Genomic DNA, 57,671 nt, shown 5'->3' with positions numbered 1-57,671 from the left:
TCATTAATGTTGACGTAGAACTGCGCCAAAAAAGAATTATCATTACGATTGAAGATAACGGCATCGGAATTCCAGAGGATTTGTACGATCGCATTTTTGAACCTAATTTCACCTCAAAAACAAGTGGAACAGGACTTGGTTTAACGATGGTCAGAAAAATGGTTGAAGATTATAAAGGTGAAATTTCAGTAAAATCTGAAGTTGATAAGGGCTCTACATTTACAATTCTACTTCCGACCAATCTATAATTTTCTTCCAGTTGATGAAACCTTTCCAGTTTAAGAATTTCAGTATTAATCAATCAAAAAAAGTTTTCCGTGTAGGAACTGATGGTGTTCTATTGGGTGCTTTATCGAGCGTAAAAAATGTTGAAAGAATCTTAGAAGTAGGAACCGGAACAGGTTTGATATCTTTAATGTTAGCACAAAGAAATCCTGATGCCCAAATTCTTGCACTTGATATCAATGAAGAAGCGATAAATCTCGCAAATGAAAATTTCAAAAATTCTCCTTTTGGTGAAAGATTAAGCGTAGAACTACAGGATTTTAAGGATTTTAAAACTCAGCAACGATTTGATTTAATTATTTCAAATCCACCTTATTTTAAAGAAAATTCTTCCAATAAAGATATTTTAGCCAGACAACAGACAGAACTTTCATTTGAAAATTTAATTGAAAAGTCTGCGGAAATTTTATCGGAGAAAGGTCGGTTGGTAGTCATCATTCCATTTGAATCCGGAGCTTATTTTGAAGAAATTTCTCTTAAGAACAAACTCTATCTCTCGCGCAAAATTCAAATTTTTGGCATCAAAAATTCTGCGCCAAAAAGATGGATTCTAGAATTAGGCTTAAATCAAAAAGAGATCTTAGAAGAAGAATTTACGGTTGAAAAATTTCCAAGATTTTACAGTGAAGAATATTTAGAACTGACGAAAGACTTTCACCTCTTTCAAAAATAAATATTTAATTTATTTCGGTGGATTCAGCGTTACGACGATATCTTTATTGATGGTTTTGCTAGAAGAATACTTCGCATCACAAACGGAAGTTGTCAAAATATAAGTCCCTTTATCAACTAAAACAAAATTCTGATTATGAGCGGGAACATCAAGATTATAGAATCTTTTACCGCTGATTTTCACAATCAAATTACACTTCGATTTATTGATAATCTGAACGTAAGCAGTTTTGCCCGAAGTATCGTTACTGAAAATATGGGTTAATAATTCTGCAGTTCTTTTATTTTTTTCAGAAGGCTCTCCTTTGGCTGCGCCTCGAACGACAGCCTTTTCCAGTTTTTCAGTATTTATAGCTTTCACCGTAGGTTTTGCCACTGCAGCTTTTTGAGCCGGTGATTTATCATTGTTGATAACAGCCAATAATTTTCGTTTGAACTCTGGAGTTCTGGGATGGGTCGGATTATATTTAATGAAATTAGCAATAACCTGTGGATCTGTACTTTTTTCAACCTGCTCTGCGGTGTAGTTAGATTGTGCACAAGCCAACGAAGAAAAAAACAGGCCGAAAAAGAATAAATATTTGTACATAAAAATGAGGATTTTTTAGCGGATACAATTTTACTGATAACGAATAAATCTTCTTTTTAGTTTGTGTGAAATTTATTATCTTTGCACCACTCTAAAAAAGCTAAATTAATCAAAATTTTAATATAAAAAATAAATATATGTATACACCGGTTGCTGCAGATGTAGCTAAATTAAGAAATATTACAGGAGCAGGAATGATGGACTGCAAAAAAGCATTGGTAGAAGCCGAGGGAGATTTCGACAAAGCAATTGAAAACCTTAGAAAAAAAGGTCAGAAAGTTGCAGCTAACAGAGCAGACAGAGATTCTCATGAAGGTGCTGTAATTGCAAAAGTAAACCAGGATAACACGATGGGTGCGATCATCGCTTTAAATTGCGAAACTGATTTCGTTGCAAAGAATGACAATTTCGTAGAATTGGCGCACGAACTTGCTGAACAAGCGGTTTTCTATGCTAATAAAGATGAATTCTTCGCTTCAGATTTCCACGGAATGACTGTTGCCGAAAAATTAATTGAGCAAACAGGTTTGATCGGAGAAAAAATTGAGATCGGTTCTTTCGAAAGAATTGAAGGTCCTTATTTAGGAGCTTATATTCACGCAGGAAATAAAATTGCTGCGATCACTTCACTTTCTGGTGATGTTGACGGTGCTGCTGAAGTTGCAAAATCTGTTTCTATGCAGGTTGCTGCAATGAAGCCGATCGCTTTAGATGAAACTATGGTTTCTCAGGAAACGATCGATAAAGAATTAGAGATCGAAAAAGAATTATTGATTAAAGAAGGGAAACCTGCAAACATCATCGATAATATCTTGAAAGGAAAAATGCAGAAATTCTACAAAGACAACACATTGGTTCACCAGGCTTTTATTAAAGACGGAAATATGTCAGTTGCTGATTACGTAAAATCTGTAAACAGCGATTTAAAAGTAGTAGGTTTCGTAAGAGTAAGTCTTACCTAATTGCACTAAAAAATAAATGATTAAAATCTCTTTCTATTTGTAGAAAGAGATTTTTTTTTGCGGTTAATAAGGGCTATTTTTGCAGTCCATTTTCCTTTATGAAATTTATCAGAATTTTCACCTTTTTTATCAGCGTCATTTGTACTTTGAGCATCACGATGTTGAATGCGCAATATATCAGTGTAAATACCACTTACACTGCTGATCAGTTGGTGAAAGACATTTTTTTTGGAAGTCAGAATGCCAATTGCATTTCTGTAGATAATGTAACCGTTACCGGTTTTGATTTCGGTTTCGGAAATAAAAGTTTCGGTTACTTTAATAAAAACGGGAGTAATTTTGAAATGTCAGACGGGATCATTCTTTCCACCGGAAGTGCTTTAACAGCAGTTGGTCCGAACTCCTATATTCAAACAGCTGATCGAAACAGTCCTTTTGCTAATTCAAGTTGGGCGGGAGATCAGGATTTGGTTGATGTACTCGCACAATCTAATTTAAATTACGATAATATTTTAAATGCAACGATTTTAGAATTTGATTTTACTGCTTTAAAAAGTAATAAGATCAGTTTTGAATACATGTTTCTTTCCGAAGAGTATCGGGAAGGGAATTGCAAATATTCCGACGCGTTTGCCTTTCTTATCAAAAAAGCCAACAACACAGATCCTTATCTGAATATCGCCGTTGTTCCGGGTACTACCATTCCTGTTTCTACACTTACCATTAATGCTTCTGCGGGTTGTCCGCAAAACATCGGTTATTTCGGAAGTTATAATGATGTACAAACTCCCACGAATTTCAACGGACAAACCAAAATACTTTCTGCAAAAGCAGATGTTGAAATTGGCGTAAAGTATCATATTAAATTAGTGATTGCCGACCATGGCGACACGACGGGACTTTTTGACTCCGCAGTTTTTTTGAAGGCTGGAAGTTTTCTGGGAAATAAAGACCTTGGAAGCGATCGTTTGATTTCTACGGGAACCGCGCTCTGCGAAAATTCTACTTTGCAATTAAATGCTACAACTTCCGGTGCTACTTATCAGTGGTATAAAGATGGTATTTTAATCGCTGGAGCAACTTCAGGAACTTATACTGTTGCAACTCCCGGAGATTATGAGGTGATGATCGACGATTCCGGATGCCAGCAAAAAGGCTCCATTAAAATTCAATTTGCTGAAAAACCAGTCGTTATAGAGAAAACATTTTGCAATTACAATGAGGGAAATTCAATTTCCGTCAAATTACAGGATTTAAATACGCTGATCGTTTCTAATCTTAAAGATTATTTTAAGGTCAAATATTTTCAGGATTCCACATGTTTGATCCCGCTTTCCGATAACTTTTCTTATATTTCAGACGTTGATATTTATGCAGAAGTTGAAAGTGGAAATTGTGCAAAAGTTAAGCAGATTGTTCATCTCTACACTCCAAAAAAATCCCTAATTCTCGATGACCAAACAATTTGTCAAAATGCGACCGCAAAATTAGAAGCGGAAGTTGGATTCAAGAATTATAAATGGATGCGCGAAAACTGTGATATCATCGCTCAAGGCGCATTAATAAATTTTGTTGACAATATTCCGGTGGGGAAATATTCGGTGGAACTGACTTCCATGAATGGCTGTTCTCTAATTCAAAAAGTGAATGTAATTGCTGCAGAAGTTCCTCAAATCATCAACATTGACGTAAGTGGAAATACCGCGACCGTTTTTGTAACCGGCGGGGAACCTCCTTATCAGTATGCTTTGGATAACGGAAATTATCAAACTTCAAATATTTTTACGAATATTCCACGCGGAGTTCATAAGATTTTTGTGAAAGATGCTAAGAGTTGCGAAATTATTGAAAAAGAATTTTTGGTCATTAATTTAATCAACGTGATCACTCCAAATAATGATGGTTACAACGATTTCCTGGATTATTCAGATCTCAATATAAAAAAAGACGTCAGTATTTCAATTTATGATCGGTTCGGAAGTCAAGTTTTTAAATCACAAAATCAACAGTACATTTGGGACGGAAAGTTGAACGGAAGAGCTTTACCAACAGGAAATTACTGGTATATTCTAAACTGGACTGAACCCGACACCAATCTACCGGTCTCTTATAAAGGCTGGATCGTACTTAAAAACAGAAATTAGAACTTCTAAGACTGAATGGTTTTTGAAATAAGATCAAAATTTTGGAAACCATTTAGAAAATCCTTCAACGACATTCTTTTCTTGCCTTCAAGCTGTAATTCTTCCGGAAGGTAAAAACCATCTTTTGTATAAATTTTGAATTGATGTTTGTCGATCTCTAATGTTCCGGCAACTTTTTCATGGGTTGAAACCTTGAATTTCCCTTCATAAATTTTTAAAGTTTTACCATCCTCGCCAATTTTTAAACTGGTGAATGCACAAGGATAAGGAGACATTCCACGGATAAAATTGTGAACATTTTCAGAATTTTGATCCCAGTTGATTTTGGTGTCTTCTTTGAAAATTTTAAAAGCATTTTTCGGATGTTCAACTTCAGGCTGCGGTTTTTCCTGAATAGAATTTTCAGCCAAACCATCCAGCGTTTTTACAACCAGTTTTGCACCCAACTCCATTAAACGGTCATGCAAAGAACCAGCATTTTCGGTCGGTGAAATTTCAAGTTCTTCCTGAAGGAGAATATTACCTTCATCAATTTTTTCATTAATAAAAAAAGTAGTCGCACCCGTTTTTTTCTCGCCATTAATTACCGCATAATTGATCGGTGCAGCACCACGATAATCGGGAAGCAATGACGCATGAAGATTGAAAGTTCCCAGTCTTGGCATTTCAAATAAAATTTTGGGCATCATTCGAAAAGCAACAACCACGAAAACATCGGCGTCTAATTTTTGAACTTCTTCTAAAAACTCTGGGTTTCTTAGTTTTTCAGGTTGAAAAACAGCAAGATCATTTTCTACCGCGAAAAGTTTTACCGCAGATTGATTAAGTTTTTGGCCACGACCGCTTGCTTTGTCCGCGACTGTTACTACGCCTACAACTTCATGTGCAGATTGGTGAATCGCTTCTAAACAAGATTTTGCAAATTCGGGAGTGCCGAAGAATACGACTTTTAATGATTTCATTTATAGTTGATAGTTGATAGTTGATAGTTGATAGTTGAAAATTACTGATTACTTATTTTTTATTACTCATGATTAACCGCGTACGTTCTGAAATTGAGCATTTTTACTTTGCCAGAATCCAGCAGATAAATAAGATTTTCCAGAATATTTTCTTTTTCGTAGTAATTCAGTTTAATGGCGATCTCCTCAACGTTCGACGGTTTCTGCTGCAGTGTATCGATGATTTCAGCTGATATATTTCGTCCGAAAATACTCTCTTTCTGTTTCTCGCAGACTGAACATTTACCGCAATTCTTGACATCTTTTTCTCCAAAATAAGACAAAATAAGCTTCATCTTACAAAAATCTGAATCTTCCACAAAGAATTTCATCTCTTCCCATTTCTGCAATTTATTTTTTTGAATCTGTTCGAAAAGATTCCAATATTTACCATTGAAATGCCGGTCTTCACGAGGCTTCAGAAATTTAACACTGGATAAAGCGCCATCAATATATTCTAAATATCCTTTTCGCTGAAGTTCTTTGAGCCGTTCTTTGATCAAATGAGGATCTGAATCTATTTTATTGCTTAAAGTTTTCTCGCTGAACATAATCTTATGCGTTGTAAATCCAGAAAAACTCCGAAGCAAAAGTTCGATAAAATAAGAATCATTTTGAGAAAGCAGATCGAGTTCATCCGGAGAAATTTTCAGTTCCAGAGAAGAAAGAGACTGATTGCTGTTGAAGAAAATAAATTCCTGATTATGCAGAAAATTTAAAACATTTCTAATTTTAGCCAGAGACGTTTTGGTGAAATTTTGAATTCTCTGAATATGAAGCTGAAAAACGTTTTCAGGCAAATCATTTTCCGCAATCTGAAATGTCGAGTAGAGATACGAAACAATATTTAGAAACTCGGTTTTGGAGGGAATCTGGTTTCTTAAAATCTGATCAAAATTAGTTAATTCCTGCTCGTTCCAAAGTAAAAAAGCGTAGGATTCTAAACCATCGCGACCTGCTCTACCAATTTCCTGGTAATAATTTTCCAGCGATTGCGCAGGCGAAAAGTGAATCACGAAACGAACCTGATCTTTATCGATTCCCATTCCGAAAGCATTTGTGGAAACCAAAACATTATTTTGACTTTGAATCCACAATTTTTGCTTGGCGTTTTTTTCCTTTAAAGGCAAGCCTGCATGAAAAAAATCTACATTCTGAATCTGATTTCTTTGTAGAAATTTGGTTAATTCTTCTGTTTCTTTACGACTTCTCACATAAATAATTCCCGACGAATTATTGTACTTCATTATATTTAAAACCCTTTCGTACTTATCAGCAACTTTATCAGAGACAATTTTAATATTGGTCCGTCTAAAACTCTGTTGAAATATTTTGGGATTTTTTAAATTTAATTTCGCTTTAATTTCCTCTAAAACTTTTGGAGTTGCCGTCGCCGTGAGTGCCAATAACGGAATGTTTTTTAAATTCTCCCGAAACTGTTTGATGTTCTGATAACTGGGTCGAAAATCCTGTCCCCACTCCGAAATACAATGCGCTTCATCAACTGCTAAAAAGGAAATTTGAATTTCTTCTATCTTCTGTAAAAAAATTCTGTTCGTCAGTCTTTCCGGGGAAATATATAATAGCTTGGTTAAACCATTTTTACATCGGTTAAAAATGGTTTCAGCATCAAATTCATCGAGTTCAGAGGATAAATATTCTGCTTCAATACCATTATTTTTGAGCTGATAAACCTGATCTTTCATTAAGGCCAAAAGTGGTGAAATCACAAGACAGGTGCCTTCTAAAATGAGCGCAGGAAGTTGATAGCATAGAGATTTTCCGCCACCAGTCGGAAGAAGAGCGAGAGTATCTTTTCCGTCGATCAGAGAATTAATGATCTCTTCCTGGGAATTTCTAAAAGTTTCATAACCCCAAAAATGCTTTAAGGTTTGAAATTTGAGTTGATGAAAATCTTGCGGAGAAATCATGGAGTAAAAATACTGAAAGAAATTCCACAAAACAAAAAAAGCCACGCAATGCGTGACTTTTAATTGATATAAATTCTAAAAAATTATTTTGCTTCAAAGTAAACTCTTCTGTTCGCTCTGTTTTTCCATTCCGGGCATTTTGTAGCTGGATCACATTCAGGATATTTAAGGTCTTTTTTACCTCTACCGATTGCGTCTAATTTTCCGGATTGTACTCCATTCTGGATCAAATAATTCTTAACACTATTTGCTCTTCTTTCAGATAATTTCTGGTTGTATTGTACAGAAGCTCTTGTATCTGTAGCACCAATCACATTATATGAACCTGTTGAAGAGTTAATATAACTAACTGCGTTATTCAATATTGGCGTGTTAGAAGGAAGAATCTTGTCTGAATTCAAGTCGAATTCAATTCCTTCCATTGTTCTTGTAGTATCTGTAATTTTTGAAGTCGTATCTAACGGACAACCATTATTTTCAACAGGACCAGGAACAGTTACACATTTGTCATAAAGATCAATTACTCCATCTAAATCTGTATCTAAAGCTACACCTGCACCATCAACTCTTGCACCTGCAGGAGTATCAAGTTGTCTGTCCCAATCGTCACAAACTCCGTCATTATCTGCATCACCTTTTTTACATACTTCTACATCCTGATTTTTATCAGCTAATACATCCAATTTGTAATAAATTTCCTGCAAAGGATCATGCCAGAAAAGGTGCGACTCATGTTTTCCTAAATTCAAGGTTGCCCCTAAAGTTAAGTTGATCATGTTATCTGAAGGGTTATCATTTACTTTACCATTGTAAGATGTTCCACCTGCTCCATCAAAACTGTCATCACCAGTCAAGACATACATTCCTCTTGCCTCCAGATCTACTGATTTAGTTGCACGGAATTTAAGACCTGCTCCGGCTTGTCCGAAGAAACTTCCTAAAATAAAAGGTTTTACCTCAGTAATCAAACTCTGATTGTAAGCAGGACTTGCATCCTGTCTGTATGCTCTGTATGCCAAAGTTCCTACTCCCGCATAACCGTGAAGTGCCCATCTGAATGGGGAGTGATTATCTACTCTTCGTAAAAGGTTAGAAAAATCGATATCTCCTAAAACAGAAATTGCATCATATTGAGTTCTGGCACCTGCTCCTGTAGGAGAAGCTACTTTATCTTTCGTATTAACAAATCCTTGTCTTGTTTCTCCTTTGTCGTACTGCAGTTTTAAACCAAAAGCGTGAGTAATTGCTTTATCAATACTGAAATACGCAGACCATCCATACAGGTTTTTACCTGCACCAAAACCTTTGATTGAAGTAAGGTCGGCAGACTGAATTAATGGCACACCTGCACCGGCAGATATCGCCCAATCATTGAATCGCTTCGATGATTGTGTGAACGGAGAGACATTTGCAGATCCTGAAGAAAATGCATTGGGATATCCTCCGGTAGAAACTGCTGTCGAATCTTGCGCGAAGATAGCAGTAGGTAAAGCTAATGCTAAGGCCACGATTGCTAAATTTAGTTTCATAATTTGTATTTTAATTTGTATTTTAATTATTAGTTATCTGTTATAAAGTATATTAATTTTCTTAAAAATCTAACTGCATAATTCAGCTGCTGACCCTTAACAATTAATATACCATAATAAAAATAAATTTTTATTATTTATTAGTTGGCGGAGTATTGATAGGACATCCGTTATTTTCTACAGGACCTGGAACTGTTACACATTTGTCATAAAGATCGATCACTCCATCTAAATCCATATCCAAAGCTACACCAGCACCGTCAACTCTCGCTCCTGCAGGAGTATCAAGTTGTCTGTCCCAATCATCGCAAACACCATCATTATCTTTATCTCCTTTTTGGCAAACAACAAAATCATCTGTTGTATTTTCTAAAACATTGATTCGGCTGTTAATATCCTGCATAGGATCATACCATGCTAAATGAGTATCATGTTTTCCTAATTTGAAAGACAGTCCTAAATTTACAGTAACGAAATTATCAGAATGTCCCGAAGTTATTGCATTATAACGTGGAACTGCATTTTTGCCATATCCACCACCATCAAATGAATCATCACCTGTAATGATATACATCGCACGAGCTTCAATATCAATTAATTTTGAAGCATTATATTTTACTCCAGTTCCGATCTGGTAAAAGAAGGTATCAAATCCTAATTTTTGATCGATTTCTATAGGAATTCTTTTTGGCACTGTACTGTATCTCGACATATCATTGTCTAACAAAAGAGTATTATACCCCTGTAAACCTACTCCTGCATAACCGTGCAAAGCCCATCTGTAAGGCGAATGATTATCAACACGACGTATTAAATTTGAGAAATTAATATCTCCCAAAATCGAGATCTGCTGATATTTTGTCCAAGCAGTTGCAACACCTGCGGCAATACCTGCAGCACCTGGCAACATTGCTTTTTGGTTTAGTTTACCCATTTGATAAAGAACACTTATACCAAAAGTATGAGTAATTTGCTTATCAATACTTGCATAGCCATTCCAGCCAAGATTAATTTTACCATCGTAAAAAGAAGATAGATCTGCATTCTGAAAAACTGCAGCACCACCTCCTACTGATATCGACCAGTCTTTGAACAATCTGGATGAATTCGTAAAAGGGCTTACCTTCGCCGAACCGCTTGAGTACGCATTGGGATACTCATTCTTACCCGTAACTCCTGAGCGATCTTGTGCATAGAACGCAATAGGAAAGGCTAATGCTAAAAATAAACCTAATTTCATATTTGTTGTTTTTAATGTGTTTTTAAACTCATTAATAAATTTCGGGAAAACTCACGTTCATACAAATGTTTTTTGTGAGGAATCTGTAAAGTTTTGCATTCAAACTTAAGGTCCCCATAAAGCACGATATCAATGTCGATAATCCTATCTACATAAGCTTTTGTAACTGATGAATCTTCTATCCGCCCCATGTCGACCTCAATTCTTTTTATCGAATTCAACAGATTAACAGGAGATAATTGTGTTTTTATTAATACTACAATATTACAAAAAATATTATTACTAGCAAACTCTACGGGCTTTGTTAATAAAATATCACTTCTCCTTATAATAGGACCAATTTCTATTTCAATAAAATTTAATGCGGTTTTAATATTTTTCTCTGTATCTCCCAGATTGCTGCCGAGTAACAAAGTAACATCATGTTGCGACATATTAGAAAATATTTAAAAAATTATGAGAAGTTTTTTTAAGAATGTCTTAGCAAATATAGTGGCAATTATGATTATTGGAGCAGTTTTTCTCTTGTTTTTAGTGATGGTGATTGCAGCAAGTGCTTTCAGTTCTGATTCGAAACCCAATATCAAGGCGAATTCTGTTTTAATCTTAGATTTCAAAACTCAAATTATTGACAGTCCGTCCGAAGATAATCAGCAATTATTTTCTTTAAATGAAAAGCAGAAAAGCATTATGGTGTTCGACATTCTCGAAGCCATTAAAAATGCAAAGAAGGATGATAAAATTAAAGGCATCAGTATAGAAACCGACGGAATTAAAGCCGGAATGACTCAGCTTGATGATATAAGAGCTGCTCTGGAAGACTTTAAGAAGAGCGGTAAATTCGTATATGCTTACGGAAATGTGGTTTCACAGTCCGCTTATTATTTGGGATCTGTGGCTGATAAATATTTCCTAAATCCTGCCGGTGGAATTGACTTGAAAGGTCTCTCTACAGAAGTGTTATACATGAAAAGTTTTGCAGAAAAATTTGGAATCGGAATCGAGGTGATCCGTCACGGAAAATATAAATCTGCAGTAGAACCATTTTTAAGAGATGACATGTCTCCGGAAAACAGGGAGCAACTTTCCACTTTATTAAATGATATCTGGTCCATTAATTCCGCGAAAATGGCGAATTCCAGGAAAATTGATACTGCGCAGTTCAAAACAGTTGTTGACAGTCTTTATGGAATGATTCCCGATTTAAGTTTAAAATATAAGTTGGCCGACCAACTCATTCAGAAAACTGAATACGATAACCTTTTAAAATCAAAATTAATTCTGAAGGAGAAAGATAAACTCAACAAAATATCTTTTAACACCTATATCGGAAATTTAGACAACGACAATATTAAAAAAGATAATCAGATTGCTATTCTTTACGCGTCTGGAGCAATTTATAACGGCGAAGGTTATGACGCGGTCTATGCAGAAAATTTTGTAAAAGAAATAAGAAAGCTTTCTGATGACGATAAAGTAAAAGCTGTAGTATTTAGAATCAACTCTCCTGGTGGAAGCGCAAATGCTTCTGATGAAATACTTTTCGAACTTCAACAACTGAAAAAGAAGAAACCACTGATCGCTTCTTTTGGTGATTATGCAGCTTCCGGAGGTTACTATATTGCGATGGCTGCAGATAAGATTTATTCCGAACCTAATACTTTAACAGGTTCAATCGGTGTTTTCGGAATGATTCCTTATTTTAAAGAACTCGCTAACAAAAATGGCTTAAATTCTTACGCTGTAAATACGAACGCTAATTCAAATATGTATTCGCCAATCAACGGGATTACTCCAGGTGGAATCTCAATGATGACTAAAAGTGTAGAGCAAACTTACAAAAGATTTGTCCATTTTGTAACGGTGAACCGTAAAAAATCTTTCGAGCAAATTGATGAAATTGGCGGTGGAAGAGTTTGGAGTGGAACCAGAGCCAAAGAAATTGGTTTGGTTGATGATCTTGGAACACTGAACGACGCCATAACTTTTGCTGCTCAAAAAGTAAAATTAAAAGATTACAACGTTGCAACTTATCCGAAAAAAGTGAGCAAATTCGAGCAGTTATTTAAAGACATGAGCGAAGATGAGATCTCTGCACGAATTATAAAAAACAAAATCGGACTCGACAATTACAAAGTTTTCGAACAGATTACCAATCCTAAATTACAGAGCAGTGTGATGATGGAAATGCCGTATCACATTAAATTCGATTAACTGCATAAAAAATCCCGACTTGAAATTCAAGTCGGGATTTTTTTATAAAATGCTGATTAACCTCTTTTGGTCGCCATTCCGTATATCCAGAGAACAACTAATGCACCACCGATGGCTAGAAACATGCTTCCGATATTAAATCCGGTTACATCTCCTAATCCTAAAAGTTGTCCGATAAACGCACCAACGTACGCTCCCACAATTCCAAGAATGATGGTTAAAAGCCAACCCATTCCCTGATTTCCCGGCATAATCATTTTAGCGATTGCACCTGCGATAAGACCAAAAATGATCCAAGTTAAAATTCCCATAGTTTTAAAAATTTAATGTTAATAATTTGTAAATGTTTAAATAAATTTAGCAAAAAAAATTAAATAATAATATTTAATTTCGTTTTCTGAAAAAAGAGTCTACAAATTCTGTTCCATTAAATAATTGCAAGTCTGTCATTTTTTCTCCAACACCAATATACTTTACCGGAATCTGGAACTGATCTGAAATCCCAATAACGACTCCACCTTTCGCGGTTCCATCTAATTTCGTCACAGCCAAAGCGTTAACTTCTGTCGCAGCAGTAAACTGTTTCGCCTGTTCAAAAGCATTTTGTCCCGTTGAACCATCGAGTACCAATAAAATTTCGTGCGGAGCATCTGGAATAATTTTTTGCATGACTCTTTTAATTTTAGTCAGCTCATTCATTAAATTGACTTTATTATGAAGTCTTCCTGCAGTATCAATGATCACGACATCTGAATTATTAGCAACTGCGCTTTGAACCGTATCAAACGCAACCGAAGCGGGATCAGATCCCATATTTTGTTTCACGATCGGAACTCCGACCCTTTCGCTCCAGATGGTTAACTGTTCTGTCGCAGCGGCACGGAAAGTATCTGCGGCTCCTAAAAGAACATTTCTTCCTTCCGATTTAAATTGATGCGCTAATTTCCCTATCGTTGTGGTTTTTCCAACACCATTTACACCGACAACCATTATGACATAAGGTTTTTTACTTTCGTCGATATTACCAGTTCCGGCATGTGGATTTTCTAAAAGTAAGCCTGTGATTTCTTCGCGCAGAATTTTATCGAGTTCATCCGTCCCTACAAATTTATCTTTGGCAACGCGGGCTTCAATTCTTTCAATAATTTTAATGGTTGTTGAAGCACCAACATCTGAGGCGATGAGCACTTCTTCCAGATCATCTAAAACCTCATCATCAACCGTACTTTTTCCGACAACTGCTTTCGATATTTTTTCAAAAAAACCTTGGTTCGATTTCTCCAAACCTTTATCTAAAGTTTCTTTCTCTTCTTTTTTAAATACTTTTTTAAACCAGCTCATTCCAAAAATTACAAATTTAATATTAAGACTTGCCGTCCGTTACAGACTGTAAACAAAGATAAAATAAAAAAACTACCCAATTGGATAGTTTTATATATTCTCGCTAAGCAGAAAATTATTTTTTCAAAAAACCTTCAACTTCTTCTGCGTTCATTACTTTCTCTTCGAAAACGTAAGCACCACTTTTAGCGGATTTTACCATTTTCACTACTTTGGTCATTTTTTTTGAACCTGCACCACCTTGAAGCGTTGCTACTACTTTCTTTGCCATCTTTTATTCTTTTAAAAAATTACTTGATTTCTTTGTGAAGGGTGTATTTCTTAAGAACCGGATTAAATTTTTTCAATTCTAATCTCTCAGTAGTGTTCTTTTTATTTTTCGTAGTGATGTATCTTGACATTCCTGCAACACCTGTTTCTTTGTGCTCAGTGCACTCCAAAATCACCTGTACTCTATTTCCTTTTTTTGCCATGATTCTAATTATTTAATAAATCCGTTTCTAGTTGCTCTTAGGATCGCTTCTTCAATCCCAATTCGATTAATAATTCTCAATCCGTGAGCAGTAACTTTTAAAGTTACAGATTTCTCTTGCTCTGGAAGGTAAAATTTCTTCTCTAATAAGTTAATTTCAAAACGACGCTTCGTTTTGTTATTAGCGTGAGAAACATTGTTTCCTACCATTGCACGCTTTCCTGTTATTTGGCAAATTCTTGACATATCTGGATGTTCTTATTTCTTATGAATATTTGAGAGTGCAAAATAACGAAGAAAATTTCAAATAGACAAATATTTATGAAATTAATTCTGTAGAATTTTACATTTTTTCTGTCTATAAAACTTTAAGTACGCAAATTAATTACTCAATTCTTTCGATCGCTTTTCTGCTGCTAAAATTCCTTTTCTTAATGTTTCTTTCAGTTCATGATCTTCAAAAGCTTTCAAAGCTGCTTCCGTAGTTCCACCTTTTGATGCTACATCTTTGATGAGTTCCTCCAAATTTTTATCAGAATTATTGATCAAATGATAGGCGCCCAACATGGTTTGCTTTACAAAAAGTTTTGCGAGATTTTCCTCAATTCCCATCTCTGTTCCGGCTTTGATCATGGCATCAACGATGTAATAAAAATAAGCAGGTCCACTTCCGGAAAGTGCAGTAACGCCATCCAAAAGATTTTCATCTTCCAAATAAACGGAACGTCCCGTCGAGTTTAAAAATCGCTCGATTTGCATGAGATCCGGAAAGGAAATTCCTTCTGCAGCTGTGTAACCGGTAATTCCCATTCCCAAAAGCGTGGGCGAATTTGGCATGGCTCGAACTACTTTTTTATGGTTTAAAAGGTGCTGAATTTTCTCAATTTTAATTCCTGCCATGATGGAAAGCACCATTTGATCTTCCTTCAATTGAAAGGAAATATTCTCTACAACAAAATGAAAATCTTGAGGTTTAACAGCAATAATTATTAAATCGGCTTCAATTTCTTTCAACTCTTCAAAAGCAGAAACTTTCGATCCAGGAAATAGTTTTGCTATTTTGTTTACCTTTTCTTTTTTGCGGGTAATTAAATGAAGATTTTCGGGGAGAATAAGTTCGTATTTCAAAAAAGATTTCGAAAAAGATAAACCCATATTTCCGGCTCCGAGAACTGCTATTTTCATAATTTGATGTATTGATTTGACGAGGTTAGAAAGTGGTGATCATATCAAATAATATTCACTTCTCTTTCCAGTTCTATCCCAAATTTTTCTTTTACGGAATCAATGATCATCGTAGAAAAATCAAAAATTTCTTTTCCAGACGCATTTCCTGTTGCGTTGATAAGGACCAAAGCCTGTAATTTGTGCGACGCGACATTCCCGATTTGTTTTCCTTTCCAGCCACATTGTTCGATGAGCCAACCTGCAGGAACTTTCACAAATTCTCCGTTCGGATAACCCGGAATATTTTCGAATTTCAGTTTTAAATTTTCAAATTGCGATAAAGGAATAGTCGGATTTTTAAAGAAACTTCCCGCATTTCCGATGATTTTCGGATCGGGCAATTTGCTTTGTCTAATATTGATGACCGCTTTCGAAATATCCTGAATCGTTGGATTTGCAATTCTTAAGTTTTGCAATTCAGATTGAATAGCGCCGTAGTCAGTTTTGATGGAATGATTTTTTGCAGTCAACTTAAAAGTAACATCTAAAATAACATATTTCCCTTTTCCTTCTCTCTTAAAAATTGATTCCCGGTATCCAAAATTACATTTTTGATGATCGAATTCCTCCACTTGCAAAGTTTCCAAATTCAATACTTTACAACTAACAAAAGTGTCTTTAATTTCAGTTCCGTACGCACCAATATTTTGCATGGGCGAAGTTCCGACGTTTCCCGGAATGAGTGATAAATTTTCTAAACCACCGTAATTTCTATCCAAACAGAACTGAACAAATTCATGCCAGTTTTCTCCGGCTTTTGAAGTGACTAAAACCTCATTTTCATTAATGACATCCTCAGAAATTCCCTTCAAATTCAATTGAATTACCAATCCATCAAAATCTTTCGTCAGCAACAGATTACTTCCTCCACCAAGAAGGAGAAGCGGAAGTTTTTGAGTTTTTAAATATTGTAGCGCTCCGAGAAGTTCCTCCAATGTTTTTACTTCTGCGAAATATCTTGCAGAAACATCAACGCCAAAAGTATTGTAAGGTTTTAATGAAATGTTTTCCTGCATTATTTTTGGGAGGTGGCGATTTTTTTAATAATGTTTCTCAGATTTCCAAGCTGCTTGTATTGTGTGGAATCTGCCACATTGATCAACGTATATTTTTGATCTGAAGTTGTAATTTCAAAGGTTTCATCTGGACCATCATAATATCCTCTTCCATCACCACTTTTGGTTTTTTTGATCATCTCCAAATTAAGAGCGGACACCATTTTATTCCAGTCTTCAGCATTCATTTTCTTTTTAACCTCAGGAATATCATTGAAAGCACTTCCGAATTTTGTGGAAATTAAAGAATCTTTCGTCGCAACAATATTCAAAAAACCGGCTCTTCCCAAAGTTTTTGAGTAAGTAATAGATTTAATGTCGCTGCTTTTCGATGAATTATTCTGCATCGTGCTTGAACAACTGCAAACTAAAAAAGCAAGCAATGATAAAAGCGCGAAATTTTTTATTTTTTTGAACATGAATTTATTTCGATTATAAACTAAATTCGATCTTATACTTGTGCAGTGCATCGTTTAACAATTCCACACTTCTTCGCAGATCTGCTTCATTTAAAACGTACGCAATTCGAACCTGTTTTTTACCCAATTCCGGATTGCTGTAAAAACCGCTCATCGGAGCAACCATGATCGTTTCATTATTGTGGGAATAACTTTCCAAAAGCCATTGTGCAAACTTATCGGTATCATCAACCGGAAGTTCTACGGCGCAATAAAAGGCTCCTTTAGGTTTCGGGCAGATCACGCCCGGAATTCCGTTCAATAGATCTACCAGAACATTTCTACGGTGCGTATATTCTGCACGAACTTTCAAAATATATTCGGTATCATTAACGTGAGCTGCAGCCGCTGCGATCTGGCCCAAAAGAACAGGACTCAGTCTCGCCTGTGCAAAAAGCATCGCAGCATCATGAATTGTTTTCGAACGTGTCACCATGAAACCGATTCTCGCGCCACACATCGAATATCTTTTTGATTCAGAATCAATGATAATACAGTTTTCCGGAATTTCAGGAAAATCTAACATCGAAACCGCCTCCTTTCCATCATATACATATTCTCTGTAAACCTCATCGGAAATGATCACGATATCGTGTCTCAACGCAATATCTGCCAACTTCTGTAATTCTTCTCTTGTATAAAGATAACCCGTCGGATTTCCTGGATTACAGATTAAGATCGCTCTTGTTTTCGGCGTAATTTTCTTCTCAAAATCCTCGATCGGAGGCAATGCAAATCCAGTATCAATTGTGGAAGAAACCGCTACAACATTTACGTTGAACGTGTTTGCGAAACCGTTATAATTTGCATAATAAGGTTCCGGAATAATAATTTCGTCACCATCATCACACAAAGTAGAAATCGCAAAGTTCAAAGCTTCCGAACCACCATTTGTAACAATAAAATTATCGGTCGTAAGATCCGTAAAACCAAGTGAATGATAATAATTGTTGAGCGCGGTTCTGTACTCTAAATTCCCCTCAGAAAGTGCATATTCAAAGATCTTCAAATCATTATTTTTCACAGCATCCAATGCAGTTTGCGGTGTTTCAATATCGGGTTGACCAATATTTAAATGATAAACTTTTATTCCTTTTTGTTTCGCTTTTAAAGCAAAAGGAACGAGTTTTCGAACTGGCGAAGCGGGCATATTTTGTGCTCTATGAGAAATTTTTGGCATTCTGATATATTTTTTGCAAAATTAAGAATTTTTTCGGAGCAAAACGATTTTTGCTTCTTTGAAAAATCGTTCCGGCTCTTCATTACAATCTTTTTTTTCCTCTCCTTCTCCAGCTTCAAAAAAAAGGATTTCCTTTTCGATCCGGGCTAAAAGTTCAGGTATTTTGTCTTTCGAAAAAGAGGCTCAGTCTTTCTGTGTAGAAATCGCCCAGTAATTGCCAGCTAAATCACAGAAAGCGCCGCGGATATCATCGTCATCTTCCCTTTGATGGGGTTCTTCAATTTTTTCAGCACCATTTTCCAAAGCTTTTTCAAAAGTTTTAAATACATCTTGAACATAACAATGTAGCATTACCTTTTGCGCCGGATAACCAATAACGCTATTGCTCATCATTAAAACCGTGTCATCAATTTTGAGCTCAAGATGTTGTACCCTTCCTTCGAGTTCAATTCTCCGCAACTGTTCTGCATCAAAAATACTTTTGAGTTGTGCTGCAAGTTGATCCGCATCATCCACTATTAAATAAGCAGAAAGCGAATTATAATTGTTGGGTTTATAATCTTTCATTTCTCTTCTTTTTAAAAATTTAGAAACTTAAAATTACTGAAATTTACAAATAAAAAAACCGCAGAAAAATCTGCGGTTCATATTAATCAATTTTAAAAAAGACTATTTAATAAATCCTTTGCTTTTCAACAACGGTTTCAAATCAGGATCTCTTCCGGTGAAGTTTTTAAACGCAGTGTTCAGATCCATCGAATTTCCGACAGATAAAATACATTTACGGAAACGGTCACCATTTTCCCGCGTCATTCCACCGTGCGTAGTGATCCAGTCCCAAGCATCAGCATTCAACATATCACTCCACATATACGCGTAATATCCCGCAGAATATCCACCGCCCCAAATGTGAGCAAAATACGGAGTATGATATCTTGGCGGAACTTCTTTTAAGTTAAAACCATATTTCGCCAGAACATCTTTTTCAAATTCCAAAGTTGGTTTAAACTGAGCTGCATCGGTTACAGAATGCCAGTTCATATCAAGCGTCGCAGCAGAAACTAATTCTGTTGTAGAATATCCTTGATTAAAAGTTCCGGCTTTCTTAATTTTATCAACTAAAGCTTTTGGCATCGGTTGTTTCGTTTGATAATGCAATGCGTAATTTTTCAAAACTGATGGTTCCAATGCGAAGAACTCATTAATTTGTGACGGAAATTCTACAAAATCTCGCGGAACACTCGTTCCTGAAATTGAAATGTATTTCTGATCTGCAAATAATCCGTGTAAAGTATGTCCAAATTCGTGGAACATGGTAGAAACATCGTCATAAGAGATAAGTGACGGTTTTCCTTCTGCCGGTTTCTGGAAATTGAAAACATTTACAATCACCGGTTTCTGACCTAACAAATGGGATTGCTCAACAAAATTACTCATCCAGGCGCCACCGTTTTTATTGTTTCTGGTGTAGAAATCTAAATAATAAATGGCTAAAGATTTTCCATCTCTGTCGAAAACTTCGTACGCTTTCACATCCGGGTGGTAAACGGGAAGGTCATTTCTTTCTTTAAAGGTAATTCCGTAAAATTTTTCAGCGGCATAGAAAACACCCTTTTCCAAAACAGTTCTTACTTCAAAATAAGGTTTAATTTGGTTTTCGTCTAAATCGTATTTTTCTTTACGAACCTGTTCTGCGTAAAAATTCCAGTCCCAAGGTTCTACGGTGAAACCTCCTTTTTGTTTATCAATTAAAGCTTGAATCTCGTCGCTTTCTCTTTTCGCAGTTTCCACAGCTGGAGTTGCCAGTCTTGCCAAAAGATTCATTGCATTCTCGGGAGTTTTCGCCATTTGATCCTGCAATTTCCATTCAGCAAAAGATTTTTTACCCATCAAATGTCCTTTGTCCATTCGAATTTTTGCGAGTCTTTCCAAAATACTTCTTGTGTCATCAGCATCGCCTTTTTCAGCTCTGTACCAAGATGCTTTGAAAAGCTTTTCTCTTGTTGATCGATTTTTTAAATTCTGAAGCATTGGTTGCTGCGTCGTATTTTGTAACGCTAATAAATACCCAGTTTTCCCGGCAGTTTTCGCATCTGTTTTTGCTGCTTCAATTTCATCCGGAGAAAGTCCGTCTAATTCTTTAACATCAGTAATAAGAAGTGCGCCGTCTTTTCTGGCATCCAGTAATTTACTGGAATACTGAGTAGAAAGCGTTGCTAATTCCTCGTTAATTTTTTTAACTTTTGCTTTATTTTCAGGAGAAAGATTGGCTCCGGCAATTTCGAAATTGGTCGTATACAAATCTAAAACCCGTTTTTCTTCAGAACCTAAACCTTCTGTTTTAATCGCTTTAATTCTCGCATATAATTTCTCATTCAAAAGAATTTTATCGCTCAATGCAGAAAAAACCGGTGCATATTCTTCTTCCAGTTTCTGTAAAGTCGGATTCGTGTTTGATCCTGTCAGATTATAAAATACGATTTGAGCTCTTTTTAAAACTTCTCCACTATTTTCTAACGCAACGATGGTGTTTTCAAAAGTTGGAGCCGCAGAATTATTTGCAATTTTGTCAACTTCAACCATCTGAACTTTCATACCATAATCAAAAGCCGGCTTGAAATGTTCGTCCTTAATTTTATCAAATTCGGGTGCTTGATATTGCAGCGAACTTTTTTTTATAAAAGGATTAGAAGACAAGCTTGCGTCGGGCGCAGGAATTTCGGTAGCGGAATTATTGGTCGTTTTCATTGTGGTACAGGCAGAAGTTATTGCCAAAGAAGAAATTAAAAAAACTGATGTAATATTTTTCATTCGTAAATTGTTATTAAAGGATAAAGATATTAATTTAAATTTTATCTTTAACATAATAAATCTTCGCTAAAAATAAAAACTATGAAAACATTAACAATCTCTATGCTCTCCGCATTTTTAACTCTTTCGTCCTGCAACATCAAAACCGACAACGGATTTCCCTTTAATATGACGACCAAAGAAGGAAAGGGAATCATTAAAAATAAAGAATATAAAATGTCTTTTGATGAGATCAAAGTGGCACAATCAATTTCTGCTGAAGTGGTAAAATCGGACGAGGAAAAAGTTGTGATCACAGCGCCTTCTGATATTTTAGATGATATTTTGGTGGAGAATTCTGATGGGAAATTATACATCCATTTCAAATCAGGATCAAATATTTCTGCGCGAAATGTATCTGCGAAAATTTTTGCTAAAGATTTTTCAGCGGTAAAAGCAAGTTCTTCAGCATCAATTAATATAAAAGATAAATTCACGCAGGACAAAATGAACATCGAAGCCTCAAGTTCAGGCGATGTTACAGGAAATTTAGAAGCCAATGAAATGTCGATTGATGTTTCGAGTTCAGGAAGTTTCACGGGTCAAATTTGGGCAGTCAATTTAAAATCTGAAGTCACTTCTTCCGGAGATATCGATATTTCGGGTAAATCAAAAAACGCGAATCTTAGCGCTTCTTCTTCCGGAACTTTGAACGCACAAAAAATGACAGCAGAAAATGCAAATATCGAAGCTTCAAGTTCAGGAGACGTGAGTGTTTCGGTTTCGAACCAATTAAATGCTTCTGCGAGTTCTTCAGGAGAAATTAATATTACCCGAAAAGGAAATTTAAATGTTGTCAGCAAAAAAGAAAGTAGTGGCGGAAGCGTTTCGATTCAGTAGAAAGTTTGGTTTTCAAATAAATAGGAATTTAGCTTCGGAATATCGAAGCTGAATTTTTTTGTGGTAATTATTTGCGGGTATTTTCTATTTAGAATTCAACCCTTTCAGCCTTTGAAAGACTGAAAGGGTTTATAAAGGAGTTTTATAAAAAGATGATTATGCTAAATTAAGATCTTAACAATCTGAAATTGATTTTTATTTTACAATAAGTTTCGGCTAAAGCCAATGCATTACTATAATGAAAAAAACGGGCTAAAGCCCGTTCCTATTGAAAATTTTAATAAATATTTTTTAAGAGTATATTCTAACATTGCTCTTTTTTCTTTTAACTCGTCTTTTGGACAAGTCGCGACTTGTCCCTACGATAAAAAAATTACCAACCTCCGGAAGCGCCACCACCACCGAAACTTCCGCCGCCGCCAAAACCGCCGAATCCACCGCCGCCACTAGAACCACCGCCAAATCCGCCACCACCAAAACTTCCTGGGAAAGGAAAGAATCCGCCTGGATAAGTTCTTCTGCCGCGTCCGGAAAGCATTTCATCATCATCGCCATTATTTCCGCCACCGCCTCGATTCCTGAAGAAAATACTGAGTATCATTATGATAAAGAAAGCGATCATGACCATTTGCGATGGAGTTAAACCTTTTTCCTGCGAAGTTTTAGCGATCGGTTTAAACTTTCCCTGAACTGCTTCCATTAAAGCCGTAGTTCCGCGATCTATGCCTTCATACCAAAGTCCTTTTTTAAAATTTGGTGTTACGATATAATCCAGAATTTGTCCCGCAACCGACGCAGTTAAATATTGTTCAACGGCTCTACCTTGCTGTATTGCCATCGTATGATCTTCTGTCGCGATGAGGAAAACAATTCCATTATCAATTCCTTTCTGACCAATTTTCCACTTTTCACCATACATTGTAGCGAGATAATTGACGTCTTCACCGCCTGTTGTTGGAATAATGATGACTGCAATTTCTGTGGAAGTAGAGTCGGAAAATTTGATCAGTTTTTGATTCAGTTCATCCTTCTCAGTTTGCGTTAACAAACCTGCATTATCGGTAACGGGATAAAGAATTTTTGGTTTTTCCGGAACTTTTTGGGCAAAAACAAAAATGCTTAAGCCAAGGAGAAAAAGAGTGATACAATTTTTAAGAGAAGGTAATCTCATTCGGAAGTTCATTGGGATTTTCTCCCGTGATCGGGAAATATTTTTTGAGTTCAAGACCAGTTTCGAGCACCGCATTTTTTAAACCATCATGAAAGTTTCCTTTTGAAAACTCTGCGGTAATTCTGTCGTGCATTCGTTCCCAGAAATTTTGATCTACTTTTTCATGAATCCCTTCATCACCAATAATGGTCAGGTATTTCTGTTCGAAATTTACATGAAAGAGAACGGCATTTTTTGCAATAGTTTTATCTTTACAAAGCCTTTTAAAGACTTCAAAAGCGATCTCTGCATTATTTCCCTCAGTATTTGAATCAATATGAATACGGATCTCACCGCTAGAATAATCTTCCGCCGTTTGAATGGCTTCTACGAGAGAAGCCATTTGTTGATCTGTTAAAAAATCGTTCATTATTTTGTGAAAACTTCCGGCGCTTTTTCAGCACCAACGGCAGCTTTGAAATACGGTTTTTCTTTAAAGTTTGTGAAACTTGCCAAAATATTATTAGGGAAAGTTTTTATCGAAGTGTTATAATCCTGCGCAGCTTCATTAAAATAAACGGTTTCGCTTCTGATGCTGTTTTCGATCGCAGTATATTCTCTCTGAAAATTAATGTACTGTTGATCAGCTTTCAAATTAGGATAACTTTCTACAACCGCCATTAATCTGCTCAGTGAACCACTTAATTCACCTTGTGCAGCTTGAAATTTCGCCATATCTGCTTCGGTCATATTCGTAGGATCGATGGTAATTGATGTTGCTTTTGAACGGGCCTCAACAACTTTAGTTAATGTTTCCTGCTCAAATTGCGAATAGGATTTTACCGTTCTTTCTAAGTTCGGAATTAAATTCGCACGTTTTTGATAAACGGTTTCCACGTTGGACCATTTTGTATTTACGTTCTGTTCTTTTGTCGTAAAACTGTTGTACCCATTCTTGCCCCAAAAAAACAATACAGCGGCAATTACAAGTAGAGCGATACCGATCGTTCCGGCGCTCATACATCCTTTATTTCTCATAGTTAAAAGTTTTTAATGTTTAAAATCGATACCCAAATATACAAATTATGTGCTAAATTTGTGAAAATTACAGAAAAATGATAACAATCGTCGTAGCGATGGGTTTAGATAATGAAATTGGAGCTGACAACCAATTGCTTTGGCATCTACCAAAAGATTTAAAATATTTTAAAGAAACTACTACTGATCATCCGATCATCATGGGACGAAAAACCTATGAAAGTATCGGTAAGCCTTTACCAAACCGCACCAATATTGTGATATCAAAAAGAAAAGACTGGTTTGAAGAGGGAATTTTGATCGTTGGCAGCGTAAAAGAAGCCATCAAGTTTGCAAAAAAAATCGACGAAGAAATATTCATTATCGGCGGTGGAAACATTTACGAACAGACCATCGATCTATGTGACAAACTTCTAGTTACTTTAGTAAAAACCAATTTAAAAGCAGACGTTTTCTTCCCAAAGATCAACATGAAAATATGGAACAAAACAGAAGAAATCTGCCACGAAAAAGACGAGAAAAATGAGTTTGATTTTTGCTTTCAAACGTATGAGAGAAAAGAGGCTCTTTAATAATAAGTTAAATCTTCTGCAATTGGATTTTCATCCTTACTTCAAATTATTATCTTTGCACCACTAAAATTTAAACAATGAACAAATACCTAAAATTCGTTATCGCAGCTTTAATGATTGCCGCCGGAGTTTATCTGATGATGAACCGAAATATTGGGTGGGGAATTGTTGTGGTTATTTTGTCTGCTGTTCCTGTCTTTTTGTTTTTTAAAAATGAGCTTATTCTTTTATCATTCTGGTTTTTACGAAAACAAAATACATCAAAGGCAAATCTCTGGCTTTCAAAAATCACCAATTATGAATCACAACTTCATAAATCACAGTTTGGCTATTTCCATTATTTACAAGGTTTAACTTTAGCAGAGAAACATCCGGAGAAAGTAGAACCTTTGATGAAAAAAGCTTTGGAATTTGGTCTTAATATGAAACATGACCGAGCAATGGCTACTTTAAATATCGCTGCAGGCGCTTTGCAAAAAGGAAGACGACAGGAAGCGATAAAACTGTTGGAAGAAGCGAAGAAATTGGATACTGCCGGAATGATGACTGAGCAGATCAAAATGATGAAGAGTCAGCTGAAAATGCCATCGATGCAGAAACACGTTCATAATCCGAATATGAGACAACGGGGAAAATCCTTCTAAACCTCAAGTATTCTAAAATATAAATCCTGCAAATTGCGGGATTTTTTTGATTGAGGTTGGATGTTGGATGTTGGATGTTGGATGTTGGATGATGGATGATGGATGATGGATGATGGATGATGGATGTTTACAAGAAATGGAAATTCCAGACTTATTAAAAGACTCTTATCAATTTAACCTGGCTCTTTTTACTTTTTACGTGGCTCTTCAAAAAATTACATTTCCGAATTTTGATCAGTTCCGTAAAACTTAGGAATTTGCCACTGGAATTTCAAGGCTAAAGTTCGGATGGCGACAATGATAATAATCGTAGAAATCTGAACAAATCCATAAGAAAAACTGGTTAATTTTACCAAAAGCAAAAACACTCCTCCACCCACGATACAAGCGGTTGCATAAATTTCTTTGCGGAAGATCAACGGAATCCTGTTAAGTAAAATATCCCGGATAATTCCCCCAAAACATCCAGTAATTGTTCCCAGAGTCAAACAGATAACAGGATGAAGTTCGGCACTTAATCCTTTCTGAATTCCTACTATCGTAAATAATCCCAGTCCTAAACTATCAAATATCGATAAGGTTACACGGAATTTTTTTTCTACCGATTTAAAGATCATTGCGAATAAGCATGTCGCAAAGATCACAGAACACATGACCATATCGTGCATCCAGAAAACAGGAACATCTAACAAAAGATCCCTCACTGTTCCGCCGCCAACTGCGGTGACGAAAGCGATAATTAAAACCCCGAACGGATCCAGACGTTTTTGCATGGCAGCAAAACTCCCCGACATCGCAAAGGAAATCGTACCCAGAATCTCGATGATGAAATTAAAATTTTGATGAATCATTTTTTGATGGGTAATAAGTAATCAGTAATGAGCAATTGTAAAGAAAATTAATTATTGTGGTTTATTTTCAGATAGTTTTTTCTTGTAAGCTGTCATTACTTTTACAATCTCTTCGCACTCTATCTTAAGATTATTTAAAATTTCTGGTTTTAGGTAATTAAGTTCTTCGATAATTTCCAGCCAAAACTGTGTTTCATCAGCTTCTTCAACGACAATACACAATTTAGAAAACTTCTCTTTTTCAGATCTTGCTCTTCCGACGGCTCTGTAATTTGCAGCAACAGAAGTTGATGAACGATAAATTTGTTTTCTTATAACCGATAAATCTTCAGAGTAAGGTAAAATGGAAAGCGTTCGTATGATTAAAACACAAAGCTTTTTGGTCCGATCTCTAAAAACTTGGTTAAAATAAGTACCCATATCTTAGTTTTATTACCGATTACCAATCACTTATTACCCATTTTTTAAACTCTGACAGAATCCGGAACCAACAATTCGTAATGACCACCGAAAGTTAGTATTTCCCGCACAATGCTTGAACTGATGAATGCTTTACTCGCAGAAGTTAAGAGGAATATCGTTTCAACTTTATTATCTTGCGTGAGTTCGCGATTGGTTTGAGCGATCGCTTTTTCGAATTCGAAATCGGATGGATTTCGCAGGCCTCTCAAAATGAAATTAACATTTTTGCTGTGGCAGTAATCTATGGTTAAACCTTCAAAATGATCGACTTCTACATTCGGAAAATCTTTAAAAGTTTTTTTAATGAATTCAATACGTTGCTCCAAAGAAAACATGTATTTTTTTTGCGAATTCTGACCGATGGCAATAATAATTTTATCAAAAAGCGGCGTCGCCCTTTCTACAATATCGTAATGTCCAAGAGTGATCGGATCGAATGACCCGGGAAAAATTGCAACTCTCATAGAATAATTTTAGATTTTGAATTATAAATTTTAGATTACTCACTTTTTCAAATCTAAAATATTTTTGTTTTATTTACTTTTTTGCAAAGCTTTTGCGACCTCGTTCCCACATAGATCTTTTAGTGAAATACCGTAGATCTTTGCCTGTTGCGGAAGAATTGAAGCTGGAGAAAAACCAGGATTCGTATTCATTTCCAACATATAAGGAATGCCGTTCATAATTATAAATTCGCTTCGGGAGAAACCGCTCATTCCTAGAGAATCGTAGGCTTTTATGGCAATCTCTTCTACTTTTATGCGGGTTTCGTCATCAATTCTGGCAGGAGTGATCTCTTCGGAAGCACCTTCATATTTTGCTTCATAGTCAAAGAATTCGGTATGCGAAACGATTTCTGTAATTCCTAAAACAATGGTTTCTCCTTTAAAATCTAAAACTCCAACGGAAACCTCCATTCCATCTAAGAAACTTTCAATTAAAATTTCGTCGTCTTCCGCAAACGCAAAATCCATTGCCTTTTTCAGTTCTCCTTTTTCTTTTACCTTAGTAATTCCCAAAGAGGAACCGGACTGATTTGGTTTTACAAAAAGAGGAAGTCCTAACTTCGCTACGATCTCTTCTTCGTTGATCTCTTCATTTTTTCTTAAATAAACACTTTCTGCAGACGGAATTCCGTATTTTGAAAGGACCGCCAAAGTATCTTTTTTATTAAAGGTTAAGGCACTTTGATAAAAATCGCAACCCGTATATTTTTGTCCGATCGTGTCCCAGTACGCTTGAAGTTCCCCATTCTCGCCAGGTTTTCCATGAATAATATTAAAGCAAACATCAAATTTAACATCGAAACCGCTGCTCAAATTCACAGAAAAATCAGCTTTATTGATAGCCGCTTTTTGTCCTCTGTCATCGAGGAAATACCATTCATCTCTTAGGATCACCACTTTGTAAACGTTGTACAAATCGCGGTCGAGGGAATCATAAATCAGTTGTCCACTTTTCAGTGATACTTTATATTCGTCGGAATAACCGCCCATGACCACGGCTACATTTTTCTTGTTCATACGATTTTATCTATAGAAGCAAATTTAGTCAAAATGTTTAAAATTCCGGTTGAAGCAGGCGATTATTATATCTAAAAAGAAATCAGGTTGAATTATAGAAAAAATTGGTCTTTCTACTATTTTATTTTCCTGTTAAAAATATGTAATTTTGCAGGCTATGAAAAGATGGTATCTCTACCCTTTTTCCCTTGGTTATCATTTCGTAACAAGTCTAAGAAACTTAATGTATGATTGGGGAATCTCAAAATCGACCACATTCAAAACTCCGATCATCAATGTCGGAAATCTTTCGGTGGGCGGAAGCGGAAAATCTCCGATGGTCATGTATCTGGCAGAATTTTTATCCAAAACGTACAAAACCGGCGTGCTTTCCAGGGGTTACGGACGAATCACAAAAGGTTACGGAATTACGAACTACGACAGTAATTATAAAACCGTGGGCGACGAAGCAATGCAGCTTTTTGAAAGATTCAAAAATAAATTTGTCATTGGCGTTTCCGAAGAAAGAGTTCCGGGTGCAAAAAAAATGATCGACGATATGGATCTGAATGTCTTGGTTTTAGATGACGCATTTCAGCACAGAGCCATCAAACCGGGATTTAATATTTTGATGACCGATTATAATGATCCTTATTTTAAAGATTTTTTGCTTCCTGCAGGAGATCTAAGAGAAAGCAGAAGTGGCGCAAAAAGAGCGCAGATCATCATGGTTTCAAAATGTCCGAATGATTTGACGGACGAAAAAAAGCAGTATTATATTTCGAGAATTAAACCGCAACATGGTCAAAAAGTATTTTTTTCGAGCATTGGTTATGATGAAAAGGTATACGCACACAATCAATTTCTACCCGATAATAATTTAAGTTACTACGATATTTTATTAATTACAGGAATTGCGAATCCGAAACCGTTGCTGAATCACTTATCGAAATTTTCGCAGCGTGTAAAGCATTTAAAGTTTAAAGATCACCATAATTTCAGCGATCAGGATATTAAAAACATTATTGCAGAATATAAGAAATTGGGCGAATACAAATTAATCCTCACCACAGAAAAGGATTATGTAAGGCTGAAAACTTTTGATTATCTTCGGGAAATCGTTTATTATTGGCCGATCAATGTTCATATTGATAAAAAGGAAGAGTTTAACCAAATCATTCTTAATTATGTTAGCAAAAATTAAAGAGACTGCAGATTTTATCAAAAATATTATTCAGGATATTCCCGAATTTGCGATCATATTAGGTTCAGGTTTAGGAGCGCTTAAAAATGAAGTTCAGGCCATTCACACTTTTGAATATCACAACATCCCAAATTTTCCGCAAACTACGGTTGTTGGACATGGCGGCGAATTAATTTACGGAATTCTGGAAGGTAAAAAAGTATTGATGATGAGTGGTAGATTTCACTATTATGAAGGTCACGATATTCAGACGGTGGTTTTCCCAGTTCGGGTTTTTCATCTTTTGGGAATTAAAAACTTGATCGTTTCAAACGCTTGTGGTGGCGTGAATTCTGCCTTTACTGTTGCCGATATTATGATCATTAATGATCACATTAATATGATGCCGGAACATCCTTTGCGTGGAAAAAATCTGGAGGAATTCGGACCACGATTTGTAGATATGAGCGAGCCTTACAATAAAAAAATGATTGAAGTTGCTGTAAATGTTGCTAAAGATTTAGGAATAAAAACCCATGAAGGTTGTTACGTAGCGTTGCAGGGACCAACTTTTGAAACTCCGGCTGAATATGGAATGATCAAAGCAATCGGTGGAGATGCTGTTGGAATGAGTACAGTTCCCGAAGTAATCGTTGCTAAACATCAGGGAATGGATTGCTTCGGAATTTCCATTATTACCGATGTTGGCGGACCGGATATCGCATTTACCGTTTCGCATGAAGAGGTGTTACAAGCTGCTGACAAAGCAATGCCGAATGTGATAAAAATCGTAAAAGGTTTGGTGAAGAATTACAACGCTTAATTTTCATTTAAATATATAAATAGAGAAACGCATCTTTTCGGGATGCGTTTCTTTTTGTTTTAAAGGCTATTTTACTTTAACATAAATATGGCGAATATTATTCAGTCCGGTTTCGCGTTCGTCAATTTCAATCTTTCCAATGCTTTTAATTAAAGGCAACAATTTTGCAAAACCGAAATTTCGCGGATCAAAATCAGGTTTCTTTTTGATGATAAAACTGCCAAGATTTCCGAGGAAAGTCCAGCCTTCTTCGTCACCCAGATCGTTAATGCTTTCCGTAATCAATTTAATCGTTTTAAAATCTACTTTACTAAGCGGTTCTTTTTTACGTTTTGCTTTTTCTGTTTTTTTGTTGATCTTATTTTCAGGCTCTCCGGCTTGTTCTGTATTTTCTGTTTCTTCAGTATTATTTAAGATTTCCAGATAAATAAATTTATCACAGGCAGAAATAAAAGGTTTTGGCGTTTTCTTTTCCCCAAATCCCATGACCATCATTCCGGCTTCCCGAAGTCTGGTTGCCAATCTCGTAAAATCGCTGTCGCTGGAAACAATACAAAATCCTGTTACTTTTTCAGAATACAAAATATCCATCGCGTCAATGATCAAGGCACTGTCGCTGGAGTTTTTTCCAGTCGTATAACTGTATTGCTGAATGGGCGTGATTGCGTTTTCAAGCAAGACATTTTTCCACCCAGAAACGGTTGGTTTGGTCCAGTCTGCGTAAATTCTTTTGATAGTCGGCGTTCCATTTTTGGAAATTTCCTCCAACATTTCTTTTACATTTTTATAGGGAACGTTATCTGCGTCGATGAGGACGGCAAGTTTTTGATCGGTCATATTTGTCTGTTTTATAGTCATTATCATTTTTGACTTCAAACAAATTTACAAATTCTAACTCATATCAGATTATTCTTTCCCATTATATCAATTCATTCCCACCATTTTTTAGATCTGTCAGATTTTTTATTCCCTTCAAAAGATCCGTTGGTATTATGATTTTTCACATCTACATTTAACCAGCCTTTATCCCAGTATTTTTCAGATACATTAAATTCTCCAACACCAATATCAAAAACTTTTTTCCCATTTGGAACTCGGTAATCTCCCCAATTACAAATCTTTTTACGATCATTTTTATAACTTTTCCAATAGCCAACAAAAGCATTATTGAAATAACTATCAGAGTTCAATTCAATATCGTCGTATTTAATCTCATTTTTATCATTCAAATACCATTTTCCATACAATTTACCTTTAAAAATTCCGCTGTGATTTTGGTTCTTATTTTCTTCGAACTCGTAGTTTGCAATAAAAATTCCCTGCGCTTTAATCCCTTGATTAGCAAACTCCTCATCAACTCCAAAATGGAACTTTTTAAATTCGATTATTTCTGTGAGATCAATAATTCCCGTAAAATCGCGAACAATTCCTTTTACTTTAGATTTCCCTCTAACATTGTATTGATTCTTATTTTTACCGCTTTTCTTAACAACTAAAATTTTCACATTAATTCTTTGATAATCATCTCCGATTATCCCATAAATATTAATGTCTTCTGTATTTAACCAAATATTTGAGAAATCAAATTGAGAATATTTATTTAAAACATTTTCAGTTTTTAAATCATTTTCAATGACAAAAGATTTCGGAAAATCGAAATTATTTTGAGCGAATAAAATTTTAGAAAAAAATATAAACAGACAAATTATAAGTTTCATTTTTGCTTTTTACTATTCAAATATATAAACTAATTTTATTTATTTCAATGACCTATTTAGAAGGAAACACTCACCTATTACTGTTTTTCCCAAAGTCATTCCCTAATTTTGCACCGTGCAAAACGACCGAAAAATAATTCACGTCGATATGGATGCGTTTTACGCTTCTGTGGAACAACATGATTTTCCCGAGCTGAAAGGAAAACCTTTGGCAGTCGGCGGTGGAATGTATGGCGTTGTTGCAGCCGCAAGTTATGAAGCGCGAAAATTTGGCGTCCGTTCTGCGATGCCCGGAAGATTGGCTTTAGAGATATGTCCGGATTTAATTGTGGTGAAACCCCGGTTTCATCGGTATAAAGAAATTTCACAGCAAATTCGGGCGATTTTTTACGAATTCACCGATCTCGTAGAACCTCTTTCTTTGGATGAAGCTTATCTGGATGTTACGGAGAATAAAAAAGACATGGAATCGGCGAACGATATCGCGCGCGAGATCCGAAAGAGAATTTTTGAAGAAACAGGTTTAACGGCTTCTGCGGGAATTTCCATCAATAAATTTTTGGCAAAAGTCGCTTCCGATTATAACAAACCCAACGGACAGAAAACCATCCATCCAACCCAAATCCTGGATTTCATGGAAGATCTGCCCATCGAGAAATTTTACGGGATTGGAAAAGTAACGGCAAATAAAATGCACGAACTCCACATTTTTAAAGGTTCAGATTTAAAGAAAAAATCTCTGGAAGAACTGACCAACTTATTCGGTAAATCTGGAAACTATTATTACAACGTCGTCCGCGGAATTCATAACAGTGAAGTAAAACCTCATCGCACCCAAAAAAGCGTGGGCGTTGAAGAAACTTTTTGGGAGAATTTGCTGGATGAAGAAGCTGTTTTTAAACAACTGGAAATCATCAGCGAAGATTTGGAAACGCGTCTTTCAACCAAAGAAATAAAAGGCAAATCTTTAACACTGAAAATTAAATACAAAGATTTCACGGTTTATACAAGAAGTAAAACTCAGGAAGAATATTTCATCAACGCAAAAAATTTCTACGATACGGCAAAAAAATTGTGGGAACTTCGCCCTTTTGATAAACCGGTTCGCTTGCTTGGTTTATCGCTTTCAAATCTAAATACGCAGGAGAAAAAACAAGTTTCTGTTCAACTGAAAATTCCGTTTGAGGAGTTCGAATGATCACTCTTCAGTTTCGAATTAAATAAACCCAAATAATTATTACTTTTACTTTAAAATTAATTGATGTTAGAAAATTTTGCTTTTTATCTTGGATTGGTTTTACTCATCACACTCCTACTCATTTTAGCAAAAAAAATTCAGGTTGCTTATCCGGTTTTATTGGTCGTAGCCGGCCTTGCCGTAAGTTTCATACCTGGAATTCCTACCATTAAAGTTGAGCCGGAACTCATTTTTTTAATTTTTCTACCTCCATTATTGTATGAAGCTGCGTGGACGACTTCCTGGAAAGATTTATGGCGATGGCGACGGATCATCTTTAGTTTCGCTTTTGTCGTCGTTTTCTTAACCGCTTTATCTGTAGCTATTTTCGCAAATCATTTTATTCCCGGTTTTTCTTTAGCCCTAGGATTTCTACTGGGCGGAATCGTTTCGCCACCCGATGCAGTAAGTTCCGGTGCGATCTTAAAATTTGTTAAAGTTCCAAAAAGGTTTGCTTCTATTTTGGAAGGTGAAAGTTTATTGAATGACGCATCATCTTTGATCATCTTCAGATTTGCGATGATCGCCGCTGCGACGGGACAATTTGTTTGGCAGGAAGCAGCCGGAAGTTTTGTTTGGATGTGTATTGGCGGCGTTGGAATCGGAGTTTTGATCGGATATATCTTTTTAAAGCTGCACAAAATTTTACCTACCGATGCGAACACCGATATGCTACTCAGTTTGGTCGCACCTTTTGTGATGTATCTGTCCTCAGAAGAACTTCACGCGTCCGGTGTTTTGGCCGTGGTAAGTGGCGGATTATTTCTATCATACAGAAATCAAGATTTCTTAACGAGTGCTTCCCGACTTCGCGCGGTTACCGTTTGGGAAAGTTTTTGCTACTTATTGAATGGGATCGTATTCATGATGATCGGTTTAGAATTGCCTGAAATCATATCTGGACTGGGAAACACGAACATTTACACCGCGATCGGTTATGGAGCAGCCGTTACTTTAGTTTTAGTTATTGTAAGGATTTTAGCGGTTTATGGCGCAGTAGTTACGACGATGATCATGCGTAATTTTATCACCGTTGCTGATCCTGAACCTCCCGACTGGAAATCACCATTATTGCTTGGCTGGACTGGAATGAGAGGCGTAGTTTCTTTGGCTGCAGCGTTATCAATTCCGCTCACTTTAGATGATGGCTCTCTCTTTCCGCAACGGAATCTGATTCTATTTATCACTTTCGTGGTAATCCTTTTAACACTCGTTGTTCAGGGACTTACACTTCCTCTTTTGCTTAAAAAGTTTCCTCCTGAAGATCGGGATTTTATCAAAAGCGAAAAAGAAATTGATTATGAGATCCGGACGGAACTCGCACAAGTAGCCATCAATAAAATTCGCAGCGATTATTCGGATCAGATCGAAACTTTTCCGGCATTAAAAGATCAACTTGAGATCTGGGAAAAGAAACTCAACAGTTCTGAGATCATTATTAATTACGACCAATATCAAAAAATATTTTCCGACATCATCACCACACAGAAGGAATTTCTCATCGCTAAAAACCGGAAAGAACTTTTGCTCGATGACGAAATTATCAGGAAACATTTACGGCTGCTTGATCTTCAGGAAGAGAAATTAAATATCCTGAAGTAATTATAATAAAGACTAATAAAATCTTCCGCAAAATTTTGGGATAATTTTTGCTATCAAAATTCTTTAAAAATTTATCTTATGAACGCGACCATGATTCAGTTTTTCCATTGGTATTCCGAGGGAGATTCAAAATTGTACGACCAGGTAAAAAGTTCCGCCCCATATTTAAAAGAACTTGGAATTTCAGCAGTTTGGCTTCCGCCCGCTTACAAAAGCTCAGGTGGGGGATTTTCAGTAGGTTATGACCCTTATGATCTATTTGATCTGGGTGAATTTGATCAGAAAGGAGGCATCAATACAAAGTACGGCAGCAAAGATCAATTACTGGAAGCCTGTAAAACTTTGCAGGAAAATGGGATTTCAGTTATTGCAGATATTGTGCTGAACCACAAAGCTGGTGGCGACGAAAAAGAGAAGTTTCACGCCGTAAAAGTTGATCCTGAAAATCGTCAGCAAAATATCTCCGAACCTTTCGAGATCGAATCTTATACAAAATTTACCTTTCCTGGAAGAGGCGAAAAATATTCAGACTTCAAATGGAATTTTCAATGTTTCTCCGGAGTCGATTACGCAGAAGGTCAGGACAAAGGAATTTTTCAGATCATCAATGATCACGGCGACGGTTGGGACGAAATGATCGCAGGCGAGAAAGGAAATTACGATTACTTAATGTATAATGACATCGAGCACCGAAATCCTTTTGTTCGCGAAGAATTAAATAATTGGGGGAAATGGTATCACGATCAGATTCATTTTGCGGGCGTTCGTTTGGATGCGGTAAAACATCAGTCACCCGAATTTTATCAGGAATGGTTGTATGCTTTGCGCGCAAATACAGGAGAAAATATTTTTGCCGTGGGCGAATATTGGGCTCCGGGAGATTTACCATTATTGCAAAAGTATATCGATGCTACGAAAGGTTCTATGAGTCTTTTCGATTCATCGCTTCATCATAATTTGCACGAAGCTTCTTTGGCTGGAGGAGATTATGATCTGAGAAAAATTTTCGATGCTACTTTGACCCAAAGCAATCCACTTTTATCCGTGACTTTGGTGGACAATCACGATACACAGCCGCTTCAGGATTTAGAAGCACCGGTTGAAAAATGGTTTAAACCTTTGGCTTATGCGCTTATTCTTTTACGTCAAGATGGTTATCCGTGTGTTTTTTACCCCGATCTTTTTGGAGCACATTATACTGATAAAGATAAAGAAGGGAACGATCAGGAAATATTTTTAGACAAGGTGGAAAAAATAGAAGAGCTTTTAAAAGCCCGTCAGTTATTTGCGTACGGAACACAACGTGATTATTTCGAAGATCCAAATTCTTTGGGTTGGACTCGCGAAGGTGACGGCTATAATAAAGGTTGCGCCGTAGTTCTCAGCAATAAAGACGCAACGGAAAAACATATGGAAATGGGACCGGAATATGCAGGACAAACTTTTTATGATTATTTGGGCTGGTTTCCGGAGAAAGTTGTCATCGATGAAAATGGTTGGGGAAATTTCCCTGTTCCGGCTGGAAATGTTTCTGTCTGGGTTCCGGAATAATCTCGAATTAATGAGGATCGGGAGATGAAGCAATTTTTCATTAAAGGCGAAAACATTAAAGATATTTCTGCATTTTATGAGGAGATGAACCGACTTTTTATGCGCAACGAAGATTGGAAGATCGGTGCGAGTTTAGATGCGCTCGACGATCTTTTTTATGGAGGTTTTGGAGAAATAAAAGGAAATGAAGATGTTGAATTAATTTGGCAACATTTTCAGGAAAACAGAAAAGTCCTTGGCTTAGAAACGACTTTGGAATTTTACGAGAAAAAATTGCGATCTCCGGAAATCTTTAATTCAAAATTAATACAAGAGAAGATAAAAGAATTGAACGAAGGAACCGGACAGACGTATTTTGAAATCATTCTCAAAATCATCAGCGACCATCCCAACATTCATCTGATAGAGAAATAGAATAGTTAAGATATTATTAAAAAGAGTTAATCATTAGTTCGATGCAACTTTTAGATTTAAATTTGTTTTCGAATTAACACCCAGTAAAAATACCTATGAATACATTTAACGTAAAAGCGTACGGAACTCCTTCTAAAGATGAGGATTTGAACGAAATGAAGATTGAACGAAGAGAAGTTACTCCAACCGATATCGAAATCGAAATTTTATATTGTGGCGTATGTCACAGCGATCTTCACACTGCCAGAAATGATTGGGGCGGAACGAAATATCCATCAGTTCCCGGACACGAGATCGTGGGAAGAATAACTAAAGTGGGATCTGAGGTTACTAAATTTAAAGTCGGTGATTTAGCTGGCGTTGGATGCTTGGTCGATTCTTGCAAAGAATGCGAAAGCTGCAAACAGGATCTGGAACAATATTGCTCGAATGGCTCTACAGGAACTTACAACGGCGCTGACAAACATTTGCAAGGTCACACTTTCGGCGGTTATTCTGAAAAGATCGTTGTTACTGAATCTTTCTGTTTGAAAATTCCGGAAAATTTAGACTTAAAAGCGGTTGCGCCATTATTGTGTGCCGGAATCACAACCTGGTCTCCACTAAAACACTGGAATGTAAAAGAAGGAAGTAAAGTGGCAGTAGTTGGTTTAGGCGGATTGGGTCACATGGCGATCAAACTGGCGAAAGGTTTAGGCGCAGAAGTTACTTTGTTCTCCAGAAGTCCTGATAAGATTCAGGACGCTTTAGATCTGGGCGCAGATTCAGTTGTGATCTCGACTTATGAAAATGAAATGGAAACCGTGAAAGGTAAATTCGATCTCATCATCGATACCGTTCCTTACGACCACGATATTAATCCTTATGTTGGAACTTTGAATATCAGCGGAACTTTAGTTTTGGTGGGATACATCGGTAAAATGGAAGAACCTTTGTTTACGCCACCGATGGTTTTAGGAAGAAGATCTGTTGCCGGTTCATTGATCGGTGGAATTAAAGAAACTCAGGAAATGCTTGATTTCTGCGGTGAACATAATATTTTACCGGAAATTGAGATGATCAATATTCAGGACATCAACAACGCTTACGAAAGAATGTTGAAAAGTGATGTGAAATATCGTTTTGTGATCGACATGCAGTCTTTGAAAAAGTAATTTTATGAACCACAACAGTCACAAAGTTTGATAAGGATTAAAGTGGAAAATTATACTTTCTAATAGCTCACAAAACTATTTTGTCGATAAAAAAAAATCCGGTTGAAATTTTCAGCCGGAATTTTTCTGTAAAATTTCATCGTTTTTCATTTACTAAAATCTCCTTCCCATCGCTAAGTGAAACGCCTTTGCGTCCTTTTTATTCAGATTGATAAGACAGTAATCTTTGCGCCCTTTGCGTTTAAATCAATTTAGCTTGAAGAAAGATTACTTCAGAATTTCCTTCGCCACTTTCTGAGTTCCATCAATTGGTGCTGTAATCTTCAAACCTAAAATATCAGTAACAATTGGAAAAACATTTACATTTTGAAACTCCCCTATTTCTTTATTCTGTTTGAAAGCTGGACCAAAAGCCACAAATACAGCTTTCATTTCGGGAACTTCGTACGCACTGTAACCATGTTTTCCCACAGAAGTTTTCTTTCCTTTTTCTAAAAATATCTTCGCAGGTTTCGGAACGAGTATAATTTGTCCGATCCTGTTGAAGCGATCGTCCCGTTGCGCGAAATTTAATTTTCTGGGAAATCTTTTGTCTAAAAACACCTCGTAATCATTCGTTTTATTTTTCTTTAATACTCTAAAAACCGATTTTATCTCTGAAGGATTTTTTACGACAACGCGCAATAAAGTCTGGGAATTATAAAAATCAAAACGGGTCTTATCAAAAAGTATTTCCGGAATTTCGATTGGTTTTTCAGTATCTACTTTTATCATTCCGTGATCTGCGACGAAAATAAAATTGACATTCTTTAAACCTAAATCTTTTACCTTTTCTACTAATCTTTTCATGGCGTCATCAACGAGATGGACAGCTTTTTCAGTTTCCGGAGCATCTGGGCCGAAGCGATGTCCTGCTCCATCAACTTCCGGGAAATAAAGGGAAATAAAATGGGGTCGATTTTCTTCCGGTAATTTTAACCAGTCGATCACTTTATCAACTTTTTCGTTCGGAGTGAATTTTTCGTGATAGTGGTAATAATAGCTTGGTCGCATTCCGGCGGCATCACTTGCAGAACCAACCCACATCATCGAGGCAGAAAGCATTCCTTCTTTTTCCGCCAAACTCCAGAGTGGAATTCCGCCGTACCAGGAACCGTCTTCCGCATTTTCTTTACTGCTCATGGCGTAGAATTTTTCTTTTTTGTAATCGTAAAAATAATTATCGATCAAACCGTGATGAGCAGGATATAAACCCGTGATCAAACTCCAGTGATTCGGGAAAGTAATGGAGGGAAAACTTGGGATCATGGCTTTTGCAGAAACACCATTCTCTGCCAGTTTCAGAATATTGGTTGCATTGTATTTTTTCAAATAATCATACCGAAAACCATCCGCGGAAATTAAAATAACATAAGGTTTTGAGAGTGCTTCTACAGAATTTTTCCGATTGGGAACAACAACTTGCGCCGTGTCTGTTTGTGCAGATCCAAAAATAAAGATTACTGAGAAAACGACGATAAATAATTTTTTCATTAATTCAAATTATCCAACAAATTTACGGGAAATCGATAGAATCAGAATGAACTAAATATTTTTAAAATGATAAATTTCTGCTTTAAATAAAGAAAAATTTGAAATTTAAGATATTGAACTTTATGACCTTAATAACAAAAATGCAAAATGAGTTAAATTTTGTTAAGAAAATACTACATTTGCGAAGATTTCTATTCTTTATTATGAAAAAACTTCTATTCTTCTTTTTCGTTTTTATTTCTTTGAATTCATACGCGCAGCTTGACCGCGAACACTGGTTTGCTCCGATGATGGATGAGGTAGGAAATGGCAATCAATATCAGTCAATTTATATGTCGACCAACGAGGCTGTTCCCTTTAATGTCGATATTTATTCAAACAATATTGTTGTTGCTTCTGTCACGATCAGTAAAAACAATCCTGGAAAATACAGCATTGCAAATGCACAAAGAGGAAGAATAATCACTACAGATAAAAGTGATCTTTTCAGGCCAATCGCAATGGGCTTTTATTTAAAAGGAGCTAAACCTTTTTTTGCGAGTTTAAGATTTTCCATAAAAAATCATGGAGAAATACAGACTTCGAAGGGAACAGCGGCTTTAGGAACAGAATTCCGCGCGGTCATGGCTCCAATAACGGTAAACAATGGAATTTTAAATTTCATGAACAGTATTTTGGCGACTGAAGATAATACTAGCGTTACCATCACGAATTTTAATCCTAATATTACTTTTTCAGATTTTGTTCCAAGGTCACAGTTTAATTTTGTCCTGAACAAAGGACAATCTTATATTATAGAAGGAACTGGCGATTATTCTGCAAATTATACGGGATATATCGGCGCAAAAATAGTTTCGGATAAGCCTGTGATCATCGCAAATGGAAATTTTAATGGGCAATACGCGGGAAATTTCGGCAGTTCGTCAGACATTTTAATGGATCAGGGAGTTCCCATCGATAAACTGGGACAGGAATTTGTCTTGATGAAAGGAAATGGTGACCCAAGTTCCAACATGGAAAAGGGACTTATTTTAGCAACAGAAAACGGTACAGAAATTTACGTGAACGGTTCAGGTTCACCGGTAGCTACGTTGAACGCCGGTCAATATTATCAAACAGACAATACGGCCTATATCAATCAAGGATATAACAATTACAATATGTTTATCCGCGCTACTAAAAATGTATATGTTTACCAGTTACTGGCAGGAGCGAACAATTCATCTACTGAGGCGACCGGAGGTTTTAATTATATTCCACCATTGAACTGCTATCTACCGAAAAAAATTGATGAAATTGGCAGAATTGAAGAAAACGAATATTCTTCCAATGGAGTTAATTACAGTTTAACTGTTCCTACAAAGCTCAATATCATTACCGAAAAAGGAGCTTTGGTTGATGTAAAACGAAACGGGATTTCTTTAGCATTAACTGTAAGCAACGGTCCTTTCCCGGTTTTAGGAAATACCAATTGGGTAACGTATTCTATTCCAAATATCACAGGAAATATTGCTATATTTTCTTCTAATGCAGTAACTGCCGGTATTTCTGCCGGAAATGATGCAGTAGGTTACGGTGGGTATTTTGCCGGATTTTCTTCGATTCCTTTAATTTTAAAAACTGATGGCGAATGTCTTCCCGGCGTAAAATTAGAGGTTACCGCAGGTTTTGATTCTTATCAATGGCTTATTAAAGTAGGTGCCACTTATGTTCCTGCGCCCGGAGTCAACAATACTTTCGAATATTCTCCAACTCAGGCAGGAATTTATGCTGTGAAAGTAAAGCAAGGTTCTTGCCCGGAAATTCAAACCAAAGATTACAAATTCTACAACTGTACTACTTATACCAATTACGATTACACCACTTGTACAAGTCAGATCGTTCCGGTTAATTTTGCGCTAAGTTCTCAAGCGGTAAACATTCCAACAATAAAAATTGACACTCCACCTACAAAAGGGACCGTTGTTATCAACGCAAACGGAACAATAACTTACACTGCAAATCCTAATTCATCCGGAGCAGATACTTTCAAGTTTTCTTTTTGCGGATCAGGTGCAATTCCAGATTGCGAAACTGTGCAGGCTACTGTAAACTTGAATCAGATCGTAAAATATGATAAGCCTTTAAACAGTTGTTCTGCTACCAATACAGCAACTTATGATTTGACTTCAGCGGCAATTACTCCAGATGCAACTGTTGTTAAAAAATATTTTAGCGACGCTGCTTATACGAACCAAATTCCCGCTGGTCAGCTAACGAATTACACATCGGCTCCCGGATTTGTTTATGTTCAACTATCTAATAGTTACGGGTGTACTGCAACGGCAACCATCGAATTAAAAATAACTGCGCCACCCATTGTAAATCCCGCACTTTATACAGTAACGCATTGTGACGAAGAAATTGACGGAATAATCGATGGGAATTACAAAGTAGATTTAGCCACAATTACGCCTCTAATTGTTCAAAATCCGACCAATTTTACTACAAAATATTTCGCAACTGAAGCTAAAGCAATTACTGGTTTACCTGCAGATATTCTTACAGGAAACTTCGTGTTCACGGCAAATACTTCCGTCTGGATCAGGGTTGATTCTCCTGCTACTTGTCCACCTGTAATTAAAGAAGTTTTCTTAAAAATTGGTGCAAAAGCGCCGTTAATCGACTTTGTAGTAACAAAAGATGTTTGCGATCTACTGGAAAATAATTCAGAAGCCATTAATCTTGACAGTTATATTCCATTCTTCAATACGACCACAGGAACGACTGCAACTTATTTTTCTTCTTTAACTTCCGCACAAAATAACACACCAACAATTCCTGCTGCACAAACAATTACTGGAAATAAAACTTTTTATTACAGATTGAATGTTCCCGGATTTTGTAATGAAATAGGAACTTTGAATGTTATTTTAAGTAAAGGCACTGCGACCGCTTTATTGGACTCATATCCGGTTTGCGATGGAAGTTCAATTACTTTAACCGCAGAAGATTCTCCAGTTTATACCGCCTGGTCATGGAAAAAAGGAACCGTTACAGTTTCTACTACAAGAACTGCAACTTTAGACGCCGGAGTTTACACCGTTGAATTCACGAATGGTTCTGGTTGTATTTTCAAGAAAACAATTACCGTTACCAGTTCCCCGAAACCGTTGGTTGATGCCACAGCTTTCACCACCACTTATTGTGACAGTAATTTTGATGGAATTAGTGATCCTGTAAATTTCAATACAATCACGCCAATTATTGTAACCAATTTCGTCACTAATCCTGGTGTTTTCACCGTAAAATATTATCTGAATGCAGGAGATCGGGATGCAAATAACGCAAACACGATTCCGAATTTGACCAACTTTACTTTTACGGTGAACACGACCATTTATTTTAGAGTAGATTCTCCGGTTTGTCCTTCTGTTACAGGACAATTCGATTTGAAATTTAATAATATCATCATTCTGAATCCAGCTCCGGTTTCAACCACAATTTGTGATGATAATATCGATGGAACCGAAACGATCTCTTTAGCGAATTATTCTAATTTATTTACTACAGAAACTGGAGTTTCAGCACGATATTTTGCCACTTTAGCAGATGCACAAAATAATACTCCAACCATTAATGTTTCTCAACCTATCACAGGAAATAAAACTTTTTACTATCGATTTAAAAAAGGCGGTTTATGTGATGCGATCGGAACTTTAAATATTATTTTCAAGGCTTCCACTCCAACCGCACTAAAGGATTCTTATCTCGTTTGCGATGGAAGTTCTATTCCATTAACAGCAGAAGGTTCTCCAACTTACAACGCTTGGTTATGGAAAAAAGGAACAGTAATCGTTTCTACCACCAATACTGCAACTTTAGATGCCGGAGTTTACACGATTGAATTCACAAATGCTTCAGGATGTAAATTCACGAAAACGATCACTGTTACGAATTCTCCTAAACCGATTGTAGATGCAGCTGCGTTCACTACCACTTACTGCGACAGCAACTTTGATGGAATCAGTGATCCGATAAATTTCAATTCGATCACCCCAATTATTGTAACCAATTTTGCAGCGAATCCTGGTGTTTTCACCGTGAAATATTATTTGAACGCAGGAGATCGGGACGCGAATAATGGAAATACAATTCCGAATTTGACCAACTTTACTTTTACTGCAAATACGACGATTTATTTCAGAGTAGATTCTCCGGTTTGTTCTTCTGTTCTTGGAAAATTTGATTTGAAATTCAATAACAGCATCGTTCTAAATCCATCTACGTTTTCTACCACTATTTGCGATGATAATTTAGATGGTACAGAAACAATTTCTTTAGCCAATTATAGAAATTTATTTACGACAGAAACTGGCGTTTCAGTGCAATATTTTGCCACTTTAGCAGACGCGCAAAATAATACGCCAACCATTAATGCTTCACAACCGATCACAGGAAATCAAACTTTTTACTATCGATTTAAAAAAGGCGGTTTATGTGATGCGATCGGAACTTTAAATATTATTTTCAAAGCTTCTACTCCAACTGCATTGCTTGATTCATACACTGTTTGTGAAGGAAGTTCTAAAACATTGACAGCGGAAAGCACCTACACTACTTATCTCTGGAAAAAAGGCACCGTCGTTGTTTCGACAACAAATACCGCGATCTTAACTGCCGGAGTTTACACAATTGAATTCACTAACAGTTCCGGATGTAAATTCACAAAAAATATTACCATTGTCGAAGCGCCAAAACCGATTTGGAAAGTGACTAATTATAATGCCACAAATTGTGATGATAATTTTGATGGAATTATTAAAATAGATCTCACAGCCGTGACTCCGGTGATCTTGCCGAATTTCACTTTCTTCACTGTAGAATATTTTACTGATTCAACATTACAAAATCTGATAACAGATCCTGCAAACTGGACTTACACTGCAAATACCATCATTTATGTAAGAGCAACTTCAGCTTATTGTCCGGCGGAGACCGAATCAATCGATTTTAAATTTGGGAACGATCTTCCTTTGCTTGAACATGACGTGACTGAGAAGGTTTGTGATGATGATTTCGATGGAATAAAATCGGTTAACCTCTCGACTTTCATTACTGATTTTACAGCAGATTCTGGTGTAAGTGTTTCCTATTACACCTCTTTAGTCGATGCTCAGAATAAAGTAAACCCAGTTTCAAATCCTGTTACAATAACCAATTCTGGAATTTACTATTTGAGATTTCATAAAAATTTATTCTGCGATGCGATTGGTAAATTAACCATCAATATTCAAAAAGCGAAAAAATCAGATGTTTTAAAAGATCAAAATATTTGCCCAGACGCAACAGTTGTACTTGATGCAGGACCGGGATTTGACGGCTACATTTGGAGCACCGGCGAAACTACACAGCAAATAACTGTGCCTGTTGGAGATTACTCGGTTGATCTGCGTTCCGGTACCTGTACTTACCCTCAAAATGTTTCTGTGAAAGCAGTTGCATTGCCAACAATTACGAGCATAGAAATTAAAGGTTCTACAGTTACGGTAACAGTAACCGGCGGAAATCCTCCTTACAAATATGCGATCGATAACGGCAATTATCAAACTTCAAACATATTCACCAATGTTTCGGGCGGTGAGCACACCGTTTATGTAATTTCGGCAGACAATTGTACTCCTGTTTCTGCGGATATTGATGTCATCGAATTATACAATGTGATCACACCAAATGGCGATGGAATCAATGATATTCTTAATTATTCTGCCTTATTGAAAAAAGAGGAACCTTTCCTACAAATTTATGACCGGTACGGAAAATTAGTTTTCACAGGCGATAAAAACAACCGATTTTCCTGGGATGGAAAAGCCTTTGGAAAATTAGTCAATACAGAAAGTTATTGGTACGTCATGAAATGGAAAGAACCTGGATTCACCACCGTAACAGAATATAAAGGCTGGATCTTGGTGAAAAACCGACAATAGAAAACCAAGACAATTTTAATAGAAAAAACCTGAATTCAAATTGAATTCAGGTTTTTATTTGGGTGATTGAAGAACGGTTATTATTTTAAACTTTCTTTTAGATCATTTATAACTTGCAGCGTATTTTCTTTTAATTCCTCTAAACCATCATTATTAAAGATCACAAAATCGGCAAATTTAATTTTGTCTTTTTCGGGCATTTGCTTATTCATGACCGCTTCCACTTCACGATATGTTTTATCGTCGCGATCCATCACTCTTTTTAACCGACAATTATCATCTGCAGTTACCAGAATAGATTTGTAGCAACTTTCGTTTAATTTTAATTCAAATAAAAGCGCAGTTTCTTTAAATACAAAAACGCTTGACTGTTGCGTCACCCAGTTTTCAAAATCAATTTTAACCGCGGGATGAATCAGTGAATTTAATTTTAATAATATTTCTTCATCTTCAAATATCATTTTAGAAACATATTTCCGGTCATACAAGCCACTTGAATCGTAGGCATTTTCACCTAAAAGTTCTTTGATCTGTTGTTGAAGTTGGGTGTTGTCATTGACAATCGTTTTCGCACGAATGTCAGAATAATAAACAGGAAATCCTGCTTCTTCGATATATTTCGATACGGTTGATTTTCCAGAGCCAATTCCTCCGGTAATTCCAATAATCTTTGTGCTTACCCTGGGTTCGGGTTCAGCTTCTTCTTCTATCATAATTTTATTTTAATTTTTCTAATCTTAATAACCAAAAACTTCATTCATGCTGAAGGTTTCATCTAACCGAATTCCTTTTTCAGTCATTTTCAAACTAGCCAGCTCGTTGTGCGCATCGTGTTCGAAAAACAAAAGGTAATCATTATCAACACATTGCTTCAAAAACTTAGCCTTTTCTTCCATCGTCAACAGTGGCCGAGTATCATAACCCATCACATAAACCTGTGGAATATGTCCAAAAGTCGGAATTAAATCGGCCGCGAAAACAATCGTTTTTTCCTGATATCGAATGACTGGAAGCATCTGTTTTTCGGTATGTCCGTCCACAAAAATAACATCCATTTTAAGATCAGGAGCGAAACCATAATTTCCATTTTGTGGCGTTGGCAAAAAATTCAACTGTCCGCTTTCCTGCATCGGCAGAATATTCTCCTTCAAAAAACTTGCCTTTTCTCTCGGATTTGGTTCAGTCGCCCATTTCCAGTGTTCTTCGTTCGTCCAGAAATTAGCATTTTTAAAAGCTGGTCTGTAACCTGTTCGGTCATCATTCCACTCAATCGCGCCACCACAATGGTCAAAATGAAGATGCGTCAAAAAAACATCCGTAATATCTTCTTTGACGAAACCATATTTTTTCAGGTTTTTATCCAAAGTATCATCGCCCCAAAGTGAGTAATGTCCAAAGAATTTATCATCCTGTTTATTACCCAAACCACAATCGATGAGGATCAGTTTTTTACCGTCTTCCACCAAAAGTGAACGTGTTCCCAATTCAATTAAATTATTTTCATCAGCCGGATTCGTCCGTTGCCAAAGCGTTTTCGGCACCACACCAAACATAGCACCACCATCTAATTTAAATTTTCCACACTGTATAGGATAGAGTTTCATTTTCTTTTTTTTTATATTTTAGCGCAACGTCCGCAAAGATTATCTACTTATTTTTTAAAACTTTAGGTTCGCAAAGGCGTTTCACTCAGCGAATTAGTAATTTACTATAAATGATTTACGATTCTTTTGACGCCATCTTTAAACAATAAAGAGTGGAAATTTAAAAGCATTCCTAATTTAAAACCTGTAATTCTTAAATAATTTAAAAGTTGATAAGTGTGATAACTATTAATTTCAGGAACTGCTTTAATTTCTACTATAACTTTACCTTCAATTAATAAATCAACTCTAAAAGCCTTTTCAATGATCAATCCTTCATATTCAATTGGAATGTCTTTTTGCTGTTCAACATGTAAACCATGTTTTTTTAATTCGTAAACCAAACATTCTTCATATACCGCTTCATAAAGACCAATTCCAAGTTTACGATGAATTTTTAAACCCGAGTCAAATACAATTTTTGAAATTTCATTTTCATTCATATTTCAATCCTTTAACTATTACATGTCTAATTCGCCCTTGGCTAAGTGAAACGCCTTTGCGACCGAATGAACACAAATATATTAAAATTTCTTTGCGCCCTTTGCGTTAAAAAAATTAATCTATTTCTCTTACAATTAAAAAAGTTCATCCGGCCTTCTCGGAATCGAAATATTCAAATGTTTATACGCTTTCTCCGTCACTTCCCTTCCTCTCGGCGTTCGAATAATAAACCCTTCCTGAATTAAAAACGGTTCATAAACCTCTTCCAAAGTTTCCGGATTTTCCCCAATTGAAGTTGCCAATGCAGAAATTCCCACGGGTTTTCCACGGAAATTTTCAATCATCACGCGCATAATTCTATTGTCCATATCATCGAGTCCGAATTCATCAACATTCAATGAGTTCAAAGCAAATTTCGTAATATTAATTTCAATTTCACCATTCCCTTTGATCTCTGCAAAATCTCGAACTCTTCTTAACAATGCATTTGCAATTCTGGGCGTTCCACGACTTCTTCTCGCAATTTCCAAAGCGGCATCTTCGTAGATTTTAACATCTAAAACACGCGCACTTCTTTCAATGATCATTGATAAAAGTTCAATTGTATAATATTCTAAACGCGACTGAATTCCGAATCTTGCCAACATTGGTTTGGTCAACATTCCGCTTCTCGTGGTTGCTCCAACCAAAGTAAAAGGATTTAAACCGATCTGAACACTTCTCGCATTCGGGCCACTTTCCAGCATGATATCGATTTTATAATCTTCCATCGCCGAATACAAATACTCTTCTACAATCGGTGAAAGTCGGTGGATTTCATCGATAAACAAAACATCATTTTCTTCTAAATTCGTGAGTAATCCTGCCAAACTTCCGGGTTTATCTAAAACAGGACCTGAAGTTATTTTGCAGCCAACTCCCAATTCATTCGCAATAATGTGGGCTAAAGTCGTTTTTCCCAATCCGGGCGGACCGTGCAAAAGAACGTGATCCAGTGCGCCGCCACGGTTTTTCGCCGCTGCAACAAACACTTCTAAATTATCCAAAGTTTTGCGCTGTCCGGCAAAATCCTGAAAACTCTGCGGACGTATTTTTTCTTCTAAAATTAATTCATCCTCGGAGAAATTTTCTTGATCGGGATGCAAAAAGTCGGTCATTATGCTTTAATATTTTGAAATGAAAATTAGTAGAGAAAACTATTAAAACTGCCTCCTGTTATTACGATTTGGTCGCCATTTGCATTTTGTAGTGTTCCACTGAAGGTTCCCACTACTCTTTTCTCAAAACGAGTTAAGGTGATTTTAAAATCATTAGCTGCAAAATTACTGGCGGTATAAATATCATTACTATTTTGAGTTTTAGAATATTTAAACTCTGCGTTATCTGCAGATTCTGTATAGGTTCTTGGTATGATTACAAAATCCTTCATATCGCCTTGCCGATAATTAATTTCTAAGGTCATATTAGGATAATAGCTGTTTGTTTTAGGATCAAACTCATCAAAGGTGACAGAAAATATTTGTTTGTTTCCGCCAATTCCGTAAACGTATAAAAATGTTTTTTCAACGCCATTTACTTTGGCTTTCATGAAGTTTTGCTCTTCCGGTTCTGGGTCATTTCCGCGTTCACTTGTGCAACCTGCGAAAAGAAATGTAATAAATGATAGTATTAAAAATGCTTTGCCTATTTTTTTAAATGTCATTAATAAAAATTTATGTAAATATAATATTAATTATTACCTCATGAAAATCTATCATTTCAAATACTAAATTTTTGAAAATATTTTTATCACTAATTAATGATTCTTTCAAGTAAAATTTAAGGCCTATAAATTTTTAACGTAAAACTTAAATAACGATTTGTTTTAATTTTTAAGATACAGAAACTTATATTTTCTGCTTTAACCTTTGATTTAATATCCAAAAACTTCTGGATTATAAAAGTCTAAAATCGTAATTTTGCGCGATATGTTTTCAACACCTCAAAAGCAAAGAATTGCACTATCTTTCTACTTCTTTTTATCTGGACTTTGTTTTTCTACCTGGGCTTCCAGAATACCGACCATCAAAGCAATTTTTAATCTTACGGAAGGAGATTTAGGAAATCTCTTAATGATTATGCCTGCAAGCGCGATTATCGGAATTCCTCTTTCTGGTTGGTTGGTCGCAAAATATGACAGCAGAATTCCGCTGCAATTAGCGAGTGTATTATTTCTTTTGTCTCTATTTTCAATCGGTTGGGGATTTTCCTTGATTGGACTTGTAATCTCGTTGGTTATATTTTCGATAGCGCTCCGAATTATTAACGTCGCAATTAATACACAATCACTCTCGATACAGCAAAAATTCGAGAAAAGGATCATGGGAAAATTTCATGGTGTTTGGAGTATTGGCGGAATTGCCGGCGTACTTTTTTCCACAATTATGCTCAAATACGAAGTCTCGATCTTCTGGCATTTTCTAACGATCATGTTGTTTGGGCTTTTAATAATTATCGCAATGTTTCCTTTCCTTATTAAAAATGATAAAGTAAAAACAAGCAATCCATTTAAATTTCAAAAACCCAGCAAATACATTTCCCTACTAGGATTTATGGTCTTTTTCGCTGCAGTTTGTGAGGGTGGTATGTACGACTGGAATGGCGTTTATTTAAAAGAAATTGTAAAACAGGAAGTTTTCACTTACGGATATTTGCTTTTCATGGTTTGCATGACGATTTCGAGATTAACGATCGATAATTTGATGAGTCGATTTGGCATGCAAAAACTCTTCATTACAAGTTCAGTCCTGATCGTTTCCGGAGTTCTTCTCGCAATACTTTTTCCCTTTCTTGTCCCGGTTCTAGTTGGATTTTGTATGGTCGGATTTGGCGTTTCCGGTCTTTTTCCTATGACTTTCATCCTTGCAGGGAAAGCTAAAAAATATTCGGTTCCGATCGTGATCTCTATTATCAGTACGTATTCTACGGTGGGTATGTTTTTAGGACCACCGATTATTGGTTATCTTGCAAGTGCCTTTGGATTGCAAAAAGCATTTATCACTTTTATTTTCGCTGGATTAATGTTTATTCCACTTTCCAAAATGGTTTTTGATCATTTAAAAAAGACGAGTTAGATATTCTTAAATTAAATTTATTTAGTTCGGTTTTAAAGTCTTTTATTTTAATTTTGAAAATATTTTAAAAACCATCCTCATGAAATTAATCGGTCCTTTCAAACAAATTGTAACGCTTGCCAGTCTGCCTTTACGTGGAAAACTTTCAGATGATCAACTCGAAATCATTAATAATGGCGGACTTTTAATTAAAGATGGAAAAATTGAAACCGCTAATTCTTTCCAAAATTTAAAAGACCAATTTCCAGATACTGAAATCGAAAATATAGAAGGTGAACAAATATGCTTGCCGGCTTTCGTAGATTCTCACACGCATATTTGTTTTGGGGGAAATCGCGCCAATGATTTTGCCATGCGAAATGCCGGAAAAACCTATTTAGAAATCGCAGAAAGTGGCGGCGGAATTTGGAGTTCTGTTCAACATACCAGATCTTCGAATGAAGAAGAATTATTAAAAACGACTTTAGAAAGAATTAATTTTCTGATATCACAAGGAATTACGACGATTGAAATAAAATCCGGTTATGGTTTAGATGTTGAGAGTGAACTGAAAATGTTGCGTGTCATTAAAAAAGCACAAACTTTTACCAAAGCGACTTTAGTTCCGACCTGTCTTTCTGCCCATTTAAAACCAAGAGATTTTGAAGGAAGTTCAGAAGAATATCTCAACTATATTATCACCGAAATTTTACCCAAAGTAAAAAAAGAAAACCTTGCAAAACGCGTTGATATTTTCATTGAAAAATCGGCGTTTTTACCAGAAGAAAGCAAATCCTTTTTATTGAAAGCCAAAGAATTGGGTTTTGAAATTACCGTTCATGCAGACCAATTTACTTCCGGAAGTTCCAGAATTGCCGTTGAAGTTGGTGCAAAATCTGCCGATCATTTAGAAGCAACAATTGATGAAGACATCGAATTTTTAGCAAAATCAGAAACTGTGGCAACTGCGCTTCCAGGAGCAAGTTTAGGTTTGGGTGAAAAGTTTACGCCGGCTAGAAAAATTTTAGATGCAGGTGGAATTTTAGCCATCGCCTCCGACTGGAATCCAGGTTCCGCTCCTATGGGAAATTTAATTACGCAAGCAAGTATTTTAGCGACTTTTGAAAAATTGTCAACGGCTGAAGTTTTGGCGGGAATTACTTTCCGGTCGGCTTTTGCTTTGAATTTAGAAGACCGCGGAATTTTAGAAAAAGGAAAGAAAGCAGATTTCGTCACCTTTAAAACAGATAATTTCCAGAATGTACTTTATCACCAGGGAAGTTTAAAAGCGGAAAACGTTTACATTGACGGAGAAAAACAATCATCATGACTGAATTATTAAAACTAAATAAATCCACTTATCAGGAGTTTTGGAAGTGGTTTATAAGCAAGGAAAATGATTTTTTCACTGCGGTAAAAGAGCGCCAAAATATTGATGAAGGTTTTTTAGAAATTATTCTTCCGAGATTGAAAGAACTGAATGAAAATTTTTTCATCCTCGTGGGAATGTCTGATGATTCTACAGCAGAACTCATCATCACCGTTGACGGAAATATTAAAGATATTGTTTTCGCAGAAGAGCTTATTGCTGAATCTCCAAATCTTGAAAACTGGAAATTCACCGCTCTAAAACCAGAATTAGATATCGAAAATGTCAGCATTAAAATGGGCGATTATATTTTTAACAAAGAAAATATTTATTTCTATTCTAATGACGATGAAGATTATCCCGATGAAATTGATTTGGTTTTTGTTCATGAAGATTTAAATGATCAAAATGAAAGTGACGTAATCAATGGGACTTACCTATTTATCGATAATTATTTGGGTGAACTTAATTTCCTTACTCAAATTGACAATTTTGAAATAAAGGGTAAAAACGAAGCAGAAAAAGAACTCATTCCAATTGCAAAACTAAAAGATTTTTTGAGTTGGCGTGAAAGAGAATTCACCGAAAAATACGAAGACGCAAAAATTGAAACCACCGAAGATTCTTACTCTTTATTAGAAGGAACTCTGGAAAATGGTTTTCCTTTGCTTGCAACCATAAATGTCGATTTATTACAGTGGGATCAAAAAGCGTCGCATCCCTGGATTTCGGTTTTAAGAATTGAATATCAAGGTGATGAAGACAATGGTTTTCCGGATGATAAAGATTACGACCTGTTTAATTTGATTGAAGATGAAATGATGCTTGAATTAAAAAACGACGAAGGAAATTTAAATTTAGGTCGGGAAACTGCTGAAAACATTAGAGAAATTTATTTCGTCAGCAGAGACTTTCGGAAAATCTCAAAAGTTCTGGCAGAAACGGTTCAAAAATATCCGGACTATAGAATGACGTTTGAAATCTATAAGGATAAGTATTGGCAATCATTTGAACGATACGGAATTCATTAAAAAACTTTATCTTTAAACCATAAAATTTAGATCAATGAGCAACTTAGATATGTGGGAAGTTTTTATCCAGACAAAACCGGGACTTTCCCATAAACACGCAGGAACTGTGCAGGCAGCAACGGCGGAAATGGCATTACAAGCAGCGAGAGACGTGTACACGAGAAGAATGGAAGGCACATCAATTTGGGTCGTTCCCAGTAAATATTTGGTGACTTCGGAAGGAATTGATAAAGAAGCATTCTTCGATCCGGCCGATGATAAACTCTACCGCCACCCGACTTTTTACGAAATCCCGAATGATGTGAAAAATATGTAGAAGAGGTGCGAGTTTCGGGGTACAAGTTTTGAGGTAAAATATCCAACTTGGCTCTTTTTACTTTTTACTTGGCTCTTTTACTTAACTTTTTACTTGGCTCTTAAAACAAAATAAATGAATCCACTTTTTAATTATACTTTAAAATTAGCCGATGATACTTTGATTTTTGGTCAAAGGTTGGGCGAACTTTGCGGACAGGGACCTTATCTGGAAGAAGATATCGCCTTGACGAATATCGCTTTAGATTATCTCGGACAGTCTAATAATTTTTATAAATACGCCGCACAGATTCAAGATCTTGGAAAATCAGAAGACGATCTGGCTTTCCTGCGTTTGGAAAAAGAATATCTGAATTGTCAGTTGACAGAAATCCCGAACGGTGATTATGCACAGACGATTTTGAAAGTTTACTTCTTTTCGGTTTATCAGAAAATTCTTTACACAGAATTAATGAAAAGCAGCGATGAACAACTGTCTGCGATTGCCGAAAAATCTTTGAAAGAAGTAAAGTACCATTATACGCATACTTCAACCTGGATCAAAATGTTTGCAGGCGGAACTGAAGAAAGTAAAAGACGCGTAAAAAATGCAGTTGAAAACCTTTGGGAATACACGGGCGGAATGTTTGCAGAAACTCCGGGCGAAGAAGATTTAGCGAAATTAGACGTTGTTCCAGCTGGAAAAGAAATTCATGAACAATGGACGAAAATCATTAAAGAAGATTTCCAAAATTTTGGAATAGAAATTCCGGAAAGCGAATTTATGCAGAAAGGTTCCAGAACAGGATATCACACTGAATATTTCGGCTTTATTTTATGTGAATTACAGTTCATGCAAAGAACCTATCCTAACTGCGCTTGGTAAATTTTAGTTGATACTTGATGGTTTCAAAATAATTGCTTTTGTGCTTTTTTGAACTTTTCAACATTATAAATTTCACTTCAAACTTTTGCGCCTTTTGTGGTTAAAAAATTAAAAATTCTATGATAAAAATAGAACAAGATTTATTCGAAATACTTTCCCAAATTCCTGATCCCGAAATTCCCGTTATCAATATTGTGGAACTCGGCATTGTTCGGGAAGCAAAAATGATTTCCGACAACCAAGTTGAAATCGTGATTACGCCGACTTATTCGGCTTGTCCGGCGATGTTCAATATTGAAGAAGACATTGTAAAACTCTTCAAAGAAAAAGGAATTCACGCGAAAGTAATTACCAAAATTTCTCCCATTTGGACAACCGATTGGATCACCGATGAAGCGCGGGAAAAACTTCGCGTTTACGGAATTACACCGCCTGAAAAAGGAAATCACGAAGATCATTTAAATGTTCCAAAAAAATGTCCAAGATGTGGTTCTACAAATACAAAACAAATCAGCCGTTTCGGTTCTACGCTGTGTAAAGCAAGTTACCAATGCAACGATTGTTTGGAACCTTTCGATTATTTTAAATGTCATTAACTAGAAGTTGTAGCATAGTTTTAAAATATGCAAACCGAGAAATTAAGAGTAATTTAGACCTTCATAAAAATTAAGATAACATGTACAAACAGTTAGAAATTGAAACCCATTTAGAGGGAAAATTACAAATCGCTTATCTCAATGACGAGAAAACTTATAACAGCTTAAATAAAACTTTACTTTCGGAACTACGAACTTTTATTCATGACGGAAGTCGAGACGAAAAAGTTCGTTGTCTGGCGATCTCAGGTCGTGGAAAAGCTTTCTGTTCCGGACAAAATTTAAAAGACGCGATGTCTTTCAGCGATCCGGATGAAGATCGGGTAATCCAAAGAATGGTCATTGATTTTTATAATCCTTTGGTGAAAGAAATTGCAAATGCGAGAAAACCTGTGATTTCGTTAGTAAACGGTCCTGCTGTAGGAGCTGGCGCGATGTTGGCTTTAATCTGCGATTTTACTTTGGCCACCGAAACTTCTTATTTTTCACAGGCATTTGTTAATATTGGATTAATTCCAGATACCGGCGGAACGTATTGGTTACCAAAACTTTTGGGAAGACAACAGGCGAATTATTTGGCGTTTACAGGGAAAAAATTATCGGCAACGGAAGCTAAAAGTTTAGGTTTGATCGCTGATGTTTTTGCAGATGAAACTTTCATGGACAATGCAATGGAAGTTCTTATCCAAATTTCAAATTTACCGACTAAAGCGATTTCGCTTACCAAAAAAGCATTTAATGAATCTTATGATAATTCCTTAAATAAACAATTGGATATCGAAGGGATCTTACAACAAGAAGCGGCAGAATCAGAAGATTTCATGGAAGGAGTTTCTGCATTTCTGGAAAAAAGAAAACCGGAGTATAAAGGAAAATAGCATATTGTGGAATGTCGGATGTTTAAAGTAAAATGTAAAATACTTTATACATCCGACATTTTACTTTTTATAAAAATAGGACAATGAATAAAATTGGAATTATAGGTTCTGGAACAATGGGAATTGGGATTGCACAAGTTGCAGCCATGAATAAATGTAACGTCTTTCTGTACGATCAAAACGCGGAACAGACCGAAAAATCTTTAGAAGGATTGCAAAAAGTTTTGGAAAGATTGGTCGAAAAAAATAAAATTAGTTTTGAAGAAAGTGAAAATATTTTTAACCGAATCAAATTTTGTACAGAACTCAAAGATTTTAAAGATTGTGATCTGGTCATTGAGGCCATCATCGAAAATAAAGAAATCAAAACCAAAGTTTTCCAGCAATTAGAAGAAATTGTTTCTAATGAATGTATTATTTCGAGCAACACTTCTTCGATTTCAATCACTTCCCTATCTTCAGAATTAAAAAATCCAAAACGTTTTATTGGAATTCATTTTTTCAATCCAGCTCCTTTGATGCCTTTGGTGGAAGTGATTCCAGGATTATTAACGGAGAAAAACTTAGCCAACGAAATTACTTCTTTAATGGAAAGTTGGGGGAAAACTCCAGTGATCGCGAAAGATGTTCCCGGATTTATTGTGAACAGAATTGCGCGTCCATTTTATGGTGAAGCTTTAAGAATTGCTGAAGAAAATATTGCAACACCGGAACAGATCGATGATGCGATGCGAACTTTGGGAAATTTCAAAATGGGTCCATTTGAATTGATGGATCTCATTGGAATTGATGTGAATTTCTCAGTAACCAAAACTGTTTACGCAGATTATTTTTTCGATCCGAAATACAAACCGAGTTTGCTTCAACAAAGAATGAGTGAGGCAAAATTACACGGCAGAAAAACCAGAAAAGGTTTTTACGATTATTCCGAAAATGCTCAAAAACCCGCTCCCGAAAAAGACGAAGAATTGTACCACGAAATTTTCATGCGTATTTTATCGATGTTAATAAACGAAGCCGTAGAAGCAAAACGACTGGGAATCGCCAACGATGAAGCCATAGAATTAGCCATGCAAAAAGGCGTGAATTATCCAAAAGGTTTGTTGCAATGGGGACAAGAAATCGGCTATCAAAAAATTTCAGACACCCTTCAAAATCTTTACGAAATTTATCAGGAAGAACGATACCGACAAAGTCCGTTACTTCGAAAGATGAGTAATTAGTAATTGGTTGTAAGCAATACTAAAAACTCAAAATCTCAATCACCCAAAAACTCAATTACTCAAAATGACTACACACGAACTCGCTCAATACATGCTCACTCAGGATCACTTCTCACAATGGATGGGAATAAATCTCATCGAAGTTCGGGAGAAATATTGTCTGATTGAAATGCCTGTAAAACAAGAAATGATCAACGGACTGCGAACGGTTCATGGTGGCGTTACTTTTTCTCTCGCTGATTCTGCTTTGGCTTTTTCGAGTAACAATACGAATGAAGCCTCGGTTGCGCTACATTGTTCAATGAACTTTACAAAAGCGATTCGATTGGGCGATACCTTAACCGCAGAAAGTGTTTTGATTTCCGATACCAGAAAAACCGGAGTTTACGATATTTCGATTACAAATCAGCATAAAGTTTTGGTGGCGACTTTTAGAGGAACGGTTTATAAAATTGATAAGAAGGTGACGGATTTATAAATAATTATGGCGAAAATAATAATTAACGTACTAAGTAAATCTCATACTGATTTACTTAAAAGCATCAAAGACTATTCAGATGACACAAAATGGGAAATCACGAAGAATAGGTTCGTCGCATTCTTCGATATTTTGGGCTTTAAGGAAATGGTGTTGAGAAGTTCTCACAAGGAAATTTTCGAAAAACTTATCGGAATTTCAAATTTAAAAAATGAAATAAATCCAAAAATAACTGACAGCCGGTTTACAAATGACGACACAAACCCAATAGAAATTGTTACATTTTCCGATTCAATAATTATTTTTTCTAAAAACGATTCGATTGATACATTTAATGTATTTATAGA

58 protein-coding genes (2 of these 58 running past the window's edge) are annotated in these 57,671 nt (G+C 36.1%); 26 read left to right on the top strand and 32 right to left on the bottom strand.

What is annotated here, in order from left to right:
* Together IV494_RS13835 and IV494_RS13830 are read left to right on the top strand one after the other, a co-directional pair.
* Window positions 1-248, top strand: the final stretch of a protein-coding gene (locus IV494_RS13835; protein ID WP_196080695.1) for a sensor histidine kinase. It extends 1,207 nt beyond the left edge of the window; the window shows 248 of its 1,455 coding nt (coding positions 1,208-1,455); its start codon lies off the left edge, out of view; it ends in the stop codon at window positions 246-248.
* A gap of 14 nt (window positions 249-262) precedes the next feature.
* Window positions 263-958 carry a tRNA1(Val) (adenine(37)-N6)-methyltransferase gene (locus IV494_RS13830; protein ID WP_196080801.1) on the top strand — a complete coding sequence of 232 codons (696 nt, stop codon included), beginning with the start codon at window positions 263-265 and terminating at the stop codon, window positions 956-958.
* Window positions 959-967: 9 nt separating this feature from the next.
* Here the strand turns inward: IV494_RS13830 and IV494_RS13825 are convergent, their stop codons facing one another.
* Window positions 968-1,546 (bottom strand): DUF6759 domain-containing protein, encoded by a 579-nt coding sequence (locus tag IV494_RS13825; RefSeq protein WP_196080694.1) that lies wholly within the window; start codon window positions 1,544-1,546, stop codon window positions 968-970.
* A 137-nt stretch (window positions 1,547-1,683) separates the two neighbouring features.
* Between IV494_RS13825 and tsf the strand changes: the two genes are divergently transcribed.
* On the top strand, window positions 1,684-2,508 hold the full coding sequence (tsf, locus tag IV494_RS13820; protein WP_196080693.1) for a translation elongation factor Ts: 825 nt from the start codon (window positions 1,684-1,686) through the stop codon (window positions 2,506-2,508).
* Window positions 2,509-2,606: 98 nt separating this feature from the next.
* Window positions 2,607-4,652, top strand: a complete 2,046-nt coding sequence (locus tag IV494_RS13815) for a choice-of-anchor L domain-containing protein (RefSeq protein ID WP_196080692.1) — start codon at window positions 2,607-2,609, stop codon at window positions 4,650-4,652.
* 5 nt (window positions 4,653-4,657) lie between these two features.
* Here IV494_RS13815 and fmt read toward each other — a convergent pair whose 3' ends face one another.
* The 5 genes from fmt to folK all read right to left on the bottom strand — a co-directional run bounded on the left by fmt (window position 4,658) and on the right by folK (window position 10,787).
* Complete coding sequence (fmt, locus tag IV494_RS13810) at window positions 4,658-5,614, bottom strand: methionyl-tRNA formyltransferase (RefSeq protein WP_196080691.1); 957 nt, start codon at window positions 5,612-5,614, stop codon at window positions 4,658-4,660.
* Window positions 5,615-5,676: 62 nt separating this feature from the next.
* On the bottom strand, window positions 5,677-7,584 hold the full coding sequence (locus IV494_RS13805; protein ID WP_196080800.1) for a RecQ family ATP-dependent DNA helicase: 1,908 nt from the start codon (window positions 7,582-7,584) through the stop codon (window positions 5,677-5,679).
* Between the two features lie 83 nt (window positions 7,585-7,667).
* Entirely contained in the window at window positions 7,668-9,113 is a 1,446-nt protein-coding gene (locus tag IV494_RS13800) for an OmpA family protein (protein WP_196080690.1), read from the bottom strand.
* A gap of 133 nt (window positions 9,114-9,246) precedes the next feature.
* A complete protein-coding gene (locus IV494_RS13795; RefSeq protein ID WP_196080689.1) occupies window positions 9,247-10,353 on the bottom strand; it encodes an OmpA family protein in 1,107 nt (368 codons plus the stop codon).
* A gap of 11 nt (window positions 10,354-10,364) precedes the next feature.
* The gene (gene folK / locus IV494_RS13790) at window positions 10,365-10,787 is read right to left on the bottom strand and encodes a 2-amino-4-hydroxy-6-hydroxymethyldihydropteridine diphosphokinase (RefSeq protein ID WP_196080688.1); all 423 of its coding nucleotides are present in this window, start codon (window positions 10,785-10,787) and stop codon (window positions 10,365-10,367) included.
* A gap of 22 nt (window positions 10,788-10,809) precedes the next feature.
* On the opposite strand from folK, the gene sppA reads away from it, so the two are divergent.
* Complete coding sequence (gene sppA, locus IV494_RS13785) at window positions 10,810-12,567, top strand: signal peptide peptidase SppA (RefSeq protein ID WP_196080687.1); 1,758 nt, start codon at window positions 10,810-10,812, stop codon at window positions 12,565-12,567.
* Window positions 12,568-12,623: 56 nt separating this feature from the next.
* Here the strand turns inward: sppA and IV494_RS13780 are convergent, their stop codons facing one another.
* The 11 genes from IV494_RS13780 to IV494_RS13730 form a co-directional block, all read right to left on the bottom strand.
* Window positions 12,624-12,878: a GlsB/YeaQ/YmgE family stress response membrane protein gene (locus IV494_RS13780; RefSeq protein WP_039348828.1), complete on the bottom strand. Its 255-nt coding sequence runs from the start codon at window positions 12,876-12,878 to the stop codon at window positions 12,624-12,626.
* A 73-nt stretch (window positions 12,879-12,951) separates the two neighbouring features.
* Window positions 12,952-13,908, bottom strand: coding sequence for a signal recognition particle-docking protein FtsY (gene ftsY / locus IV494_RS13775; protein WP_039348831.1), 957 nt, complete (start codon window positions 13,906-13,908; stop codon window positions 12,952-12,954).
* Between the two features lie 115 nt (window positions 13,909-14,023).
* On the bottom strand, window positions 14,024-14,179 hold the full coding sequence (locus IV494_RS13770) for a DUF4295 family protein (protein ID WP_074781385.1): 156 nt from the start codon (window positions 14,177-14,179) through the stop codon (window positions 14,024-14,026).
* Between the two features lie 19 nt (window positions 14,180-14,198).
* Window positions 14,199-14,381, bottom strand: a complete 183-nt coding sequence (gene rpmG, locus IV494_RS13765) for a 50S ribosomal protein L33 (RefSeq protein WP_015806891.1) — start codon at window positions 14,379-14,381, stop codon at window positions 14,199-14,201.
* 8 nt (window positions 14,382-14,389) lie between these two features.
* Window positions 14,390-14,626 carry a 50S ribosomal protein L28 gene (gene rpmB / locus IV494_RS13760; RefSeq protein WP_039348836.1) on the bottom strand — a complete coding sequence of 79 codons (237 nt, stop codon included), beginning with the start codon at window positions 14,624-14,626 and terminating at the stop codon, window positions 14,390-14,392.
* 135 nt (window positions 14,627-14,761) lie between these two features.
* The gene (gene proC, locus IV494_RS13755; RefSeq protein ID WP_196080686.1) at window positions 14,762-15,565 is read right to left on the bottom strand and encodes a pyrroline-5-carboxylate reductase; all 804 of its coding nucleotides are present in this window, start codon (window positions 15,563-15,565) and stop codon (window positions 14,762-14,764) included.
* Between the two features lie 44 nt (window positions 15,566-15,609).
* Window positions 15,610-16,623: a UDP-N-acetylmuramate dehydrogenase gene (gene murB / locus IV494_RS13750; protein ID WP_196080685.1), complete on the bottom strand. Its 1,014-nt coding sequence runs from the start codon at window positions 16,621-16,623 to the stop codon at window positions 15,610-15,612.
* Window positions 16,623-17,081 carry a hypothetical protein gene (locus tag IV494_RS13745; protein WP_196080684.1) on the bottom strand — a complete coding sequence of 153 codons (459 nt, stop codon included), beginning with the start codon at window positions 17,079-17,081 and terminating at the stop codon, window positions 16,623-16,625. Before IV494_RS13745 ends, murB begins: the two co-directional genes overlap by 1 nt.
* Before the next feature lie 13 nt (window positions 17,082-17,094).
* On the bottom strand, window positions 17,095-18,300 hold the full coding sequence (locus IV494_RS13740) for a pyridoxal phosphate-dependent aminotransferase (protein ID WP_196080683.1): 1,206 nt from the start codon (window positions 18,298-18,300) through the stop codon (window positions 17,095-17,097).
* 183 nt (window positions 18,301-18,483) lie between these two features.
* Window positions 18,484-18,867 (bottom strand): VOC family protein, encoded by a 384-nt coding sequence (locus IV494_RS13735; protein ID WP_196080682.1) that lies wholly within the window; start codon window positions 18,865-18,867, stop codon window positions 18,484-18,486.
* Window positions 18,868-18,969: 102 nt separating this feature from the next.
* Entirely contained in the window at window positions 18,970-21,111 is a 2,142-nt protein-coding gene (locus IV494_RS13730) for a M3 family metallopeptidase (protein WP_196080681.1), read from the bottom strand.
* Between the two features lie 81 nt (window positions 21,112-21,192).
* Between IV494_RS13730 and IV494_RS13725 the strand changes: the two genes are divergently transcribed.
* Complete coding sequence (locus tag IV494_RS13725; RefSeq protein ID WP_196080680.1) at window positions 21,193-21,990, top strand: head GIN domain-containing protein; 798 nt, start codon at window positions 21,193-21,195, stop codon at window positions 21,988-21,990.
* A gap of 373 nt (window positions 21,991-22,363) precedes the next feature.
* On the opposite strand, the gene IV494_RS13720 is transcribed toward IV494_RS13725, so the two are convergent.
* From IV494_RS13720 to IV494_RS13710, 3 genes are read right to left on the bottom strand one after another with little or no spacing between them, the layout of a single operon-like run.
* Window positions 22,364-23,161 carry a TPM domain-containing protein gene (locus IV494_RS13720; protein ID WP_196080679.1) on the bottom strand — a complete coding sequence of 266 codons (798 nt, stop codon included), beginning with the start codon at window positions 23,159-23,161 and terminating at the stop codon, window positions 22,364-22,366.
* Entirely contained in the window at window positions 23,142-23,573 is a 432-nt protein-coding gene (locus tag IV494_RS13715; protein WP_196080799.1) for a TPM domain-containing protein, read from the bottom strand. Before IV494_RS13715 ends, IV494_RS13720 begins: the two co-directional genes overlap by 20 nt.
* The gene (locus tag IV494_RS13710) at window positions 23,570-24,178 is read right to left on the bottom strand and encodes a LemA family protein (protein ID WP_039348862.1); all 609 of its coding nucleotides are present in this window, start codon (window positions 24,176-24,178) and stop codon (window positions 23,570-23,572) included. Before IV494_RS13710 ends, IV494_RS13715 begins: the two co-directional genes overlap by 4 nt.
* 77 nt (window positions 24,179-24,255) lie before the next feature.
* On the opposite strand from IV494_RS13710, the gene IV494_RS13705 reads away from it, so the two are divergent.
* The gene (locus tag IV494_RS13705) at window positions 24,256-24,750 is read left to right on the top strand and encodes a dihydrofolate reductase (RefSeq protein ID WP_196080678.1); all 495 of its coding nucleotides are present in this window, start codon (window positions 24,256-24,258) and stop codon (window positions 24,748-24,750) included.
* Between the two features lie 77 nt (window positions 24,751-24,827).
* Window positions 24,828-25,394, top strand: coding sequence for a DUF2892 domain-containing protein (locus IV494_RS13700; protein ID WP_196080677.1), 567 nt, complete (start codon window positions 24,828-24,830; stop codon window positions 25,392-25,394).
* Window positions 25,395-25,609: 215 nt separating this feature from the next.
* On the opposite strand, the gene IV494_RS13695 is transcribed toward IV494_RS13700, so the two are convergent.
* The 4 genes from IV494_RS13695 to IV494_RS13680 form a co-directional block, all read right to left on the bottom strand.
* Window positions 25,610-26,242, bottom strand: coding sequence for a trimeric intracellular cation channel family protein (locus tag IV494_RS13695; protein ID WP_196080798.1), 633 nt, complete (start codon window positions 26,240-26,242; stop codon window positions 25,610-25,612).
* 54 nt (window positions 26,243-26,296) lie between these two features.
* Window positions 26,297-26,665 carry a four helix bundle protein gene (locus IV494_RS13690; RefSeq protein ID WP_196080676.1) on the bottom strand — a complete coding sequence of 123 codons (369 nt, stop codon included), beginning with the start codon at window positions 26,663-26,665 and terminating at the stop codon, window positions 26,297-26,299.
* 44 nt (window positions 26,666-26,709) lie between these two features.
* A complete protein-coding gene (gene coaD / locus IV494_RS13685; RefSeq protein ID WP_196080675.1) occupies window positions 26,710-27,171 on the bottom strand; it encodes a pantetheine-phosphate adenylyltransferase in 462 nt (153 codons plus the stop codon).
* A 69-nt stretch (window positions 27,172-27,240) separates the two neighbouring features.
* Window positions 27,241-28,230, bottom strand: a complete 990-nt coding sequence (locus IV494_RS13680; protein ID WP_196080674.1) for a D-alanine--D-alanine ligase — start codon at window positions 28,228-28,230, stop codon at window positions 27,241-27,243.
* 157 nt (window positions 28,231-28,387) lie between these two features.
* Here IV494_RS13680 and lpxK point away from each other — a divergent pair, with 157 nt between their 5' ends.
* Window positions 28,388-29,413: a tetraacyldisaccharide 4'-kinase gene (gene lpxK, locus IV494_RS13675; protein ID WP_196080673.1), complete on the top strand. Its 1,026-nt coding sequence runs from the start codon at window positions 28,388-28,390 to the stop codon at window positions 29,411-29,413.
* Entirely contained in the window at window positions 29,397-30,215 is an 819-nt protein-coding gene (locus IV494_RS13670; RefSeq protein ID WP_196080672.1) for a purine-nucleoside phosphorylase, read from the top strand. Before lpxK ends, IV494_RS13670 begins: the two co-directional genes overlap by 17 nt.
* Window positions 30,216-30,281: 66 nt before the next feature.
* On the opposite strand, the gene IV494_RS13665 is transcribed toward IV494_RS13670, so the two are convergent.
* Both IV494_RS13665 and IV494_RS13660 read right to left on the bottom strand, forming a co-directional pair.
* On the bottom strand, window positions 30,282-31,052 hold the full coding sequence (locus IV494_RS13665; RefSeq protein ID WP_196080671.1) for an NYN domain-containing protein: 771 nt from the start codon (window positions 31,050-31,052) through the stop codon (window positions 30,282-30,284).
* 92 nt (window positions 31,053-31,144) lie between these two features.
* The gene (locus IV494_RS13660; protein ID WP_230380168.1) at window positions 31,145-31,933 is read right to left on the bottom strand and encodes a hypothetical protein; all 789 of its coding nucleotides are present in this window, start codon (window positions 31,931-31,933) and stop codon (window positions 31,145-31,147) included.
* A gap of 148 nt (window positions 31,934-32,081) precedes the next feature.
* Here IV494_RS13660 and dinB point away from each other — a divergent pair, with 148 nt between their 5' ends.
* From dinB to IV494_RS13635, 5 genes are all read left to right on the top strand, one after another.
* A complete protein-coding gene (gene dinB, locus IV494_RS13655; protein WP_230380254.1) occupies window positions 32,082-33,131 on the top strand; it encodes a DNA polymerase IV in 1,050 nt (349 codons plus the stop codon).
* A gap of 63 nt (window positions 33,132-33,194) precedes the next feature.
* Window positions 33,195-34,772, top strand: a complete 1,578-nt coding sequence (locus IV494_RS13650; protein ID WP_196080669.1) for a Na+/H+ antiporter — start codon at window positions 33,195-33,197, stop codon at window positions 34,770-34,772.
* 78 nt (window positions 34,773-34,850) lie between these two features.
* Window positions 34,851-36,323, top strand: a complete 1,473-nt coding sequence (locus IV494_RS13645) for an alpha-amylase (protein ID WP_196080668.1) — start codon at window positions 34,851-34,853, stop codon at window positions 36,321-36,323.
* 24 nt (window positions 36,324-36,347) lie between these two features.
* Window positions 36,348-36,737, top strand: coding sequence for a ribonuclease inhibitor (locus IV494_RS13640; RefSeq protein ID WP_196080667.1), 390 nt, complete (start codon window positions 36,348-36,350; stop codon window positions 36,735-36,737).
* A gap of 95 nt (window positions 36,738-36,832) precedes the next feature.
* Window positions 36,833-37,891 (top strand): NAD(P)-dependent alcohol dehydrogenase, encoded by a 1,059-nt coding sequence (locus IV494_RS13635; protein WP_196080666.1) that lies wholly within the window; start codon window positions 36,833-36,835, stop codon window positions 37,889-37,891.
* A gap of 267 nt (window positions 37,892-38,158) precedes the next feature.
* On the opposite strand, the gene IV494_RS13630 is transcribed toward IV494_RS13635, so the two are convergent.
* Window positions 38,159-39,424, bottom strand: a complete 1,266-nt coding sequence (locus tag IV494_RS13630) for an alkaline phosphatase family protein (RefSeq protein ID WP_196080665.1) — start codon at window positions 39,422-39,424, stop codon at window positions 38,159-38,161.
* Between the two features lie 203 nt (window positions 39,425-39,627).
* On the opposite strand from IV494_RS13630, the gene IV494_RS13625 reads away from it, so the two are divergent.
* Window positions 39,628-45,390 carry a T9SS type B sorting domain-containing protein gene (locus IV494_RS13625; RefSeq protein WP_196080664.1) on the top strand — a complete coding sequence of 1,921 codons (5,763 nt, stop codon included), beginning with the start codon at window positions 39,628-39,630 and terminating at the stop codon, window positions 45,388-45,390.
* Window positions 45,391-45,470: 80 nt separating this feature from the next.
* Here the strand turns inward: IV494_RS13625 and coaE are convergent, their stop codons facing one another.
* The 5 genes from coaE to IV494_RS13600 all read right to left on the bottom strand — a co-directional run bounded on the left by coaE (window position 45,471) and on the right by IV494_RS13600 (window position 49,179).
* The gene (gene coaE / locus IV494_RS13620) at window positions 45,471-46,103 is read right to left on the bottom strand and encodes a dephospho-CoA kinase (RefSeq protein ID WP_196080663.1); all 633 of its coding nucleotides are present in this window, start codon (window positions 46,101-46,103) and stop codon (window positions 45,471-45,473) included.
* A gap of 24 nt (window positions 46,104-46,127) precedes the next feature.
* Entirely contained in the window at window positions 46,128-46,994 is an 867-nt protein-coding gene (locus IV494_RS13615; RefSeq protein ID WP_196080662.1) for an MBL fold metallo-hydrolase, read from the bottom strand.
* A gap of 104 nt (window positions 46,995-47,098) precedes the next feature.
* Window positions 47,099-47,476: a GxxExxY protein gene (locus tag IV494_RS13610; protein WP_196080661.1), complete on the bottom strand. Its 378-nt coding sequence runs from the start codon at window positions 47,474-47,476 to the stop codon at window positions 47,099-47,101.
* 135 nt (window positions 47,477-47,611) lie between these two features.
* The gene (gene ruvB, locus IV494_RS13605; protein WP_196080660.1) at window positions 47,612-48,634 is read right to left on the bottom strand and encodes a Holliday junction branch migration DNA helicase RuvB; all 1,023 of its coding nucleotides are present in this window, start codon (window positions 48,632-48,634) and stop codon (window positions 47,612-47,614) included.
* A gap of 26 nt (window positions 48,635-48,660) precedes the next feature.
* Window positions 48,661-49,179 (bottom strand): hypothetical protein, encoded by a 519-nt coding sequence (locus IV494_RS13600; protein ID WP_196080659.1) that lies wholly within the window; start codon window positions 49,177-49,179, stop codon window positions 48,661-48,663.
* 265 nt (window positions 49,180-49,444) lie between these two features.
* Here IV494_RS13600 and IV494_RS13595 point away from each other — a divergent pair, with 265 nt between their 5' ends.
* The 10 genes from IV494_RS13595 to IV494_RS13550 all read left to right on the top strand — a co-directional run.
* Entirely contained in the window at window positions 49,445-50,590 is a 1,146-nt protein-coding gene (locus IV494_RS13595) for an MFS transporter (RefSeq protein WP_196080658.1), read from the top strand.
* Window positions 50,591-50,669: 79 nt separating this feature from the next.
* A complete protein-coding gene (gene hutI, locus IV494_RS13590) occupies window positions 50,670-51,899 on the top strand; it encodes an imidazolonepropionase (RefSeq protein ID WP_196080657.1) in 1,230 nt (409 codons plus the stop codon).
* Complete coding sequence (locus IV494_RS13585) at window positions 51,896-52,969, top strand: DUF695 domain-containing protein (protein WP_196080656.1); 1,074 nt, start codon at window positions 51,896-51,898, stop codon at window positions 52,967-52,969. Before hutI ends, IV494_RS13585 begins: the two co-directional genes overlap by 4 nt.
* Before the next feature lie 34 nt (window positions 52,970-53,003).
* Window positions 53,004-53,285, top strand: a complete 282-nt coding sequence (gene paaB, locus IV494_RS13580; RefSeq protein ID WP_125024240.1) for a 1,2-phenylacetyl-CoA epoxidase subunit PaaB — start codon at window positions 53,004-53,006, stop codon at window positions 53,283-53,285.
* Window positions 53,286-53,399: 114 nt separating this feature from the next.
* Window positions 53,400-54,149, top strand: a complete 750-nt coding sequence (gene paaC, locus IV494_RS13575) for a 1,2-phenylacetyl-CoA epoxidase subunit PaaC (protein WP_196080655.1) — start codon at window positions 53,400-53,402, stop codon at window positions 54,147-54,149.
* Window positions 54,150-54,268: 119 nt separating this feature from the next.
* Window positions 54,269-54,745, top strand: a complete 477-nt coding sequence (gene paaD, locus IV494_RS13570; RefSeq protein WP_196080654.1) for a 1,2-phenylacetyl-CoA epoxidase subunit PaaD — start codon at window positions 54,269-54,271, stop codon at window positions 54,743-54,745.
* 80 nt (window positions 54,746-54,825) lie between these two features.
* Entirely contained in the window at window positions 54,826-55,623 is a 798-nt protein-coding gene (locus tag IV494_RS13565) for an enoyl-CoA hydratase-related protein (protein WP_196080653.1), read from the top strand.
* Window positions 55,624-55,706: 83 nt separating this feature from the next.
* On the top strand, window positions 55,707-56,846 hold the full coding sequence (locus IV494_RS13560; protein WP_196080652.1) for a 3-hydroxyacyl-CoA dehydrogenase NAD-binding domain-containing protein: 1,140 nt from the start codon (window positions 55,707-55,709) through the stop codon (window positions 56,844-56,846).
* Between the two features lie 64 nt (window positions 56,847-56,910).
* Window positions 56,911-57,324, top strand: coding sequence for a PaaI family thioesterase (locus tag IV494_RS13555; protein WP_196080651.1), 414 nt, complete (start codon window positions 56,911-56,913; stop codon window positions 57,322-57,324).
* A gap of 6 nt (window positions 57,325-57,330) precedes the next feature.
* Window positions 57,331-57,671, top strand: the start of a protein-coding gene (locus IV494_RS13550; protein WP_196080650.1) for a hypothetical protein. The gene runs 445 nt beyond the window's last position; 341 of the gene's 786 nt are visible here — the first part of the coding sequence; it begins with the start codon at window positions 57,331-57,333; the stop codon falls past the right edge of the window.

Origin of the sequence: Kaistella gelatinilytica, from assembly GCF_015679325.1 — a bacterium.
GTDB lineage: Bacteria > Bacteroidota > Bacteroidia > Flavobacteriales > Weeksellaceae > Kaistella > Kaistella gelatinilytica.
This window is presented reverse-complemented; position numbering and strand designations above follow the sequence as displayed.

Coding starts and splice junctions, on each gene's coding strand:
- IV494_RS13600 (WP_196080659.1), bottom strand. CDS start 49,179: ATGACATTTAAAAAAATAGGCAAAGCATTTTTAATACTATCATTTATT.
- IV494_RS13665 (WP_196080671.1), bottom strand. CDS start 31,052: ATGACCGATCAAAAACTTGCCGTCCTCATCGACGCAGATAACGTTCCC.
- proC (WP_196080686.1), bottom strand. CDS start 15,565: ATGAAAATAGCAGTTCTCGGAGCCGGAAATATGGGTTTATCTTTTTCG.
- IV494_RS13805 (WP_196080800.1), bottom strand. CDS start 7,584: ATGATTTCTCCGCAAGATTTTCATCAACTCAAATTTCAAACCTTAAAG.
- rpmG (WP_015806891.1), bottom strand. CDS start 14,381: ATGGCAAAAAAAGGAAATAGAGTACAGGTGATTTTGGAGTGCACTGAG.
- lpxK (WP_196080673.1), top strand. CDS start 28,388: ATGAAAAGATGGTATCTCTACCCTTTTTCCCTTGGTTATCATTTCGTA.
- IV494_RS13650 (WP_196080669.1), top strand. CDS start 33,195: ATGTTAGAAAATTTTGCTTTTTATCTTGGATTGGTTTTACTCATCACA.
- IV494_RS13800 (WP_196080690.1), bottom strand. CDS start 9,113: ATGAAACTAAATTTAGCAATCGTGGCCTTAGCATTAGCTTTACCTACT.
- IV494_RS13645 (WP_196080668.1), top strand. CDS start 34,851: ATGAACGCGACCATGATTCAGTTTTTCCATTGGTATTCCGAGGGAGAT.
- IV494_RS13745 (WP_196080684.1), bottom strand. CDS start 17,081: ATGTTCAAAAAAATAAAAAATTTCGCGCTTTTATCATTGCTTGCTTTT.
- IV494_RS13615 (WP_196080662.1), bottom strand. CDS start 46,994: ATGAAACTCTATCCTATACAGTGTGGAAAATTTAAATTAGATGGTGGT.
- IV494_RS13595 (WP_196080658.1), top strand. CDS start 49,445: ATGTTTTCAACACCTCAAAAGCAAAGAATTGCACTATCTTTCTACTTC.
- IV494_RS13585 (WP_196080656.1), top strand. CDS start 51,896: ATGACTGAATTATTAAAACTAAATAAATCCACTTATCAGGAGTTTTGG.
- IV494_RS13735 (WP_196080682.1), bottom strand. CDS start 18,867: ATGAAAGATTATAAACCCAACAATTATAATTCGCTTTCTGCTTATTTA.
- IV494_RS13680 (WP_196080674.1), bottom strand. CDS start 28,230: ATGAACAAGAAAAATGTAGCCGTGGTCATGGGCGGTTATTCCGACGAA.
- IV494_RS13825 (WP_196080694.1), bottom strand. CDS start 1,546: ATGTACAAATATTTATTCTTTTTCGGCCTGTTTTTTTCTTCGTTGGCT.
- IV494_RS13660 (WP_230380168.1), bottom strand. CDS start 31,933: ATGAAACTTATAATTTGTCTGTTTATATTTTTTTCTAAAATTTTATTC.
- paaD (WP_196080654.1), top strand. CDS start 54,269: ATGATAAAAATAGAACAAGATTTATTCGAAATACTTTCCCAAATTCCT.
- fmt (WP_196080691.1), bottom strand. CDS start 5,614: ATGAAATCATTAAAAGTCGTATTCTTCGGCACTCCCGAATTTGCAAAA.
- tsf (WP_196080693.1), top strand. CDS start 1,684: ATGTATACACCGGTTGCTGCAGATGTAGCTAAATTAAGAAATATTACA.
- IV494_RS13815 (WP_196080692.1), top strand. CDS start 2,607: ATGAAATTTATCAGAATTTTCACCTTTTTTATCAGCGTCATTTGTACT.
- dinB (WP_230380254.1), top strand. CDS start 32,082: ATGGATGCGTTTTACGCTTCTGTGGAACAACATGATTTTCCCGAGCTG.
- IV494_RS13705 (WP_196080678.1), top strand. CDS start 24,256: ATGATAACAATCGTCGTAGCGATGGGTTTAGATAATGAAATTGGAGCT.
- folK (WP_196080688.1), bottom strand. CDS start 10,787: ATGTCGCAACATGATGTTACTTTGTTACTCGGCAGCAATCTGGGAGAT.
- ftsY (WP_039348831.1), bottom strand. CDS start 13,908: ATGAGCTGGTTTAAAAAAGTATTTAAAAAAGAAGAGAAAGAAACTTTA.
- IV494_RS13740 (WP_196080683.1), bottom strand. CDS start 18,300: ATGCCAAAAATTTCTCATAGAGCACAAAATATGCCCGCTTCGCCAGTT.
- IV494_RS13565 (WP_196080653.1), top strand. CDS start 54,826: ATGTACAAACAGTTAGAAATTGAAACCCATTTAGAGGGAAAATTACAA.
- IV494_RS13690 (WP_196080676.1), bottom strand. CDS start 26,665: ATGGGTACTTATTTTAACCAAGTTTTTAGAGATCGGACCAAAAAGCTT.
- IV494_RS13770 (WP_074781385.1), bottom strand. CDS start 14,179: ATGGCAAAGAAAGTAGTAGCAACGCTTCAAGGTGGTGCAGGTTCAAAA.
- rpmB (WP_039348836.1), bottom strand. CDS start 14,626: ATGTCAAGAATTTGCCAAATAACAGGAAAGCGTGCAATGGTAGGAAAC.
- IV494_RS13610 (WP_196080661.1), bottom strand. CDS start 47,476: ATGAATGAAAATGAAATTTCAAAAATTGTATTTGACTCGGGTTTAAAA.
- IV494_RS13730 (WP_196080681.1), bottom strand. CDS start 21,111: ATGAAAAATATTACATCAGTTTTTTTAATTTCTTCTTTGGCAATAACT.
- IV494_RS13700 (WP_196080677.1), top strand. CDS start 24,828: ATGAACAAATACCTAAAATTCGTTATCGCAGCTTTAATGATTGCCGCC.
- IV494_RS13625 (WP_196080664.1), top strand. CDS start 39,628: ATGAAAAAACTTCTATTCTTCTTTTTCGTTTTTATTTCTTTGAATTCA.
- IV494_RS13720 (WP_196080679.1), bottom strand. CDS start 23,161: ATGAGATTACCTTCTCTTAAAAATTGTATCACTCTTTTTCTCCTTGGC.
- coaD (WP_196080675.1), bottom strand. CDS start 27,171: ATGAGAGTTGCAATTTTTCCCGGGTCATTCGATCCGATCACTCTTGGA.
- IV494_RS13830 (WP_196080801.1), top strand. CDS start 263: ATGAAACCTTTCCAGTTTAAGAATTTCAGTATTAATCAATCAAAAAAA.
- IV494_RS13725 (WP_196080680.1), top strand. CDS start 21,193: ATGAAAACATTAACAATCTCTATGCTCTCCGCATTTTTAACTCTTTCG.
- IV494_RS13630 (WP_196080665.1), bottom strand. CDS start 39,424: ATGAAAAAATTATTTATCGTCGTTTTCTCAGTAATCTTTATTTTTGGA.
- IV494_RS13670 (WP_196080672.1), top strand. CDS start 29,397: ATGTTAGCAAAAATTAAAGAGACTGCAGATTTTATCAAAAATATTATT.
- ruvB (WP_196080660.1), bottom strand. CDS start 48,634: ATGACCGACTTTTTGCATCCCGATCAAGAAAATTTCTCCGAGGATGAA.
- paaB (WP_125024240.1), top strand. CDS start 53,004: ATGAGCAACTTAGATATGTGGGAAGTTTTTATCCAGACAAAACCGGGA.
- coaE (WP_196080663.1), bottom strand. CDS start 46,103: ATGATAGAAGAAGAAGCTGAACCCGAACCCAGGGTAAGCACAAAGATT.
- sppA (WP_196080687.1), top strand. CDS start 10,810: ATGAGAAGTTTTTTTAAGAATGTCTTAGCAAATATAGTGGCAATTATG.
- paaC (WP_196080655.1), top strand. CDS start 53,400: ATGAATCCACTTTTTAATTATACTTTAAAATTAGCCGATGATACTTTG.
- IV494_RS13560 (WP_196080652.1), top strand. CDS start 55,707: ATGAATAAAATTGGAATTATAGGTTCTGGAACAATGGGAATTGGGATT.
- IV494_RS13635 (WP_196080666.1), top strand. CDS start 36,833: ATGAATACATTTAACGTAAAAGCGTACGGAACTCCTTCTAAAGATGAG.
- IV494_RS13640 (WP_196080667.1), top strand. CDS start 36,348: ATGAAGCAATTTTTCATTAAAGGCGAAAACATTAAAGATATTTCTGCA.
- hutI (WP_196080657.1), top strand. CDS start 50,670: ATGAAATTAATCGGTCCTTTCAAACAAATTGTAACGCTTGCCAGTCTG.
- IV494_RS13795 (WP_196080689.1), bottom strand. CDS start 10,353: ATGAAATTAGGTTTATTTTTAGCATTAGCCTTTCCTATTGCGTTCTAT.
- IV494_RS13710 (WP_039348862.1), bottom strand. CDS start 24,178: ATGAGAAATAAAGGATGTATGAGCGCCGGAACGATCGGTATCGCTCTA.
- murB (WP_196080685.1), bottom strand. CDS start 16,623: ATGCAGGAAAACATTTCATTAAAACCTTACAATACTTTTGGCGTTGAT.
- IV494_RS13555 (WP_196080651.1), top strand. CDS start 56,911: ATGACTACACACGAACTCGCTCAATACATGCTCACTCAGGATCACTTC.
- IV494_RS13780 (WP_039348828.1), bottom strand. CDS start 12,878: ATGGGAATTTTAACTTGGATCATTTTTGGTCTTATCGCAGGTGCAATC.